We start from the raw sequence: 44,650 nt of genomic DNA, 5'->3' as shown, positions 1-44,650 counted from the left end.
GCCATTAGCAGCAAGGCGCCCCCGCCGCCCGACCACCGGGCACGCAACATCGCCATCGGATTCCTGGGGGTCGTGGCTGCCGGTGTATTGGTGTTCGCGATCGCGGCGCGACTGCGGAGGGCTCGATGAGGCCCGACCTGACCGGCTTCAGCCGCGGCAGCAACCGGCGGGTGTTCGGCGTGTGGGTGGTGTTCGTTCTCGCATTCGCCGGTTGGCTTGTGGCCGGGTACATCGGCTCGGCTGCCGCCGTGGCGGTGGGGATCGCGCTGGTCTTTGTGCGGTGGTGGGGTCAGCCGGCGTGGTCGTGGGCCGTCTTGTGGCGGCGTGGCCGGCGCCCGATCGAATGGACTGCACCGACCACCGTGGCCAACAACCGATCCGGTGGCGGGGTCCGCGTGCAAGACGGTGTCGCCGTGGCCGCGGTGCAGCTTCTCGGCAGGGGTCACCGAGCGACCATGGTGACCGGCTCGGTGACGGTCGAGACCGAAAACGTGCTCGACATCGTCGAATTGGTGCCGATGCTGCGCCAGGCGTTGGGCCTGGAGCTCGATTCGATCAGCGTCGTCACCATCGGTTCTCGGCACGGCACCACCGGAGACTTCCCCCGAGTGTACGACTCGGAGATAGGGACGCCCCCCTACGCGGGCCGCCGCGAGACATGGCTGATCATGCGGCTGGCGGTGATCGACAACGCCCAGGCCCTCTTCTGGCGCACGACCGTTGGCGCGGCGGCCATTTCAGCCGCACAACGCATCGCGGGGCGGTTGCGCTGCCAAGGATTGCGGGCGAAGGTGGCCACCGCCACCGACCTTGTCGAGCTCGATCGGCGGCTCGGACGAGACGCGGTGTCGGGAAACGTGCAGAGATGGAAAGCCATACGCGGAGAAGCGGGTTGGATGACCACCTACGCATACCCGGCCGAGGCGATCACGTCACGCAACCTCTCGCAGGCGTGGACGTTGCGCGCCGACGAGGTCATCCAGAACGTCACGGTGTTTTCCGACGGCCAATGCACCGCGACGATCACCGTGCGCACACCGACGCCCGCACCGACGCCGCCCAGCGTGATTCTGCGCCGGCTCAACGGCGAGCAGGCAGCTGCCGCGGCCACGAACATGTGCGGTCCCCTTCCCCACCTGCGGGGCATTCGGCGCAGCCCGTTGCCCGCACAACTGGTCACCGAGATCGGACCGTCGGGCGTCCTGATCGGCAAACTGAGCAACGGTGATCGGCTGCTTATGCCGGTTACCGACGCCGGTGAATTGTCGCGTGTGTTCGTTGCAGCGGACGACCCGGTCGCCAAGCGACTCGTGATCCGCACCGCCGGCGCCGGCGAACGGGTCTGCGTGCACACCCGTGACATGTCGCGCTGGGTTAGCGTGCGCATGCCGGAGATCAGCGTCGTCAGCAGCTCACGTCCCGCACCACGGACCACGGTGAGCGTGGTGGAATACGCGGCGAAACGGGGTAGCGGTTTCGGCGCGGCCGAAGGCGGAGGTGTCGAGGCTGCGATCTCACCCACTCCGCGACCGGCGACCGTGATCACCGTCGCACCCGCGGGCGTCACGCTCTCCGAGGCGCAACGGCACGGGTTTGAGGTGATCATCGAGCAGATCGGCCAGGCGGCGGTGAATGTCAGTGCAGCAGGACAGGATTGGCTTGTCGAGATGGACATGTTCCGCGCCGAGAACCGCTACGTCAGCCTCGAGCCGGTAAGCATGTCGGTCGGCACATAGCAGGTCGGTTGGGCGAGTTCGAGGCACAGTGTGATAGGCGCACGGACCGGTTGCGGTGCTAACCCGAAAGGGCTGTGGACGGCTGCCTGCAACCTCGGAGACCATATCCGGAATGGGGGATGCGGTGGGTGATTTACAAACGGCCCGAAGACATTTCGACCGTGCCATGGCGATCAAGAGTCAGCAGGGCCGCGCGGCGGCGCTACCCGAGTTCGTTGCCGCCACCGACGCCGACAAGTCGATGGCCGATGCGTGGCTGGGGCGCATCGCGTGCGGTGACAACGACCTGGCGTCGTTGCGCCAGCTCTACGTCACGAGCGAATGGTTACACCGCGAGACCACCCGCATCGGGCAGACACTGGCCGCGGAGATCCAGCTGGGCCCCTACATCGGCATCACCGTCACCGACGCATCACAGGTCGGGCTGGCGTTGGCGTCCGCGTTGACGATCGCCGGGGAATACGCCGAGGCCGACAAGCTGCTGGCCAACCCAGACCTGCTGGACTCGTGGACCAACTACCAGTGGCACCAATTGGCCCGAACGTTTTTGATGTACCGCGCGCAACGCTGGCCGGACGTGCTGCTGACCGCCGCCGAGGAGCTGCCCGCCCACGCCATCGTGATGTCGGCTGTGACGGCGTCGATTTGCGCGCTGGCAGCCCACGCTGCCGCCCACCTCGGGCAGGGCCGGGTCGCGCTGGACTGGCTCGACCGGGTGGACGTGATCGGCCACACCCAGTCGTCGTCACGCTTCGACTCCGATGTGTTGACGGCCTCGATCGGCCCGGCCGACATTCCGCTGCTCGTCGCCGATCTGGCCTACGTGCGGGGGATGGTGCACCGGCAGCTGCGCGAGGAGGACAAGGCCCAGATCTGGCTTTCCAAGGCCACCATCAACGGCGTGTTGACCGAGGCGGCCAAAGAAGCGCTGGCCGACCCGAACCTGCACCTGGTCGTGACCGACGAGCAAACCATCGACCGCCGCACCGACAGATGGGACGCGTCGTCGGCCAAGAGCCGCGACGAACTCGATGACGACGCCGCCAACGATCGACGCGCCGAGCTGTTGGCCGAGGGCCGCGAGCTGCTGGCCAACCAGGTGGGACTGGCGGCGGTGAAGGAAGCGGTCGCTGCGCTGGAAGATCAACTCGAAGTGCGAACAATGCGGCTCGAGCACGGCCTGCCGGTGGAGGGCCAGACCAATCACATGCTGCTGGTCGGCCCGCCCGGTACCGGCAAAACAACCACCGCGGAAGCCTTGGGCAAGATCTATGCCGGCATGGGAATCGTGCGGCACCCCGAGATCCGTGAGGTGCGCCGATCGGATTTCTGCGGCCACTTCATCGGCGAATCCGGGCCCAAGACCAATGAACTGATCGAAAAGTCGCTTGGTCGAATTATTTTCATGGATGAGTTCTATTCCCTGATCGAGCGCCATCAGGACGGCACACCCGACATGATCGGCATGGAGGCCGTGAACCAACTCCTGGTTGCGTTGGAGGTTCACCGATTCGACTTCTGTTTCATCGGTGCCGGCTACGAAGACCAAGTGGATGCGTTCCTTACCGTGAACCCGGGATTGGCCGGCAGGTTCAACCGCAAGCTCCGCTTCGAGTCCTACTCGCCGGCGGAGATCGTCGAGATCGCACATCGCTACGCCACGCCGCGCGCCAGCTTGCTCGACTCGGGTGCACGCGAATCGTTCTTGGACGCGGCCACGACCATCCGCAACTACACCACCCCGGGCGGGCGCCACGGCATCGATGCCATGCAGAACGGCAGGTTCGCCCGCAACGTCGTCGAACGCGCCGAGGGCTTTCGTGACACCCGAGTGGTCGCACAGAAGCGCGCGGGTCAACCGGTGACCGTGGAGGACCTGCAAATCATTACCGCGGCCGACCTGCAGGCCGCGGTGCGCAGCGTGTGTTCGGACAACCGCGACATGGCGGCCATCGTCTGGTGACGGCTACGCCGGCTCGAAGCGGAAAACGGCGAGCCGGCCCGCCAGCGCTTCGAATTCGTCGGCCGTTCCGTCGCGCACCATCCCCGACCGTTTCGCAAACGCCACACCCACCGGGACTTCGGTGGGGAAGGCCCGCAGCACCGGCCGGGCCTCGCCGGGGGACAGTTCGACGATCCGGACCGAACGTGAACGCCGGCCCCGGCTGAGCGTGCCAATGCCAGCGGCCCGGGCATTCGCCGCCCAGTCTGCGCCGGGATACCCGGCCACCACGTACAGGCCACCCTGGAAATGGAAAGGGGTCATCGGAGTGCTGCGCGGCTGACCCGACTTGCGGCCGGGCACGGTGAGAACCATTGCGGGCCCGGTCGGAATCCCGAGCCGTTGCACCGCCATCATGAACTTGTTCATCGGCTTGAGGTAGCGCGGAGGACGCGGATCGGTCATCTCAGATTCCGACTTTCTCGTTGTCGAACATTCCGCGGTGTTCGAAAACCCAGTGCGCGAACGGAACTGCCGGACGGCCGAGGATCTTCTCGACATCGGGTGTGACCAGCGCGGGCTCGTCGAGCGTCGCGCCGAGCATCGCGATGTAGGCGTCGGCGAATCCGGCTCCGAACCCCAACCCGATAAACCGTTGCCGCACCGCCTTAGCGGGGATTTCGCGATACTGCAGCGTCCGGCCTAGAACAGCGCCGATTACCTCGACCAGTTCCGCGTTGGTGAACGCACGGGGACCGGTCAACGGGATCCGCTGTCCGACAAGTTCATCGGTGAGCAACGCGTGCGCCGCTACGCCGGCGATGTCGGTCTCGACGATCGGCGCGGTCGATGCGGCGGCGTACGGCCCGGCGACCACGTCGCCGGCGCGGATCTGCGCCGACCACATGCCGGCGAAATTCGTCGCGAACACCGTGGGCCGCAGGCTCACCCAGGACAGGCCGGAATCGACCGCCAGACGTTCGACCTCCCTGTTGCGGTCACCGCGAAACCGGGACGGCTGCCGACTGACATCATCGTCGGCATTGATCGCCGACAACGCGACCAGCTTGGTGACTCCGGCCCGTCCGCAGTGCTCCACCACTTCTTCCAACTCCCCGCCCAGCGCACGCGAGTTCAGAAACACCGCGGAGGCACCCGAAAGCGCGGCGGTGGCCGAACCGAACACCGCCACGTTCGGGGGAAGGCCGGCCGGCGCCGGCTGTCGGGTGACCGCCCGAACTCGGGCTCCCGCGGCAAGCAGTTCGGCGACGAGTGGACGGCCGACGTTGCCGGTCGCACCGGTGACGACGATAGTCATGAGTGGGTTCCTTCCGTGAACTTCTCGCACTGCTGAAACGACGGGGCAAAAGGTGGGAAAGTTACATCGCGAACGGCGTAACTTTTTGCCTCAACAAATCGTCGAAGAGTCATGAACCAGTCGCCGTCCGCCAGCGATCAGGTCAGCGAGGCCTGGCGTCGCCACCGCCCGTATCTGGTCAACCTCGCCTACCAGATGCTGGGTGACATCGGCGAGGCCGAAGACATTGCGCAGGAGGCCTTTCTGCGGCTTTCGCGCGCCGACGTCAACGAGATCGAAGACGCGCGCGGCTGGCTGACCGTGGTGGCGAGCCGCCTGTGTCTCGACCAGGTGCGCTCGGCCCGGGCCCGGTACGAGCGCCCCGGCGACGTCGACGAGCAACCGGCACCGCGCCGCTTCGACCCGGCCGACCGGGTCACCCTCGATGACGAGATCCGCGCCGCGCTGCTCGAAGTATTGCGCAGGCTCAGTCCCGGTGAACGAGTCGCCTTCGTGCTGCACGACGTATTCGGCGTCCCCTTCGACTCGATCTCGCAAACGGTGGGCCGCCCGGTCGGTACCTGCCGTCAGCTGGCACGGCGCGCACGGTCGAAATTTCATGCCGCGCAACCGAACCTGACCGACGTCACGCCGGCAGAGCACCGGATGGTCACCGAAAAGTTCATCACCGCATGCGCCAACGGTGATCTCCAAGCGTTGGCCGCGGTCCTGGATCCGACGGTATGGGGCGTGGGCACGATCCTCGCGGACCCGGCACCCCCACCACAGATCAACCACGGGCCAGATGCCGTGGCCACCAACCTGTTGCGCTACCTGTGGCCGGACGTGACCCTGGTCAGCGGCCCCGCCGGGGGACCGGTGCTGCTGGCCTTCAGCGAACGGCGCCTGTTCGCCGTCATCGTGCTGACCATCCGCGAATCCCGGGTGTGCAAGATCGAGGCGATCGCCGACCCATCGGCGCGGGCTTAGTCCTGCTTCTGAGCTGGACGCTCTTTCGCGCCGTCGGGACGGGCCGCGAAGTAGCCGGCGATGGCCGCGGTGACCTCGAGGAACTTGCGGCGCGTGGCCGGCGCCATCTCGTGGCCGACGTCGATCACGCCGCCGGGCCGCAGATGCGGGTCGAACGGCACTTCGATGACCGGGCGGCCGTGATCGGCGAACTCGCGGGCGAGCAGGGCCCGGGTGCGTTTGTCGGCATGCCCGTCGGAATCGTTGAGTACCACGATGCTGTGCTGCAGCAGCGTGGTGAAGCCGTGATCGGCCAGCCACTCCATGGTCCGCGCCGCGGCGGATGCGCCGTCGGCCCAGGGCGAAGACACCACGATCAGAGCATCGAGGTCGCGCAGGACTTCCTGGGTGAGCGGCGAGTCCATCGTCGAACCACAGTCGATGACCGAGATTGTGAAATGGCGGTCCAGCCGCAGCGCGGCTTCCCGGTAGATCGCTGGATCGAGCACCCGGCGCGGGCCCGACGCCGGTTCGCCGCCGAGCACGTGCAGACCCGCGGGATTACGGCCCAGCCGCGCCGCCACATCATGGAAGGACCGGAGGTTCTTGTCGGCGGTGAGCTCCCAGAACGAGCCCGTAGACGCCGGATCGATCCGGCTGCTCAGCCGGCCGAAGGCGGTGTCGGCGTCGATGGCCACGACGTCATCGTGCCGGCGGAGTGTGGCGAACAGTGATGCCACGCTTGCGGCCACCGATGTCTTTCCCACGCCGCCCTTGCCCAGCACACCGACCTTGTAGTTGCCATGGAGGCGGGTCCGGATGGCGGCTTCGAACTCCGCCTCCTGCTGCTGGGCGGGCGACGGTCCGAGGGTGATCAGGCCGAAGGTGGCCAGCCGCAGGGCACGCCGCCAACCGCGGTCGGGCAACTCCCCGCCGCCCCGCTTGAAATTCGGCTGGAAAGCCGTGCGGAGCGGCTGCTGCGGTGGGGGATGGGTCGGCGGCCGGAACGATGGCGGAGCCGGCTGAGTAGGTGGCGACCAGCCGTGCGGCGGCGCCGGAGAAGAAGCCGATGGCGGACGCGGGGGAGCGGGCCGCTGGGCGACCGGAGGAGTGGCGGACCGGGACTCTTGGGGTGCGGGGTGGGGCTGCTGCGGGAAGGGCCCGGACGGGTGTGGTGCGGGGGTGCTCGGCCGTTCGGGCTGCAGACGGTCCCGCAGGAATTCGTCGCGCTCGTTCATGGGCTCCTCGCGTGCCAGGTGGTCGATTGTCGCGCCGATGGACCGGTGGCGACGAACGTATTACGTGATAAGCGCCACCGTCCAACCCGTGACGCCGGGGTGTGATCAATCCCGTCCAGTATCTCCTGCCGTGTTCGGTGCGCGAACGTGCAAACTCCGCCTCGCGTGGCTTCGGACTGCCGAGACACGCCGGGCGGGGCGCTGAGCACGCGCACACCGGCGCTTGGCGACATCGTCAATCATCCCGACGTGGCCGTCAGCAAACTCACCGGACTAGCCTGCCCCGACCAGGACGGCCTGGAATACGCGCAGCTGTGGGAAGAATTCGTCGCCCCGGCGGGCGGCGGGCATAATTGGAGTCCCACCCCAGCAGCGAAATTTACGGCGCTGCCGGCTGGCGGCTAGACTTTAGGAAGTTGGCATGTCAGGCGGGTATTGTCATATCGTTTTACGACTTGTCGAGACCGGTTCCAGGCCACCGTTCAAAGCTGCACGGACCTCCCTAGCAGGATCACCTCCACCTGGGGTACAGCCCATCGAGACAAGACCGAAGGGGTTCTAGCCCGCAACCTTGGGGTGCGACCTCGTCGGGGCCGCTGCTAACGGCCGCGCAGAACGTTCAGGTGAAGGGTCAGGTGCATATGACGCCCAAGCGCGTCGGGTTATACAACCCCGCGTTCGAGCACGACTCGTGCGGGGTTGCCATGGTCGTCGATATGCACGGCCGTCGTAGCCGCGACATCGTGGAGAAGGCAATCACCGCGCTGCTGAACCTCGAGCACCGGGGTGCCCAGGGCGCCGAACCTCGCAGTGGTGACGGCGCCGGCATCATGCTTCAGGTCCCGGACGCCTTTCTGCGCGGGGTCGTCGACTTCGAGTTGCCCGCGGAGGGCAGCTACGCCACCGGCATCGCGTTCCTGCCGCAGTCGTCCAAGGACGCCGCGACGGCGTGTGCCGCGGTGGAGAAGATCGCCGAAGCCGAGGGCCTGACGGTGCTGGGCTGGCGCAACGTGCCGATCGACGACTCGTCACTGGGCGCGTTGTCCCGCGACGCGATGCCCACCTTCCGGCAGGTATTCATGGCAGGCGCATCCGGCATGACGCTGGAGCGCCGCGCCTACATAGTGCGTAAGCGCGCCGAACACGAACTTGGCACCAAGGGGCCCGGACAAGACGGTCCCGGCCGCGAAACCGTCTATTTCCCAAGCCTTTCCGGTCAGACTCTCGTCTACAAGGGCATGCTGACCACGCCCCAGCTCAAGGCTTTTTATCTTGACCTGCAAGACGATCGGTTGACCAGCGCGCTGGGTATCGTGCACTCCCGGTTCTCCACCAACACCTTCCCGTCGTGGCCGCTGGCACATCCATTCCGCCGCGTCGCGCACAACGGTGAGATCAACACCGTCACCGGTAACGAGAACTGGATGCGGGCCCGCGAGGCGCTGATCAAGACCGACATTTTCGGAGCCGAAGCCGACGTCGAGAAGTTGTACCCGATCTGTACGCCGGGGGCGTCCGACACCGCGCGTTTCGATGAGGTGCTCGAACTTCTCCATTTAGGCGGACGCAGCCTGGCCCACGCGGTGTTGATGATGATCCCCGAGGCCTGGGAGCGCAACGAGTCGATGGACCCCGCGCGACGGGCGTTCTACCAGTACCACGCCTCGTTGATGGAGCCGTGGGACGGCCCCGCATCGATCACGTTCACCGACGGAACCGTCATCGGCGCCGTGCTGGACCGTAATGGTTTGCGCCCCTCGCGAATCTGGGTCACCGAAGACGGCTTGGTCGTCATGGCGTCCGAGGCCGGTGTGCTGGACCTGGATCCGGCCAAGGTGGTCCGCCGGATGCGGTTGCAGCCCGGGCGCATGTTCCTGGTGGACACCGCGCAGGGCCGCATCGTCTCCGACGAGGAGATCAAAGCGGAGCTGTCCGCCGAGCACCCGTACCAGGAGTGGCTGGACAGGAACCTGGTCCCGCTCGATGACCTGCCGCAGGGCAACTACAAGCGGATGCCCCATGACCGCCTCGTCAAGCGCCAGCAGATATTCGGCTACACCTACGAAGAACTCAACCTCTTGGTCGCGCCGATGGTCCGCAGCGGCGCCGAGCCGATCGGGTCGATGGGCACCGACACCCCGGTGGCAGTGCTCTCGCAGCGGCCCCGGATGCTCTACGACTACTTCCACCAGCTCTTCGCACAGGTGACCAACCCGCCGCTGGATGCGATCCGCGAGGAGGTGGTGACCAGTCTGCAAGGCACCACCGGCGGCGAGCGCGACCTGCTCACGCCGACCGAGCGCTCGTGTCATCAGATCGCGCTGTCACAGCCGATTCTGCGCAACCGGGAACTGGCGAAGCTGATCAACCTCAACCCCGATGACGAGGTCAATGGTCGCCCGCATGGCATGCGCTCCAAGGTGATTCGGTGTCTGTATCCCGTCGCAGAGGGCGGCGCCGGGCTGGCCACCGCGCTCGAGGAGGTGCGCGCGCAGGCGTCCGCGGCGATCGCTGACGGCGCGCGAGTGATCATCCTGTCCGACCGCGAATCCGACGAACGGATGGCGCCCATCCCGTCGCTGCTCGCGGTGGCGGGGGTGCACCACCACCTGGTGCGCGACCGGACCCGCACTCACGTCGGTCTGGTGGTGGAAACCGGTGACGCCCGAGAGGTCCACCACATGGCCGCGCTGGTCGGCTTCGGTGCCGCGGCGATCAACCCGTACATGGCGTTCGAGTCCATCGAGGACATGCTCGATCGCGGCGTGATCGAAGGAATCGACCGCAAGACGGCGCTGAGCAACTACATCAAGGCCGCCGGCAAGGGCGTGCTGAAAGTCATGTCCAAGATGGGCATTTCGACGGTGGCGTCCTACACCGGTGCTCAGTTGTTCCAGGCGGTCGGCATTTCCGAGGACGTGCTAAGCGAGTACTTCACCGGCTTGAGTTGTCCGATCGGCGGCGTCACCCTGGACGACATCGCCGCCGACGTCGCCGCCCGGCACGCGCTGGCCTACCTGGACCGCCCGGACGAGCGGGCCCACCGCGAGCTCGAGGTGGGTGGGGAATACCAGTGGCGCCGCGAAGGCGAATACCACCTGTTCAACCCGGAGACCGTCTTCAAGCTGCAGCACGCGACGCGCACCGGCCAGTACAAGGTGTTCAAGGACTACACCCGGCTGGTCGACGACCAGAGCGAGCGGATGGCATCGCTGCGCGGCCTGCTCAAGTTCCGGGCCGGGGTCAATCCCCCGATTCCCGTGGAGGAGGTCGAGCCCGCCAGTGAGATCGTCAAGCGCTTCTCGACCGGGGCGATGAGCTACGGCTCGATCTCCGCCGAGGCGCATGAGACGCTGGCCATCGCGATGAACCGGTTGGGCGGCCGGTCCAACAGCGGTGAAGGCGGCGAAGACGTCAAGCGGTTCGACCGCGATCCCAATGGCGATTGGCGGCGCAGCTCGATCAAGCAGGTCGCCTCCGGGCGCTTCGGCGTCACGTCGCACTACCTGACAAACTGCACCGACATCCAGATCAAGATGGCCCAAGGTGCGAAACCCGGTGAGGGCGGCCAGCTTCCGGGGCACAAGGTGTACCCGTGGGTTGCCGAAGTACGGCACTCCACCCCGGGCGTGGGGCTGATTTCGCCGCCACCGCACCACGACATCTATTCCATCGAGGACCTGGCGCAGCTGATCCACGACCTGAAGAACGCCAACCCGTCCGCGCGGGTGCACGTCAAGCTCGTCTCCGAAAACGGTGTCGGCACGGTCGCCGCGGGTGTGTCCAAAGCCCATGCCGACGTGGTGCTGATCTCCGGGCACGACGGCGGCACCGGCGCGACGCCGCTGACCTCTATGAAGCACGCGGGGGCTCCGTGGGAGCTGGGACTGGCCGAGACGCAGCAGACGTTGCTGCTGAACGGGTTACGCGACCGGATCGTGGTTCAGGTCGACGGCCAGCTCAAGACGGGCCGCGACGTGATGATCGCCGCGCTGCTCGGCGCCGAGGAATTCGGCTTCGCCACCGCGCCGCTGGTGGTCTCCGGCTGCATCATGATGCGGGTTTGCCACCTGGACACCTGCCCCGTCGGCGTGGCCACCCAAAACCCGGTGCTGCGCGAACGCTTCACCGGCAAGCCCGAATTCGTCGAGAACTTCTTCATGTTCATCGCCGAAGAGGTGCGCGAATACATGGCGCAATTGGGATTCCGCACGCTCAACGAGGCGGTCGGCCAGGTGAACTCCTTGGACATGACGCTGGCGCGGGCCCACTGGAAGGCACACCGGCTGGATCTGACTCCGGTCCTGCACGAGCCGGAATCGGCGTTCATGAACCAGGACCTCTACTGCAGCTCGCGCCAAGACCACGGTCTGGATAAGGCGCTCGACCAGCAGTTGATCGTGATGAGCCGCGAGGCGCTGGACTCCGGAACGCCGGTCCGGTTCTCCACGACGATCAGCAACGTCAACCGCACGGTGGGCACCATGCTTGGCCATGAGGTTACCAAAGCCTATGGCGGACAAGGGTTGCCGGACGGAACCATCGACATCACCTTCGATGGCTCGGCGGGCAACAGCTTCGGTGCGTTTGTGCCGCGGGGCATCACCCTGCGCGTCTACGGCGACGCCAACGACTATGTGGGCAAGGGCCTGTCCGGTGGGAGGATCGTCGTTCGGCCCTCGGATGACGCGCCTTCGGACTACGTCGCCGAGGACAACATCATCGGCGGCAACGTGATCCTGTTCGGCGCGACCAGCGGCGAGGTGTACCTGCGCGGCGTCGTCGGCGAGCGGTTCGCCGTCCGTAACTCCGGGGCGCACGCCGTCGTCGAGGGTGTCGGCGACCACGGTTGCGAATACATGACCGGCGGCAAGGTGGTCGTCCTCGGTCGCACCGGCCGCAACTTCGCGGCCGGGATGTCCGGCGGCGCGGCCTACATTTACGATCCGCAGGGCGAATTCCCAGGCAATCTCAACGCGGAGATGGTCGAGCTCGAGAGCTTGGACGAAGATGACTACGAGTGGTTGCACGGCATGATCCAGGCACACGTTGATGCCACCGATTCCGCTATCGGCCAGCGCATTCTGGGTGATTGGCCGCAACACCGGCGACACTTCACCAAGGTGATGCCGCGGGACTACAAGCGGGTACTGCAGGCCATCGCCGAAGCGGAACGCGACGGGGTGGATGTCGACAAGGCGATCATGGCGGCCGCGCATGGCTGATCCGAGCGGCTTCCTGAAATACCCGCATCGGGAACTGCCGAAGCGCCGGCCTGTCCCGCTGCGGTTGCGCGACTGGCACGAGGTCTACGAAGAATTCGACAACGAGACCCTGCGCGAACAGGCGACCCGCTGCATGGACTGCGGTATTCCGTTCTGCCACAACGGTTGCCCGCTAGGCAACCTGATTCCGGAATGGAACGACCTGGTGCGCAGGGACCGGTGGCGCGATGCCATCGAACGGTTACACGCCACCAACAACTTTCCGGATTTCACCGGGCGGCTGTGCCCGGCTCCCTGCGAACCTGCCTGCGTGCTCGGCATCAACCAGGATCCGGTGACGATCAAGCAGATCGAGCTGGAGATCATCGACAAGGCCTTCGACGAGGGCTGGGTGCGGCCGTTACCGCCGGACACGAAGACCGGGAAGAAGGTCGCCGTGGTCGGTTCCGGTCCGGCGGGTTTGGCCGCCGCCCAGCAGCTGACCCGCGCCGGCCATACGGTCACCGTGTTCGAGCGGGCCGATCGCATCGGTGGACTGCTGCGCTACGGCATCCCGGAATTCAAGATGGAAAAGCGCGTCCTGGACCGCCGGCTGGACCAAATGCGGGCCGAGGGAACCGAATTCCGCGTCGGGGTCAATGTCGGTGTCGACATCACCGCCGAGCAACTGCGTGCCGAGTTCGACGCCGTGGTGCTGGCCGGCGGTGCCACGGCAGCGCGCGATCTGCCGATCCCCGGCCGCGAACTGCAGGGCATCCACCAGGCGATGGAATATTTGCCGTGGGGTAACCGCGTGCAGGAAGGCGACGACGTGCTGGGCCCCGACGGGGAGCCGCCGATCACCGCCAAAGACAAGAAGGTCGTCATCATCGGTGGCGGGGACACCGGCGCCGACTGCCTGGGCACCGCGCACCGGCAGGGCGCGGCCGTCATCCACCAGTTCGAGATCATGCCGCGCCCGCCGGAGACACGCGCGCCGTCCACCCCGTGGCCGACCTACCCGCTGATGTACCGGGTGTCCTCGGCGCACGAAGAGGGCGGCGAACGGGTGTTCTCGGTCAACACCGAGGAATTCGCCGGCGAAGACGGTCACGTGACGGCGCTCAAGGCGCACGAGGTGACCATGCAAGACGGCAAATTCGTCAAGGTGGAGGGGTCCGAGTTCGAACTCGAGGCCGACCTGGTGTTGCTGGCGATGGGATTTGTCGGCCCCGAGACCGAGGGCTTGCTCACCGACCTCGAGGTGAAACTCACCGAGCGCGGCAACGTCGCCCGCGGGGCCGATTTCGACACGTCGGTTCCGGGCGTCTTCGTTGCCGGTGACATGGGTCGTGGCCAGTCGCTGATCGTCTGGGCGATAGCTGAGGGCAGGGCCGCGGCGGCCGCAGCGGACCGGTTCCTGATGGGGGCTACCGCGCTGCCGGCCCCGATCAAGCCCACCGCGGTGCCGCTTCAGTAGTAACATCAGTCACTCCAGAAACACCGTCGACTTCGTCCGGCGAGTCTCCCACTGTTTGCCAGACGTCAGGTGTCTAATGGCCCGTTGTGAGCCCGCTCACATGGGGGTCACACCGGTTTCCCGGTTGAACGGACTGATCGCAGGAGAGATTCTTGTGCATATCCACCCATTACCTCGAACACGGATGGGGCGAATCGCCTGGTCATGGTTGCGTCACCCGGTGAAAAGTCGCGAATTTCCAGCCAAGCATGAGCGGCTGGTGACCGCACAGGACTGGCTGCTTTTCGGCGCGTGATCGCCTGCCCGGGCGCCCCAACTGGCGCGCGGCGGGTTTGCTCTGGGGTGCTTGGCAAAATTTTCGCCGGGCGGTTCGAAAATGCGCCGGGAAAACGGCATCACCGCGTGGATAAACCCGAGTCCCGGATCGCCTCGGCGAGCGGTTCCAGCACGGCCGGGTCGTGTGGCGGGGGAAGGTAGACGATGCCCAGATCTAAGCCTTCGGCGGCCAGCCCGGCCGCGTCCTCGATGACTTTCCCGTAGTTCAGGTCCGGCTCCAGGCGCAGGTGTGCCGAGAGCGTGATCTCCTTGGGATCGCGGCCGATGTCCGCACAGTGCGAGGCCAGAACGTCACGCTTGTGGGCGAACACGTCGGGCGGACCGCCCACGAAATTCCAGTGCTGGGCGTAGCGAGCGGTGATCCGCAGCGTGCGCTTCTCCCCACTGCCGCCGATGCAGATCGGCGGGTGCGGCCGCTGCGGACCCTTGGGCTCGTTGCGAGCACCCTTGAGCTGGTAGAACTTGCCGTCGAAGTCGGTGGTCTGCTGGCTGAGCAGGCTGGTCAGCACCTCGCACGCCTCCTCGAAGCGGTCGAAGCGTTCCTTGATACTGCCCAGTTCGATGCCGTAGGCGCCGGACTCCTCTTCGTTCCAGCCGGCGCCGATCCCCAGCTCGAGCCGTCCGTTCGAGATGATGTCCAGCGCCGCCGCCATGTTGGCCAGCACCGCGGGATGGCGGTAGTGGATCCCGGTCACCAAAGTCCCCACCCGCAGCCGCTTGGTGGCCTGCGCGAGCGCGGTCAGCGTCGTCCAGCCCTCCAGGCAGGGCCCGGCGCTGTCGGAGAAGATCGGGTAGAAGTGGTCGAACGTCCAGCCGGACTCGTAGACCTCGATGTCATCGGCGGCTCGCCAGACGGAGAGCATCTGCGCCCAGGTGGTGTTCTGCGGAGAAGTCTTGAAAGCGAATCGCATGACAACGACGTTAGCCGGTGTTTATGAAGGGCAACTAAACTCAACCGCGCGATGACTGGCTCCCTCGGAATAGACACCAAGATCACCCTGCTGGCGGCGGGCCTGATCTTCTTGCTTGCACTGGTTTTGGGCGTATGGAAATACCGCGAGATGATGACGTCGCAGACCCACCTCGCGCACCCCTACGTCGACATCGCGCACCGCGCCGCGCTGCTGTATTCGTTCGCGACGCTGCTGCTCGCTGCCTTCGTTCAGCTGAGCGCCTGGCCGGTTTGGGTGAACCTCACCGCCACGGGCGTGGTCGTCTTCTTCTTCGTGGCGGCGATCCTGGCCTACATCTACCACGGAGCGCGGCGTGACACCGTCAACCAGTTCGAAAACGCCGACCGCAGCATCGCGGTGGCGATGGCGTTGCTGATCGTCGGCGAGATCGGCGGGTTCAGTGTGCTGCTCGCCGGATTCGTCGTCGGCCAGCTCATCTGATGCGCGGTGGTCTAGCGGCGACCTGCGGCGCCCGGCTCCGCCGCGCTCGCAGTCACCGCGTGGGCACACTGGGAGTCATGGATCCGGTAGCGGCGTTACGGCAGATCGCCTACTTCAAGGACCGCAGCCGCCACGATCCCAGACGCGTGATGGCCTATCGCAACGCGGCCGACATCATCGAGGCGCTCGACGACGCGACCCGGGAGCGTCACGGGCAGGCCAACAGCTGGCAGACCCTGCCGGGTATCGGCCCCAAGACCGCCAAAGTCATCGACCAGGCGTGGTCTGGCCGCGAGCCCGACCTGCTGGTCGAACTGCGTTCCACGGCCGAAGATCTCGGTGGCGGCGAGATCCGGTCCGCGCTGCGGGGTGATCTGCATCTGCACTCCAACTGGTCGGACGGCTCGGCGCCGATCGAGGAGATGATGGCGTCCGCCGCGGCGCTGGGCCACGAATATTGTGCGTTGACCGACCACTCACCGCGGCTGACCATCGCTAATGGCCTGTCGCCGGAGCGGTTACGCAAGCAACTCGACGTCATCGAGGGCCTGCAGGAGCAGTTCGCACCGATGCGCATCCTGACCGGGATCGAGGTGGACATCCTCGACGACGGCAGCCTCGACCAGGAACCCGAGCTGCTCGACCGCCTCGACGTAGTGGTGGCCAGCGTGCATTCCAAGCTGTCGATGGATGCCGCCGCGATGACCCGGCGCATGCTGCGCGCGGTGACCAACCCGCACGCCGATGTGCTCGGTCACTGCACCGGCCGGCTGGTATCCGGGAATCGTGGCATCCGGCCGGAGTCCAAGTTCGACGCCGAGGCGGTGTTCACCGCATGCCGCGATCACGGCACGGCGGTCGAGATCAACTCGCGGCCCGAGCGGCGTGATCCGCCGAGCCGGCTGCTGAACCTGGCGCTGGAGATCGGATGCGTGTTCACCATCGACACCGACGCCCACGCGCCGGGCCAGCTCGACTTTCTGGGATATGGCGCACAGCGCGCGCTGGACGCGGGCGTCCCCGTCGACCGGATCGTGAACACCTGGCCGGCGGACAAGCTGCTGGAGTGGACCGGGACGAATTAGTCGGGCAAGTGCGGCATCTCGAAGCCCGGATCGCGGCCAAGCAGCACCGCGGGAGTGAGCGCTGACTTGCCGTAGCGCCGGCGCACCCGGTCGATGGCCGCATCGATGTCGTCGCCGGGCACGCGGTGCTTGGGCTCGCCGAACGGCAGCGTCAACTGCTGGGACCCGCTGCGGTCGATGCCCGACACCGCGAACCCGACCAACGTCAGTCCGCGCTGCGCGATGAGCGGCGCAGCGTCCGCGACCAGTCGGCGTGCGGCGGCCAAAATTGGCGCCGTGGAGGAGGTGGCCCACGGCAACGTATGCGAGCGGGTCGCCCGGGTGAAGTCGTCGAAGCGCAGCCGCAGCACCACCGTGCGACCGGTACGCGCCGCCGCCCGCATGCGGCCGGTGATGCGGTCGACAAGATCCACCACTACGGCGTCGATTTCCCTGTGCGACATGGTATTTCCGGCGCGTCCTAGCGCCCGCTGAGCGCCGACGGACCGGCGACGCACGCCGGTGGTCACCCGGCGGCGGTCGATATTGCGGGACAACGCGTACAGCTGGCGACCCATCGCACCACCCACCATCGAGCCCAGCGCGGACTCGCTGAGCTCGGCGACGTCGCTGACGGTCACGATGCCGTGCGCGCGCAGCTTCTCGGCGGTCACCGCGCCCACACCCCAGAGCCGGCGCACCGGCAGCGGCCGCAGGAACGTCAGCTCCTGATCGGGCGGCACCAGCAGCAGTCCGTCGGGCTTGGCTTCCTGGCTGGCGACCTTGGCGAGGAATTTCGTGCGGGCGACGCCGACGGTGATGGGCAGACCGACGTGGTCGCGCACGTCCGCCCGCAACCGCTCGGCGATCGCGACCGGCTTGCCGCTTACCCGGCGCAGTCCGCCGACATCGAGGAAGGCTTCGTCCACCGATAGCGCCTCGACGATCGGAGAGCAATTGCGAAACACCTCGAAGACGGCGTCGCTGGCGCGCGAATAGGCGCTCATCCGCGGGGGCACCACGACGGCGTGTGGACACAGCCTTCGCGCCTGCGAGCCGCCCATGGCCGTACGCACGCCATATGCCTTGGCCTCGTAGCTCGCGGCCAGCACCACACCGCCGCCGACGATCACCGGGCGGCCGCGCAAAGTGGGGTCGTCGCGTTGTTCGACGGACGCGTAGAACGAGTCGAGGTCCGCGTGCAGGATGGAAGCATCGCACCGCACGAACATATGTTCGCATACGGCCCCGACACCCGTGGTCAGCAGGCTTTGCCGTAGACGCTGCTGACCCAGATGTGCACCAGCGTGTCGAGCAGTTGCTCGTCGGGCACCGACGGTCGCCCGTCGGCGAACGAGCTGAGCATGACCTTCTCGTTGAGCAGGTTCAGCGCCGCGGAGAGATTCTGGGCCGGCAGCGTCACCGGCGCCGCACCGCGAGCGCGTTCGGCTTCGATCACGGTGGTGGTGTGATCAACCCACTTCTGCATGAAGCGAGACCACAGCTCGCCGACGTCCTTGTTGGTGCGCGCGGCGTCGGCGGCCAGCGACACCGCCCGATGTGCACCGAACGTCTCGACGAAGACATTGATCCCTATGCGCCACAACGCTTTCAGATCGGCGGGCGGATTGGCGACCATGGTCTCCAGCGCGGAGTCGGCTTCCATGATCACGCGCTCAAACAAGGTGAACAACACCGCGTCTTTCGACGGGAAGTAAAAGTAGAACGTCGGGCGCGACAGTCCGGCCCCCTTGGCCAGGTCGTCGACCGAGATGTCGGCGAGGGGGCGCTCTTTCAGCAGTCGCTCGGCGGTGGACAGAATGGCCAGTTCACGGTCGTCGCCGGACGGGCGCGCCGAACGCCTGCCTCGGTGGGTGCGCGCGGAACCGACAGTAGTCACGGGCGCTACTTTACACCGTGTCGAGAATTTCAACAGGGTGTTGACTAGTTCAACACGGTGTTGATAGCGTTGGATTCATGACTGAGCACCTTGACGTCCTCATCGTGGGCGCCGGCATCTCCGGCGTGAGCGCGGCCTGGCACCTGCAGGAACGCTGCCCGACAAAGAGCTACGCCATTCTCGAACGCCGCGCCGACCTCGGCGGAACGTGGGACCTGTTCAAATACCCGGGGATCCGGTCGGACTCCGACATGTTCACCCTGGGCTTCCGGTTCAAGCCCTGGCGATCGGCGAAGTCCATCGCCGACGGAGCGTCGATCAAGTCCTATATCAAAGAAGCCGCGGTCGAGAACCGGATCGAGCCGCACATCCGCTACCGCCACCGGGTGGTGGCCGCCGACTGGTCCGATGCCGACAACCTCTGGACCCTGACCGTCGAGAGCGATGGCGGCCAGAGCGAGATCACGTGCTCGTTCTTGTTCGCCTGCACCGGCTACTACAACTATGACGAGGGATATTCGCCCACCTTCCCCGGCGCGGACGACTTCGGGGGCACCATTGTCCATCCGCAACACTGGCCGGAGGACCTCGACTATGCGGGCAAGCGCATCGTCGTCATCGGTTCCGGAGCCACCGCGATCACCCTGATTCCCGCCCTGGTCAACTCGGGCGCCGGGCACGTCACGATGCTGCAGCGCTCGCCGACCTACATCGGCTCGCTGCCCGGTGTTGATCCCTTCGCAGTCAAGGCGAACCGACTGCTGCCCGACCGCCTCGCGCATATGGCCAACCGGTGGAAAGCTATCGCGTTCAGTACCTTTCAGTATCAGCTGTCCCGCAAGGCGCCGGGCTATATGCGCAAGACGTTGATGACCATGGCGCAGCGGCGCCTACCGGAGGGCTACGACGTCGAAAAGCACTTCGGCCCGCGCTACAACGTCTGGGATGAGCGGCTGTGCCTGGCGCCCGACGGCGACTTCTTCCGGACCATCCGCCACGGTAAGGCCGACGTCGTCACCGACACCATCGAGCGGTTCACCAAGACCGGTATCAGGCTCACCTCGGGTGAAGAGCTGGCGGCCGACATCATCATCACCGCAACGGGGTTGAACATGCAGTTGCTGGGCGGGGTGAAGCCGACCCGCAACGGTGCGGACATCGATCTGACCTCACTGATGACCTACAAGGGCCTGATGTTTTCCGGTGTGCCGAACTTCGCCATCACCTTCGGATACACGAACGCGTCCTGGACGCTGAAGGCTGACCTGGTCTCCGAATTCGTCTGCCGATTGCTGAACTACATGGACGCCAAAGGCTTTGACTTCGTGGAGCCTCAGCACCCGGGCAATGACGTTGACGAGCTGCCGTTCATGGACTTCACTCCCGGCTACTTCCGGCGTTCGATGGACCTGTTGCCCAAGTCGGGGTCGCGGGCACCGTGGCGGCTCAAGCAGAACTACTTCATCGACATGCGCACCATCCGGCGTGGCAAGGTCGACGACGAAGGCTTGAAGTTCGCGAAAAAGCGTGTGCCGGTGGCGGTTTAGCGGATTACTGTTCTAGGGCGACGACGATTATGCCGTCGTCGTCGCTGTAGGCGATCTCGCCCGGCACGAACGTCACCCCGCCCAGGGTGATCTCGACATCGCGCTCGCCGGCGCCGGTTTTGGTGCTCTTGCGGGGATTGGTGCCCAACGCCTTGATACCGATATCCATGCCGCGCAACGTGGCAGAGTCGCGCACCGCGCCGTTGACGATGAGCCCGGCCCAGCCATTTGAGCGGGCCAGCTCGGCGATCACATCGCCGACCAGCGCGGTATGCAGGGAGCCGTCGCCGTCGATGACCAAGACGCCGCCGCCGCCCGGCTCCGAGAGGACCGACTTCAGCAGCGCGTTGTCCTGAAAACATCGCACGGTGCTGATCGGTCCGGCGAATTCGGTCCGGCCGCCCAACTGGCGGAATTGCACGTCGCAGCTGCGTACGTCGGGACCGATGCTGTCTACCAGGTCGGCCGTCGGCCGGAAAGACACCGTCACTTTGACACGGTAAATCAGCGGCGACGCAGCTGGCGGATGAGCAAGATGGCCAGCAGGCTCACGGCCAGGGCAACGATCAGCGGCACCGGAGATTGGCCCGCCGTCGGACCCGCGGCCGCGGGAGAGACGGGGTTGTTCGCGGCCTCCACCGTGGACTTCGCCTGTGCGGCAGCATCTTTGGCGGCCGCGGTTACGTCACCATTGCTTTCGGCGCGCCGCTGGACATCGACCGGCTGCTCGGGAGGTTTCGGCGGCGCGGGCTCGGCGTTCTTCGCCGGTGCCTTCTTGGCGGGCGCCTTCTTCGCCGGTGCCTTCTTGGCGGGCGCCTTTTTCGCCGGTGCTTTTTTGGCGGGCGCCTTGGCGGTCTTTTTCGCCGCCTTAGCGGGTGGTTTCTTCTCCGGCGGAGTGCCGGCGCCGTCGGGTGCGCTGTTGGTCGGGTCCTGCGGGTCTGCCATGCGGCCGCTCCTCGAGCTTCCTTCGTCGTCGTTCCCCCACCGGGTTCAAGGTCCCATCATGCCAGGACGCCTCGCGGCGCCTCGGCCGCCGGTCACCGGCCACCGGCGTCACCGCCGGCCACGCGTCGCCCACCACGCACCGCCGGCGACGAGTGCGACCGCGATGGCCACGAACGGCCAGACCGGGAGCGCGCCGCCGTCCGGGCCCGCCGCGGGGGGACCAGGCGTGCCCGTGCCGGGCACGGTGAGCCTGAACGACCAAGACCCGGACACCACGTGGCCATCGGCGGACGTCACGCGGTAGTTCACCGTGTACGTCCCGGCCGGTCCGAGTGCACGCAGCGCGATGCCGACGACCGCACCCCGCACGGCGGGCTCTCCGGCCGACCACACGTTGCCGTCGGGTCCCACCACCGTCATCGCGGCGAAGGTGGTTTGCAGCTGCTCGTTGAACGTGGCGCTCACCCGCTGCGGACCGGCCGCCAGCACCGCATCGGCCGCGGGATCGGTGGATATGCGGGTGGCGTGTGCCGACGCGGCCGGCGCCATCAGTGTGGCGATCACAAACGCGACGCCGGCGCACGCGCCAACCGCCAGGCGCCTCATGCCCGGCGGCGGATCAGTGCGATCGCGACGCCCGCAGCCGCGAGCACCAGAGCCGCGCCCGCAAGCAGTCGGGCGGTGTTATCGGCCGCGGTCGACCGCGCTGCGGCAGGCGCGGGGCTGGGCGACCCGTGGTGTTGGTGCGGTCCCGGCTGGGCGGTGGCGAGGGTGAGCATGGGCGCCGGGTGCTCCGGCTCGCTCCCGTCGGGCAGCGGCTGCTGATCCCAGTTCACGACGGTCCCGTCGGCGTAGGTCTGCGCGGCCGGGAAGCTGACGGTATCGGTGTCGGGCAGTTTCACCGACAACCGGAACAGCCCGAATTGATCCGGTCCGATCCCCCCGTTGGGCGCGGCGGTCCACGTCACCGAGCGCACGGTGCCGGACGCGACGTCCCGGTCGAGCTTGGCCGTCCAGCCGGGCAGGCTTTCGGTGCGTGCCGATGCGACGTCGGAGAGCGTGATGGTCAACGCCGTGGTGAGCGCCCCGGTGTTCGATTCGTTTGGCACCTGGAAGGTGACGACCGCCATGGCGCCCCGCACCGCGTTGTCACTACTGGCGTGCACATGCGCCCAGGCGGCGGGAGTTTGGGCCGCAGCCCCGAAATACAGGGCGACGGCCGCGGAGACAGCGATCAGGCTACGCGCGATCCACCTGCTGCGAACTGACATGGCGAAGTGCTGGGTTTCGGGCGGGTTCAGTTCAGTCCGAGGCGGGCCATCAGGTCCGCCTCGATCCCGTCGAGCTGCGACGAGATGGCGGCGTGGGCCGCGCGACGCCGTGCGGCAGGCATGTTTTCGGCGGCGGTGATCGCCGCGGACAGATCGGTCAGCCGCTCGGCTATCGCGGACACGAACTGCTTGGTCTCGGCATCCTTGGGCTTCTTGTCCTGCACCATTCGCAGCGATTTCTCCGCGCCGGCGATGCGGGCGGACAGTTGGGCGCCGTGACCGGAGAATTGGCCGATCTGAGCCAACGGAATGCCGAGCTGATCTGCGCGGCGCTGGTCGATCAGCGCGCGGACCGCGACGGCCCCACGGTAGATGAGGGGGGTGAGGATCGGTGCGAGCAGCCGAGACACGGTCAGCACCCGGCGGATTCGTGTCGGTGAGAAGATCTTGCCCTCCCGCGCGGCTTTGAGTTGGGCCTCAGCGACTTTCAATGCGTTGCGGTCGCTGTCTCGCTGCGCCTTGATCTGCGCGCGCAGCGCCTTGCCCTCCGCCCGTTGAGCGGCCTTGGCGCGCCGAACCTCGTGTTTTGCGGCCAGCTTGGCCTCGAGCTTCGCGCGGGCCTTGATCGCCCGGGCTTCAGCGCGACGCGTCGCGCGACTTTTTCGCTTGCGGAACAAGGCCATTCCCGGCCGCCTCCCGGTCATCTCGTGGATTAGCTCTCGCGGTTGCGCGATCCGCTTTGCCAACCCTAATCGGAATGGGCGGGCGGCAGCCCTCCAGGGCGGGCCCTACAGCCGGTGGCGGGCGTGGGCGTCAGGCGTCTAAGTGCTCGGCGCGTCGCAACTCGTTGACTCGCTCCATGACCTCATGCTGCGCCTCGGGGGAAAGCTCGGCCGTGCGCACCGCGATGCGGCGCACATTGTCGTCGCGCGTCGTGGCCAGCCACGACAATTCCCTGTCGAGCTTCTCGTAGTACTCGTCGTCGGTGAAGTAGGCCGACTTGATCCGGAAGAAGTTGGCCAAAGCGGCCATGGTCGCCGTCGACGGGTTGGTGCGATTGCCGGAACGCAACTGAGAGAGGTAGGGAGCCGACATCGTGATGCCCTCGGCCTTGAGCGCCGCGATCACTTCCGCGGAGGTGTGCGGCCCGCGTCCGGGCGGATACACCGTGTCGAACAGGCGGTTCAGGCGAGCAGCGAATGTCGTGCTCATTGATATGACCTCCACTGGGCTGTAGAAGTGAACTATTACCTAGGTGTATTTGCTGATCATGGTAGCGAGGCTTGGTGACCGTAACCAGGTGCAAACCCCGAGGGTACGCCGACCGGCATAGCTGACGCCTACCAACTTCTCACTTGACGAGCGTCTAACTGATTCGCTGGGGTGTCCACTAAAACACTGAAACTCACAGGTTATCCGCAGAATTCGGCATTCGCCGCTTAGTGGCGGACGGATGGCCTGCTGACGGGGGAAATAGCGTGCGACGCCGTGCTGAGCGACCGCACCGCAACGGATCAGCAAGCTGGGACGATTCAGCGCGCCCTTTGCTGCCGAGAACGAAATCCGCCTCGTTGACTGACGCGCCGCCCGGCCACCTCAGCCCGAGGCCGGTGGCCGAGGCGTCGTTAACTTAACCGGTTCGAGTCGTCCCCGCCGATCTCCGCGACGGTTCGCGGCGCCGCAGCGCCTGCGCGACCGCGAATACGGCCGCGCAGACCGCCACCGCGACGGTCGCGGCGACGGCCCCCCAACGCCAGCCCAAGGCACTGTCGAACAGCATCCACAACCCGAAAGCGAGGAACAGCAGGCTGGCCGCGACGTGCAGCAGTTTTTCCGGAAGGCGCCGATGCAGCAGCCGTCCCGCGGCGATCGCCAAGCCATCGGCGAGCACCATTCCCGCCGTCGAGCCGATCCACACCCCGATCCAGTCGTGATCGCTGGCCAATGTCACCGTCGCCAGGGTGGTCTTGTCACTCATCTCCGCGAGCGCGAACGACGACACCACCGTCAGGAAGGCGAATCGCGGTTCGCGCGGCTGCGACGCCGCCTCGTCGGTCGCGGCGCCCTCACGCCAGGCCCATACCGCGAACGCGAGGAACGCGAGGGCCGATACGAAGGCCAGCGGGCGCGCCGGCAGGGCAGCGCCCAAGAAATTGCCGAGCGCCACCGAAACCCCGTGCACTGAGAACGCTGCGACGGCCACCCCGGTCAGCACCACCCACCAGCGGTAGCGCAGGGCGTAGGTGATGGTGATGAGCTGGGACCTGTCGCCGAGTTCGGCGATGAAGACCACTCCCAGGGTCAACAGCGTGGCGGCGAGCATCTCGGACGACCTTTCGACACGTCGTCGACGACCGTGGAAGTCGTCGAACTCCGGTCGAAGGTCTCGCCCACCGGAAGAACCCGGTTCGCCGGCCGGGCTATGCGCCAGTATGTCGACCCGACGATTGGGGGCTACTCCCCTTCGCTAACGGTCCCAGGCTAGTGGGCCCGTTCGGCGTCCGCCACCGGCGCAGCGGAGTTCGGTCGGCCGTATTTCTGGCGTTCGACCACCGAACTGTCGTCGGGCATTTGGTTACGCGGCGAGCAGCATCGCCAATATCGCCGTATCGGGATGGTTGATCGGGTCGACACCGACCCGACTCACCATCGAGGTGATGGTGCCGTCGGCCTCCGCTTCCACCCACGCCGCCCGATGCTCGAGTCCCAGATATGGCAAGCCAGGCAGCAATACGCATCCCGAGGCCGCCCCGGTGCATTCGGGCAGTGACGGCGTGGTCTCTGAGGGCGGGTGCAACATCAGGAGGGCCGGAGGTTGATGGTCTGCGAAATAGCCTGGCTGGATCGCGGATTCACCGAAGACCGTGCCTTCGGCGAGCACCAGGCCGACCGTGCCTGGCTCGGGCTCGTCCGGCAATTCTTCGCGAGCGCCGAAGACCGTTGTGGTGGAGAGCAATCCGGGCAACGACGCGATCCTGACCGCGACCATGAGCAGCTGGGCCCATTCTTTGGTCGAATCGGGCCACCGCCCGGAGATCACGAACCCCTTCAGGGCACCACGAGAATGGAACGGGGAAACCCCGATAGGCCCGTCCGACCCAGTCTCCATTTCGACCTCCGCGCGACGCTTCCGCTTGGAATAACCACACTGGTAAGTCCGAATAATTAAGCATGCCTGCGGTTTAGGCGCGGTGCAACACGACACGGTCAGCGGCGTGGGCGCACGCCTTCGCGCGGTCGGATGAGGGTCGAACAAACGACTGGGGCGCCGCGCAAACCGCGCGACGCCCCCGCCGATCGAAATGAAAGTCAGCCGAAAATCAGACCCTGGGTTTTCGAGGTCGCGGCCGCGTACCGCTTCTGCACGTCCGCCCAGTTGACGACGTTCCAGAACGCCTTCACGTAATCCGCCTTGACGTTCTTGTACTGCAGGTAGAAGGCGTGCTCCCACATGTCGACCTGCAGCAGCGGGATGATGCCGAGCGGAACGTTGGCCTGCTGGTCGTACAGCTGGAAGGTCAGCAGCCGGCCGCCGAGGGTGTCGTAGCCCAGGACCGCCCAACCCGACCCCTGCAGTCCGTTTGCGGCGGCGCTGAACTGCGCGCGGAATCGGTCGAAGGATCCGAACGCGTCGTCGATTGCGGCGGCCAGGTCACCGGTCGGCTTGTCGCCGCCGTCCGGCGACAGGTTCTTCCACCAGATCGAGTGGTTGACGTGACCACCCAAGTGGAAGGCGAGGTTCTTTTCGTTCAGGAAGATCGCAGCGTGGTCCTCGTTGGCGCGTGCCTCTTCGAGCTTGGACAGAGCGTCGTTGACGCCTTTGACGTACGTGGCGTGGTGCTTGGTGTGGTGGATCTCGTTGATCTGCCCCGAGATGTGCGGTTCCAACGCTGCATAGTCCCAGTCCAAGTCGGGCAGGGTGTATTCAGCCACGGCATTCCTTTCTTCGGTTGTCGTCTTGACGCTCAGTCGCGCGGTGCCGCCTCACGGAGGCCAGCCGAGATCAACCCTGCTCCATGACCGCGCGCTCCGCAAGAACGACCCTTGTGAGCCGGAACGCGGATACCCGCTCAGCGACGATTCAAGACAAGACGAATCAAGACAAGACGATGATCGCGAGCACCGCGAGCAACAGCAGAGCGATCAATCCCGCGCGCAGTGCGGCGACGCTATAGCTGTGATTCCACGCCGGCGAGCCGCAATACGACTTCGACGGGCCCGCTGAACCCGGACCGAACGAATGCGTGGCCATCACTCGCCTTTCCACCACGGTCACCTCGCGTCAGTGAGGTGAGTCACAAACACCTTTCGCGAACGCGATCATAGCGCCTCCGGGCGAGCATGCGAAATAATGCGCTGAACTGTGGGTTGGCGATAACCGCAGGGCATTCGGGGGAAGTAGATCGAGGGCTGGGACGACCGTACCAATGCTTAGCAAGGCAAGCGGTTTCGCTCGACGCCCGGTTTGGGCCCGCCTTGGCGTGCTTATAACCCGCGGAGCGTTATCCACAGAGACACCACGGTCTGCCCCCGGAGGCTGTAGCGATGCTTTTCGCGCCCGCTGAACGGGTGTGGACAAAGCTGTGGAAACTGTGGATAGCCGTCCGCGGCGCGGTCGGTTGCCGAGCCCGCCGAACGGTAGTCGATCACCGTTCCCACGCGTCCGGTCGCCGGTGTCCCTCGGCCCGCGTCGGGCCGGCGTTAGTCTGGTCCGGTGATCCAGGTGTGCTCCCAATGCGGCACGCGCTGGAACGTGCGCGACCGGCAACGCGAATGGTGTCCCCGCTGCCGCGGGGCCCTGATGGCGCCCACGCCCGATGGACCCCCTGCAGACCCGCGATGGAGCGCACCCGGCGCACCGACGCAGACTCGCCCGTCGGCGACCCCGAGGTGGCCGCGCACGCCGCCGCGGTTGCCGCCCGGCTACCGCTGGATAGCGGTGCGGCCCGGCGCAGCGCCGCCGACCCGACGCGGCCGCCGTCCGCTTGGGCCCACGCCGCGCTACACCGTCATACCGCGCTGGGGGTTGGCCGACCGCGCCGAGCAGACGCCCGCAGCTGTCGCAGCACCTGCGCAGGCGGGGCCGCCGGCGCAGCTCGTCCGCACCACGACCTTCGTCAGTGTGCTGGTGCTCAGCATCGCCGCCCTGGTCTACGTGGTGCGGTATGTGCTGCTGGTGATCAACCGCAACACCCTGCTGAATTCATGGGTGGCCATCGGAGCCGACTGGCTCGGTGTGCTTGCCAGCGTGGGCGCGGGCGCGGCGGTGATCGCCTCCGGTGTGCTGCTGATCCGCTGGATGATCGCGCGCCGCGCCGCGGTGTTGGCCCATCACGGCCTGCCTGAGCAGCGCTCGACCCGGGCGCTGTGGGCGGGCTGCATTGTGCCGTTGGCCAACCTGCTGTGGGCCCCGGTGTACGTGATCGAGCTGGCCATACTTGAAGAGCACTACACCCGCCTGCGACGCACCATCCTTCAATGGTGGGGCGCATGGGTGTGCAGCTACGCGGTGTCCATCGCGGCGATCGCGACCAGCTTCGCCACCGACGCCCAGGGCATCGCCAACAACACCGTGCTGATGGTCTTCGCCTACCTGTTCGCGGCCGCCACGCTGGCCGCAGCCACGCGCGTCTTCGAGGGATTCCAGCGCAAACCGGTCGCACGGCCCGCGCGTCGCTGGATCGCGGTTGGCGATGACCAGCCCGCCGCACCGGCGTCGGCCGACCCAGTTGAGTTGAAGGGGCAGGAACCGGCAGCATAGGGGTATGACGTGGGCCGACGAGGTGCTCGCCGGGCACCCCTTTGTCGTCGCCCACCGGGGCGCCTCGGCCGCTCGGCCCGAACACACACTGGCCGCCTATGACCTCGCGCTCAAAGAAGGCGCCGACGGCGTCGAATGCGACGTGCGATTGACCCGCGACGGCCATCTGGTGTGTGTACACGACCGCCGGCTGGACAGGACCTCGACCGGGGCGGGCCTGGTCAGCACCATGACGCTTGCCGAGCTGCGTGAGCTCGAGTATGGGGCGTGGCACGACAGCTGGCGAGAAGACGGCACGCACGGTGACACCAGTTTGCTGACGCTGGACGCGCTGGTTTCACTGGTGCTGGATTGGCGTCGGCCGGTGAAGCTGTTCATCGAAACCAAACACCCGGTCCGGTACGGCTCGTTGGTGGAAACCAAGCTGCTCGCGGCGCTGCATCGCTTCGGCATCGCAGCGCCCGCCTCGGCGGACCGGTCCCGCGCGGTGGTGATGTCATTCTCGGCCGCCGCGGTCTGGCGGATCCGGCGAGCTGCGCCGCTGCTGCCCACGGTGTTACTCGGTAAGACCGCGCGCTACCTGACCAGCGGTGCGCCCACCGCCATCGGCGCCACCGCCGTCGGGCCTTCGCTGACGACACTCAAGGAATATCCGCAGCTCGCCGACCGCGCCATCGCCCAGGGCAGGGCGGTCTACTGCTGGAATGTCGACGACTACGAAGACATCGACTTCTGCCGCGACGTAGGGGTGGCCTGGCTCGCCACGCACCACCCGGGTCGCACCAAGGCGTGGTTGCAGGGCAACCGTGCGGGCGAGGGCAGCCGTTAGCCGACCGCTATTGCTGCTCGCCCGACGCGGGCGGCACCGGCGCGTCGGACGCCAACGACTGAAACAACTTGGCGGCCTCCTCGTGATTCCACACCACTGCCGAGCCGGCGTCGCCGCTGGTGAATTCGCCGATCGGGACGGTCATGGTGGTGGTCGTCCCGTGCAGTGCCCAGCCGAGCCGGGCCAGGTCCCAGACGTGGTCATCCCGGTCGACGGTCAGCGCGTCGGCGGCCGCGCGCGGCACCGAGTACCAGCGCCATGGATTGAGCCATACCGCGGGACTGGCGGCCCGACGCAGCAGCGCCGTCACGAACTGCCGTTGATTGACCATCCGGTCCAGGTCGGCTCGCGGCGTGTCGCGTGACCTGACATACCCGAGCGCGCTGCGGCCGGTCAGGGTCTGGCAGCCGGCCGGCAGATCGATGCCGGCCAACGGGTCTTTGAACGGCGCCTTCGGGCAGACGGTCACACCGCCCAGGGCGTCCACCAGCGCGGCGAATCCGCCGAATCCGATCTCGGCGTAATGAGCGAGGCGCAGGCCGGCGGCCCGCTCCACCGTCTGCACCAGCAGTTGCGCACCACCCATCGCGAACGCGGCGTTGATCTTGTCCTTGCCGTGACCCGGGATGGGCACGTAGGAGTCGCGCGGTATCGACACCATCGTCGGCGTCGCGTCGGATCCGACACCAGGCACGTGTACCAGCAGGATCGTGTCGGTACGGCCGTTACCGATATCGCCACCGGTGGTCAAGTCCTGTTGCTGCGCGGCGGTAAGTCCCTGGCGGCTGTCCGATCCGACGATGAGCCAGTTGGTACCCCGGCCGGCTGTGGGGCGGCCGGGGTAATCGGTGAGCACCTCCTCGCGGTGCAGCTTGTAGTCGAACCAAACCGCACCGCCGATGATGCCCGCGCCGACCAGCAGAACGGTCACCAGCAGGACCGATACCACCGTGCGGACCCAGCGGAGTCTGCCTCGCTTGCGGGTGCTCGGCGCTTGCGGTCGCGGCGGCGGTACCTGGGACGGCGACGAAGCGACGGCGGGCGGGGGAGGTGTCGTTTGTCGCCGCAGCGGCTGGGTCTCCGCGGTCGGTGACGGGGAAGGCGCGCTCTGGCGGCGGATTACCTGCGGCGGTTCGTTGCCCGGTTGCCCGGCGCGCGGGCGCAGGGGCGGGCTCGAGCCCTCAGGACGCCGGCGCTGCGGTGATCGTTCGCCGTTCACCTGGTTAACGTACGTGCCCCGGGCTCGCCGGTGCTGGCACGCCGCGACTTCGGCTAGCCGCGCGCGCGAAGGCCGTTGATGAACGGGCAGCCCATCAGCACCCGGATGGCCTGGCTCAGACCGGTCATGTCCTCGACCGGCTTGTGGAACGGCAGCCGGACGTCGTGGTCGCGGTCGTCGCCCTCGACCCGGAAGCGGACGCCGTAACGGTCCAGGCCCAGGGGTCGCACGTGGCCGCGCCGCAGCGGCGCCGGGAGCCTGGACACCAGTCGGGCCAGGACGTCGCGGTGGGCCGTGTCCAGGTGCCACAGCAGGTTCGACTCGAGGGCACAGAACGGGTCCGGCCGGGCATCCAGCAGGGCGGCCACGCTGACCGGTTCCGCGCCGGTGGCATCGGTGACGACCACCGAGGCGATCTCGAGGCGCAACAATGTGTACCGCAGCTCTTCGCTGTCGGCGGGGGCGCATCGCGGCGTGTCGACGCCCAGCAAGGCCGGATTCGGGCACTCCGCGGCGATCAGGTCGAGCGTGTCGAGGATCTCGGTCGGGTGTACCTCCTGCAGGTGGCCTCGCACCCAGACCAGCGAGCGGACCGGTTCGCGCAACGGGAGCGGCGCGTAGTCGGTCAGCTCCAGCAGCGCTTGGGAGCCCGAGGCGGGGCGTGTGAGCCCGCGTTCCTGTTCTGCGGGTACTACCAGCGCGACGGATCCGTCGTCCATCAGGTGATGCACCGGGGTGGCGACCGGGTCGTCATGGTCGATGGCCAGCAGCGCGCTGCCGGCGCGGACACAGGCGCTGCGGATCCGTTCGGCGGTGGTCGGGGCGGGGCAGCTCAGCGGTAACACAATTCTCGTCCTCCGATTAGGTAAGCCTAAGTTAACTTACCTGGGAGTGGCGTCGCAAGGGTTTTCTGTCCTGTACGCCGCTAGGGTTGGGACGTGGCCCGCATCGCATACCTCGGTCCCGAGGGGACGTTCACCGAGGCGGCGCTGCGGCAGATCACCGCCGCCGGCCTGGTCCCCGAACAGGACTCGGCCGCAGTTCAACCCGCGCCCGTCGAAAGCAACTCCGCGGCACTGGATGCCGTGCGCGACGGCGCGGCTGACTATGCCTGCGTTCCGATCGAGAACTCGATCGACGGTTCCGTGACGCCAACGTTGGACAGCCTGGCCATCGGCTCACCCCTGCAGGTTTTCGCCGAAACCACGCTGACCGTCGCGTTCAGCATCGTTGTCAAGCCCGGCCGTAGCGCCGCGGACGTGCGGACGCTGGCGGCCTTCAGTGTGGCGGCGGCCCAGGTGCGACAGTGGTTGGCCGCCAATCTGGCCGATGCCAAGCTGCGGCCCGCGTACTCCAACGCTGACGCCGCCCAACAAGTGGCCGAGGGACACGTCGACGCCGCGGTGACCTCGCCGCTGGCCGCCGACCGTTGGGGGCTGGCCACCCTGGCCGAGGGAGTCGTCGACGAACCCAACGCCCGCACCCGCTTCCTTCTGGTCGGGCGTCCGGCCCCACCACCGGCGCGCACCGGAGCCGACCGCACCTCGGTGGTGCTCCAAATCGACAACGCACCCGGTGCGTTGCTGGGCGCGCTCGCTGAATTCGGCGTCCGTGGCATCGACCTGACCCGCATCGAATCCCGGCCCACCAGAACCGGACTCGGCACCTACCGATTTTTTGTTGATTGTGTGGGCCATATCGACGACGATGCGGTCGCCGAGGCACTCAAAGCACTGCACCGACGTTGTGCCGATGTGCGATACCTGGGGTCCTGGCCCACCGGCTCACCAGCCGGAGGGCTGCCGCCGTCGGCCGACGAGGCCACGCGCTGGCTGACGCAGCTTCGAGACGGAAGACCGGACGGGCGGGGGGCGCGGCGGTGAGCGGCCGGTTGATCCTGTTGCGACACGGCCAGTCCTTCGGAAACGTCGACCGCCGCCTCGACACCCGCCCGCCCGGTGCGGAGCTGACCCCGCTGGGCCGCGACCAGGCCCGCGCGTTTGCCCGCCGTTCGCCGCGGCCGGCGATGCTCGCACACTCCGCGGCCACCCGGGCGTTGCAGACGGCCGCCGTGATCGGCGGCCAGCTCGACATGCCCGCCACCGAAATGGCCGGCGTCCACGAGGTCCAAGTCGGGCGGCTGGAAAACCGCAACGACGACGACGCGGTCGCCGAGTTCAACGCGGTCTACGAGCGTTGGCACCACGGCGAGCTCGGCCTCGCGCTGCCCGGTGGCGAAACCGGCAACGACGTGCTGGACCGTTACGTGCCGGTGCTCACCGATCTGCGCCTGCGCTATCTCGACAACCGCGACTTCCACGGCGACATCATCCTCGTCAGCCACGGCGCCGCGATCCGGCTGGCCGCCGCGGTGTTAGCCGGCGTAGCTGCCGACTTCGCGCTGGACAACCACCTGGACAACGCCGAATCGGTGGCATTGACCCCGATCACCGACGGGCGGTGGAGTTGCGTGCGCTGGGGAAGCTTGACGCCACCGTTCTACCCGAAGGAAGAAGCGACCCCCGTCACGGACGCGGTGCGCTCAAGCACCGACCCGATGGGCTGACTTCTCGGTCAGACGGCCAGCGCAACTACTTCGGTGCATGCGCAGCCGACGGCGTCGCAGTCGATGACGAAGGCGTGCGGCAACAGCTCGGGACTGAAGCAGTCCGGCTCCGTGCATTCCGACCGGTGCAGCGCGTGGCGAATGATGGTGCCGTGACAGTGATCTAAGCCTGCCCGGCAGTCGCGGCAGTCAATGCTCATAGGTGAGTTCATAGCATCCGGCGGGGACGAATCCGGGATGCCGCGCCCGGAAATCCGGCGGGCGTTCGAGGTACTCAGGCCCAGCCCAGCTCGTGCAACCGGTCGTCGTCGATGCCGAAGTGGTGCGCGATCTCGTGGATCACCGTGATTGCCACCTCCTGAACGACCTCGTCTTCGGATTCACACACGTCCAGCAGCGCCTCGCGGTAGATGGTGATGGCGTCCGGCAACGAGCCGAAGTAGTCGGAGTCTCGTTCGGTCAGCGCCACCCCCTCGTACAGCCCGAGCAGTTCGGTGTCTTCGGGATGGCGGTCTTCGACGAGTACGACGACGTTGTCCATGGCGGCCGCCAGCTCGGGCGGGATCAGGTCGAGGGCGTCGGAGACCAATTCGTCGAAGCGCTGCGGATTCATCCGCACGGACACTCGGCTAGCCCCCCGGCGGTGGCTCGGCGGGTGGCGCCTCCGGTGCGGGATTCGGCGGTGGCGCGGGCGGCGGGGCCGGCGCGGGCGCCTCGGGTGCCGGATTGGCCGGCGGGCCACCGTTATCCGCGGGCGGCGGCGCCTGCTGGGCCGGGGCCTGCTGGGGTTGCTGAACGGGCTGTTGTCCGGGCAGGTGCTGATTATTCGGCGGGATCTCCGGGGCCGGGCCGGGACCGAGGCCCGACTGCGTGGACGGCGGCTGCGCCGGGCCCTGAAGGGGAATCGGCGGCATGGTGAGGCGCTCTTCGGGGATGTCGGGTGGCGGCAGCGGTGGTTGGCCGTTGATCAGCAGCTGACCCTTGGCGCTGTTCAGCAGGGTGGCCCAGCCGCCGTTGCCCAGCGTGGCGCCGATGCTGCAGGCCACTTCGCGGCTGCCCGCCGTCCAGCTGGCCAGCGGCACCGTCGGGTAGATCAGTGTCAGGGTGGTGGTGCGCAGCTTGACCGGCGCCAGATACGCGTCCGTCATCTTGGTGCACGAATCTTTGATGAAAGCGTCCTGGTCGGGCTCGGTGGGCAGGCCACCGGGGAACTTCTCGCCCAGGTTGACCGTGCCGGTGACTTCCATCGCGTGCGGCGCCGCGCAGTCAACCGGCGCGTCGGTCGGCTGGTTGGTCGCCGAATCGATGCCCAGGCACGTGCCGGCCCGCCACACCTTGGACTGGTCGACGTCGGCGACCTTGCCCTTGAAGACTTGCTGCTGATTGCTCATCCCGGGCAGTTGCAGGCCACACAACATGCGGCGATCGCCGGACTGGCGCCAGGCTCGGTCGCCCGGCCAGAGCAGGCTGACGGTGAACTTGCTGTTCGGATCGAACTTGGGGCCGAGGTAATTGCGGACGGCCGCCTCACACTGCTCCTGGGTGATCTGCTGAATGCGTGCCGGCGTCGGCGGGGCGGCGCTGGGCCCGTACTCGGCGCCAGGGAACGTCCTCAGGTCGATGGATTCGGCGACCTCGAATTTGTGGTCGTCGCCGCAGTTGACGATCTTCGCCGATTCCGGTGTGATGTCCGGCCACATCAGGCATTCCCCGGCGGCCGCACGGTTGAAGGCGGCGTCGCTCTTGGTGCCGGTGCTGCGCACGGGGCTGCTGTCGAGAAACCGTCCCGAGCCGGGGCCCCCCATCGGAATCGCGGTGACCAGCCCTGCGATCAACAGGCCGCCGAGCGCGGTCAGCAGTAGCGCGCGTCGAGTCGCCCGGGCCTGCAGGCTGCGCGGCCACCGGGAGGTGGACGGCTGCTGATCGGACGACTCATCGATCGGGGCGGCGGACAACTCGGCCCCCCGGCCTTCGGAAAGTTCTTTTTCGGGCGCTTGCGACATCCGGTCCATTCTGACAGCAGCATCTGAGACCCGTGACAAAAGTTACTGATGTGAGTCCTGCGACCGTTACGTGCGATGCTCTGGCAGGCGGCCGACGGCGGTGAAAGTAGTCTCAGGGCCGTGATCGACCTGAAGCTGCTCCGGGAAGACCCCGACGCCGTGCGCCGCTCCCAACTCAGCCGCGGGGAGGATCCGTCGCTGGTAGACGCCCTGTTGTCGGCCGACGCCGCCCGCCGGGCCGCGATCTCATCCGCCGACGACCTGCGGGCCGAGCAGAAGTCGGCGAGCAAGAGCGTGGGCGCCGCGTCTCCCGAGGAGCGCCCCGCCAAGCTCGCGCGCGCGAAGGAGCTGGCCGAGCAGGTAAAGGCAGCCGAAACCGCCCAGGCCGACGCGGAGTCGGCGTTCACCGCGGCGCACATGGCGATCTCCAACGTCATCATCGACGGGGTGCCCGCCGGCGGGGAGGACGACTACGCCGTCCTCGACGTGGTCGGCGAGCCCACCGCGATCGACGACCCGAAGGACCACCTGGAGCTCGGTGAATCGCTCGGGCTCATCGACATGCAGCGCGGAGCCAAGGTGTCTGGGTCGCGGTTCTACTTCCTGACCGGCAAAGGCGCGCTGCTTCAGCTGGGCCTGCTGCAGCTCGCGTTGCGGCTGGCCGTCGAGAACGGTTTCATTCCGATGATTCCCCCGGTACTGGTGCGCCCGGAGGTGATGGCCGGCACCGGGTTTCTCGGCGCGCATGCCGACGAGGTCTACCGGGTCGAGGCCGACGACCTCTACCTGGTGGGCACCTCGGAGGTGCCGCTGGCCGGCTACCACTCCGGCGAAATCCTTGATCTGTCCGGCGGCCCGCTGCGGTATGCGGGATGGTCGTCGTGCTTTCGCCGTGAGGCCGGCAGTTACGGCAAGGACACCCGCGGCATCATCCGGGTGCATCAGTTCGACAAGGTCGAGGGCTTCGTCTACTGCACACCCGCCGACGCCGAGGCCGAACACCAGCGCCTGCTGAGCTGGCAGCGTGAAATGCTGGCCCGAATCGAGGTGCCGTATCGGGTGATCGACGTCGCCGCGGGCGATCTCGGCTCGTCGGCCGCCCGCAAATTCGATTGTGAGGCTTGGGTTCCCAGCCAGGGCGCCTACCGCGAGCTGACGTCGACGTCCAACTGCACCACCTTCCAGGCCCGCCGGCTGGCCACCCGGTATCGGGACGCCGCGGGCAAACCGCAGACCGCGGCCACGCTCAATGGCACGCTGGGCACCACGCGCTGGCTGGTGGCGATCCTGGAGAACCACCAGCGGCCCGACGGCAGCGTGCGGGTGCCCGAGGCGCTGGTGCCGTTCGTCGGCGCCGAGGTGCTGGAGCCCGTCGCTCGATGACCACCATCGGAACGCCACTGTCGCGGGACGCGACCAGGGTCATGCTGCTCGGCTCCGGCGAACTCGGCCGCGAGGTGGTGATCGCGCTGCAGCGCCTCGGTGTGGAGACGATCGCGGTCGATTCCTACGACAACGCGCCCGGCCAGCAGGTCGCCCACCATGCGCGGACCATCACGATGTCGGATCCCGACCAGCTCAAGGCCCTGATCGAGGCGGAGAGGCCTGACGTGGTCGTTCCGGAGATCGAGGCCATCGCCACCGGGGTACTCGAGGAACTGGAAGCGACCGGCGTCGTACGGGTGATCCCCACCGCGCTCGCGGCGCGCCTGACCATGGACCGTGCGGGAATCCGGCGCTTGGCGGCCGAGACCCTCGGCCTGCCGACCAGCCCGTACCGGTTCTGCGATTCGCCGGCCGAACTGCGGGCGGCCGCCGAGAACATCGGTTACCCGTGCGTCGTCAAACCGGTGATGAGCAGCTCCGGCAAGGGCCAGAGCAAGCTCGACGGACCCGATGACGTCGCGGCGGCCTGGGACCATGCGATGGCCGGCGGCCGAGTCAGCCACGGCCGCGTCATCGTCGAGGGATTCGTCGACTTCGATTACGAGATAACACTATTGACGGTCCGGGCGCTCGGCGACGACGGTCAGGTGGGCACTCAATTCTGCGCGCCGATCGGCCACAAGCAGGTCAGCGGCGACTACGTGGAGAGCTGGCAACCGCATCCGATGCCGGCCGCCGCGCTGAAGAACGCGCAGTCGATCGCCCGCGCAATCACCGAAAGGCTCGGCGGGCAAGGGATTTTCGGGGTCGAGTTGTTCGTCAAGGGCGACCGCGTGTGGTTCAACGAGGTCAGCCCGCGGCCCCACGATACCGGTATGGTCACGATGATCACCCAGTGGCAGAACGAATTCGAGTTACATGCCCGCGCAATTCTGGGCCTTGCGGTCGACACGACGTGCAAGACGCCGGGCGCCAGCGCGGTGATCTACGGCGGTGTCGATGCCAAGGGCGTGGTCTTCGACGGCGTGGACGAGGCGCTTCGGGTGCCGCGCACCGACCTGCGCCTGTTCGGAAAGCCGGAAAGCTTCGTCAAACGGCGCATGGGTGTCGCACTGGCTCACGCCGATGACGTGGACAGCGCGCGGCGCAACGCGGTCGAAGCGGCGGGCCGGGTCAGGCCGCGACCGGCGTGACCGCGGCGCGCTCGTGCCGGCGCTGGCGTTCCATGGTCGCGAAGTAGAAGGCGAACGGAAACGCGAAGCTGGTGAAGAAACTGGACAGGAAGAAGAGCCACGGGCGCCGGATGCCGCGCCGGAGACCGTCGACGATGGTGAAAACCGGCATCAGAATGACATTCGCGATCATGTAGTCCTGATTGCCCGAGCCACAGGCCGGGCTGGCGAACTGCCCCTTGATGAATTCTGGATAGCTGGCCGGCCCGGAGATCAGGTTGCCCTGCCCGTGCGCCGCCATCACGAAGTGGATGTTGAACCAATATCCCAACGCGATCGAGGCTATCCCGGCGACGTAATACACGCATTCCAATGGCGAAAGCCACTGCCCGCCTTGAGGTCTGGCGTAGATCTTCGGGTTCGACGCGATGATCCCGGCGATGCAGGCGAGCCCTAGCAAAAAGTGAATGATGATCGAGGCCATGGGCGAAGTGTCGCTCCCAGTTGAAAGTTTTGTCAATAATGTCAAAAGATTTCTTGGTACCTTGTTCCCATGGTCAGGCCGGCTCAGACTGCGCGCAGCGAGCGCACTCGCGAGGCGTTGCGGCAGGCCGCCCTGGTGCGATTCCTGGCCCAGGGCGTGGAAGACACGTCGGCCGAGCAGATCGCCGCCGATGCCGGGGTGTCACTGCGGACGTTCTACCGCCACTTCGGCTCCAAGCACGATCTGTTGTTCGCCGATTACACCGGCCTGCATTGGTTTCGCTCCGCTTTGGATGACCGGCCGGCCGAGGAACCCATCATCGATTCGGTGCAGGCGGCCATCTTCTCGTTCCCGTACGACGTCGACGCCGTCACCAAAATCGCGGCATTGCGGCAAGACGAGCTCGACCCCGGCCGCATAGTCCGGCACATCCGTGACGTCCAGGCCGACTTCGCCGACGCCATCGGAGCGCAGTTGCAACGGCGCAGTCGCAGGGCCAATGGCAGCGCGGATCCGACGGTGGATCAACGCGTGCGTGCCGCGGTGACCGCCAGATGCATTGCGGCCGCGGTGTTCGGCGCCATGGAGGTCTGGATGGTCAGCGACGAGCGGTCGCTGGGCGAACTCGCGAGGCTGTGCCATGCGGCGCTGGAATCGCTGCGCGCCGGGATCGCCGACTCGTGGGTCACGGCCGCCGCTGGACAAGTTTCGTCATAATTGACAAAACTTTGCCGTCGTGCGAGCCTCCATTCCGGAGGGCAGTACATGACTGACTACGACGCGATAGTTATCGGTGCCGGCCATAACGGACTGACCGCGGCCGTGCTGCTGCAAAAGGCCGGACTGCGGACGGTGTGTCTGGATTCCAAGCTGTACGCGGGCGGCATGGCATCGACCGTGGAACTTTTCGACGGGTACCGGTTCGAGATCGCCGGCTCGGTGCAATTTCCGACGTCTCAGGTGGTGGTCGACGAGCTGGGCCTGGACACCATACCCACGATCGACCTGGAAGTGATGTCGGTGGCGGTGCGTGGTGTCGGCGACGATCCGCTGGTGCAGTACAGCGATCCACTCAAGCTGTTCACCCATCTCAACGAGGTACACGGGGCGGACGCGGTCAACGGTATGGCGGGGCTGATGGCCTGGAGCCAAGGGCCCACCCGGGCGCTGGGCAGATTCGAAGCCGGAACGCCACCTAAGAGCATCGACGAGATGTATGCCTGTGCCACAAACGAATTCGAGCGCTCCGCCATCGACGACATGCTGTTCGGATCGGTGACCGACGTGTTGGACCGATATCTGCCGGATCACGAGAAGCATGGGGCACTGCGTGGCTCGATGACCGTGCTGGCCGTGAACACGCTCTACCGGGGTCCCTCCACGCCGGGTAGCGCGGCCGCCCTCGCCTTCGGCCTCGGTGTTCCCGACGGCAACACCATGCAGATGAAGAAGCTTCGGGGCGGTATCGGCGCGCTCACCTCACACCTGTGCGACGTGCTGGCCGGCCACGGTGGCGAACTTCGGTTGCGTACCAAGGTGACCGAGATTCTGGTCGCCGACGGACGGGTGACCGGGGTGCGCACCGAGGCGGGAGACGTGTTGAACGCCCCGATCGTGATCTCCGGCATCGCACCGGATGTCACGCTGAACGAGATGGTCGATCCCGCCGCGCTGCCCGCCGACATCCGGGAACGCTATGCGCGCATTGACCACCGCGGCAGTTACCTGCAGATGCACTTCGCCCTCGAGGAGGCTCCTACCTTCGCCGCGCCCTACGAGGCTCTCAACGAGCCGGCCATGCAGGCCTCGATCGGCCTGTTCCGCACACCCGAGGAAGTCCAGCAGCAATGGGAGGACGCGCGGCGCGGGATCGTCCCGGCCGACCCGACCGTCGTATTGCAGATCCCATCGCAGAACGACCCCGGCCTCGCGCCGGAGGGTAAGCATGCCGCGTCGGCGTTCGCGCTGTTCTTCCCGATCGAGGGCGACGTGGACTACGGGCAGGCCAAAGTCGAAATGGGCCAGCGGGTCATCGAAAAGATCACCCGCCTCGCCCCGAATTTCGAACGAAGCATCATCCGGCACACCACCTTCACGCCCAGGCACATGGGCGTGATGTTCGGCGCCCCCGGTGGCGACTACTGCCACGGCCTGTTGAATGCCAACCAAATCGGTCCCAACCGGCCCGGCCCGCGGGGGTTCCTCGGCCAGCCGATCCCGATCGAAGGGCTCTATCTGGGCAGCGCGGGCTGCCACGGCGGCCCGGGCATCACCTTCATCCCGGGCTACAACGCGGCGCAACAAGCGCTCGCCGACCGGAGCTGACAGACGTCCTACCGGCGCCGTCCCAGCAGATCATCCAACAGGGCGGTGAACTCGTCGGGACGCGCCGGAGTGAACGCGGGCGAGGGCCGTGTGCCCGGCACGTCCAGCGTGATCAGCTTCGATTTCAACGGCCTGCCGATGTCCAGCGGCAGCCAGCGACGAAAATCCGAGCTGCCCCATATCCGGAACCGCTGGGTGAAGAGCCCCAGGTTTTCGGCTTTGTATCCGCGAATCTCCTCGAGCGCGATCACCTTCGATGTGCCCGAAGGAAAATGATAGCGGCGCAACGTGATCGCCGCGCGGTCCAGCTGGACCAGGCCATCGTCGTAGGTGCCGCAAGAGTCGTTCACGCCCGCGAACTCCGCAGTTGGTGGCCTTTTGCGGTCAGGCAGCGCCCGTCGTCCAGCCGCCACTGCCACCCATGCAGGTTGCAGGTCAACGTGTTTCCGTCGACCACGCCGAACTTCGACAGGTCGGCCTTGAGGTGTGGGCAGCGGCGCTGAATCTCCCAGCCGTCCAGCGTTACCGAGGCCGAGTCGTCGTGAGTCTCGGCGAACCAGCCGTCGGCGTACGCGATCCGTTCGTCGGTCAGGCACTTGAAGAACGTGTAGAGGTACTCGTTGTAGCCGCCGACTCGCCAGGCCCGGAAACGGGTCGACAAAAAGATGGTGTTGACCCAGTCCGGCTCGCCGTCGCGCAGCACAGTGCGGACCAGCTCCGGTGCTATCGCGAACCCATAACGCACCTTCTCGTCCGGAATCCGCTCCCGCACAGCTCTTTTCGGGAAGTCCAAGATTACGGTCTCCGGTCCGAGTACCAACTCGACGGGGTAGCCGATGCCGTCGCAGATCTCGTCGCTTTGCGACATGATCGGCTCGAAGAGGGCGCGCAGCGGTTCCAGCAGCGGCTCCCCGCTCGCGGGCGCCCAGCTCGCCCGCTCGGCGGCGATGACCGGCGCCATCCGCTCGGCGTACTCGGCGATGTAGTCGGCCTTGCCGGTGGTGAAGATGGCCTCGACCTGGTCGGTGGGCAGCGGATGGGTCAGCGAGTGCAGGGTGGAGCCGGTGAAATCGGCGGTCGATCCCGGGATCATCAGCAGCCCGCCGTCGTGGCCGTGCCTGCGCATCTGCTCCAAAAACACCATCTGATCGGGGAAGATGTTGGCCGGATCGCCGTGGTCGTCGTTGAGGCCGCGCAGCTCTGGATCCAGAAAGCACGGCGGTCCCGCGGACGGGACCACCCACGTCGCCCCGACCTGGGCCAGGTACTGGCGGGCGCGGTCCATCTGCCGTTGCCGCTTCTGGACGCCGAACGACTCCTTGGCACGGGCCGGCATGTCGTAGACCATCGGGTACCAGATGGCCCCGGAGTACTGCAGCAGGTGCACATCGATGTGCCCGAACTGGGACTTCAGCACATCCAGGTCCACCGGCCGCGCGTCATTCATGTTGAAAACCGTTGTCGCGCCGTCGGAAACCAGCAGCGCCGAGTCACCGATCGGGCCGTCGGCGGGTGCCCGCAGGGCGATGATCATGACGTCGAGCTCGCCCTTAGGACCGCTGAGCCGGTGCTTGACCGAGTCGCTGGTCTCGAAGAACCGGTGAAAACCGAGCTTCTCCAACTCATTTCGCAGATCAGGCACCGGGAAGTCCGGCAGCAACACCACCGCGTCCTTGTTGACGTGTTCGGCCAGATTCTTCGCGTCGAAGTGGTCCCTGTGCAGGTGTGACACATATAGGTAGTCGCAGTCACCCAGGTCGTCCCAGTCCAGGGTGCTGTTGTCCGGAAACGGGAACCAGGACGCGAAGTACGCGGGATTGACCCAGGGGTCGCAAAGGATGCTGCCCGCTTGGGTCTGGATCAGAAATCCGGCGTGGCCGACGCTGGTGACGTGCACTGATACCTTCCTGGGGCCGGTAGAAGGCCGGTGACGGCCTCGGCCGGGGATGACGGCTTTTTCAGCCCCCGAGCTTAGCGCGAGCCGGCACCCTCGGCCGGTCGCCGCCGTCCGGTGACGGGGCACGGCAGGGAGCATTAGGCTCAAGTGCTGTGGAACCGGTTTACGGGACTGTCATTCAGCTTGCCCGCCTGGTGTGGCGCCTCCAGGGTCTGAAAATCACGATCGCGGGTGCCGAGAACCTGCCGAAAAGCGGGGGCGCGGTGATCGCGATCAACCACACCGGCTACCTGGACTTCACCTTCGCGGGATTGCCGGCCTACAAGCAGGGCCTGGGCCGCAAGGTGCGGTTCATGGCCAAGCAGGAGGTGTTCGACCACAAGATCACCGGGCCCATCATGCGCAGCCTGCGGCACATCTCGGTGAATCGGCAAGATGGCGCGGCCTCCTTCGAGGCCGCGGTCCGGAACCTCAAGGACGGCGAGCTGGTGGGCGTCTACCCCGAAGCCACGATCAGCCGCAGTTTCGAGATCAAGGAATTCAAGTCGGGGGCCGCCCGGATGGCCGTCGAGGCCGGGGTGCCCATCGTTCCGCACATCGTCTGGGGTGCCCAGCGGATCTGGACCAAGGATCACCCGAAGAAGCTGTGGCGCCCGAAGGTTCCGATCGTGGTGTTGGTCGGCGAGCCGATCGAGCCGACGTTGGGCATCGAGGAACTCAAAGGGTTGCTGCATTCCCGCATGCAGCATCTGCTGGAGCGCGCGCAGGAACTGTACGGGCCGCACCCGGCCGGCGAGTTCTGGGTGCCACACCGGTTGGGCGGAGGCGCGCCGTCCCTGGCGGAAGCGGCCCAGCTGGAGGCCGAGGAAGCGGCCGCCCGGGCGGCTCGGCGGGCCCGGTCCGCAGGGGCCGCGGAGTAGCAATCGATGGTGGAGCCGACCTTCCGCGCTTTGGAGCTCCTGGCTCAATTCGTGGTGAAGGCCACCGGCACCAAGATCACCTACAGCGGCGTGGAGCAGATCCCGGAGCGGGGCGGCGCCGTGGTGGCGATCAACCACACCAGCTACGTCGACTTCCTGCCCGCCGCGCTCGCCGTGCACCGCAGGGGGCGCCGCCTGAGGTTCATGATCAAAGCCGAGATGCAGCAGGTCAAACCGGTCAATTTCCTGATCAGGCACACCCGCACCATCCCGGTGGACCGTGGCGCCGGAGCGGGTGCGTACGCGGTGGCGGTGCAGCGATTACGCGAAGGTGAGCTGGTGGGGGTCTATCCGGAGGCCACGATCAGCCGCAGCTTCGAACTCAAGGAGTTCAAGTCCGGCGCCGCGCGGATGGCGGTCGAAGCGGACGTCCCGATCGTGCCCGTGGTCGTCTGGGGCGCGCAGCGAATCTGGACCAAGGATCACCCACGGAATGTGGGCCGCGCGAAGATACCCATTACTGTGCAGGTGGGCGCGCCGTTACGCGCGCACGAAAACATCGCGCAGACCGACGCTGCCCTGCGCGACGCGATGACCACCTTGTTGCACCGGGCGCAAGAGCACTATCCGGGCGAACCCGGAGCGTATTGGATGCCGCGCCGACTGGGCGGCGCAGCGCCGACCCCGGCCGAGGCCGCTCGGATAGAGGCCACCGAGGCGGCGGCTCGGTCGGCCAAACGGGCCGGGCATCCGCCGCAGTAGGCGAAGGAGAAGACATGCCCGAGGGGTTCTACCGGCTGGCGGAATGGATCGTCCCGCCGATGGTCGCGATGCAGGGCACCAAGTTCACGTATCACGGCCTGCAGAACATCCCCGCGCGCGGCGGCGCCTTGCTCGCCCAGAACCACACCAGCTACCTGGACTGGCTGCCGACGCTGATGGCCGTCCGGGAACGTCACCGGCGCGCCTACTTCATGATCAAGGCGGAAATGGCCGACGTGAAGGCCGTCAACTACGTCATCAACCACGCCCGGCTGATCCCGGTGGATCGGAGGTCGGGACACGACGCCCTTGATGTGGCGGTGCAACGCATGCGCGCCGGGGAGTTGATCGGGATGCATCCCGAGGCCACCATCAGTCGCAGTTTCGAACTGCGGGAGTTCAAGACCGGGGCGGCGCGCATGGCGCTGGACGCTCAGGTGCCGGTCGTTCCGATCGTGGTGTGGGGTGCTCATCGGATTTGGCCGAAGGACCATCCCAAGAAGGTGTTTCGCAACAAGGTTCCGATCACCGTGGCGGCCGGTCAGCCATTGGCACCACGGGGCACGCCTGAGCAACTCAACGCGCTGTTGCGCTCGGCGATGAATGACCTGCTGTATCGGGTGCAGGAGGAATATCCGCACCCGAAAGACGAATTCTGGGTGCCGCGTCGGCTGGGCGGCAGCGCGCCCACCCAAGAGGATTCCCGGGCCATCCGGTTGTCGGAGTTGCGGGAGCGGATGCAGAAATACGGAACCGACGGTGTGACGCGACCGGGGCAGACGCAGAGCGGGAAACATTGAGGGGTCCGGTCAGCTGCCAACGCGGGCGGTTTCGATGACGCTGCCGGCGCTCATCGCCTGCGACGTCGACGGCACCCTGTTCGACGACGACGAGAAGATCTCGCCGCGCACCCGCGACGCCGTCCGCGCCGCGGTAGCCGGCGGTGCGCAGTTCGTGGTGGCGACCGGCCGCCCGCCGCGCTGGATACGTCCCGTCGTCGACG

The 44,650-nt window shown here is 66.9% G+C and carries 45 protein-coding genes and 1 pseudogene (1 of these 46 running past the window's edge); 22 read left to right on the top strand and 24 right to left on the bottom strand.

Going from position 1 to position 44,650, the window contains the following annotated elements:
• The 3 genes from A5686_RS28160 to eccA all read left to right on the top strand — a co-directional run.
• Window positions 1–129 (top strand): hypothetical protein (locus A5686_RS28160; RefSeq protein WP_231986488.1); only part of this gene is annotated, 129 nt, incomplete at its 5' end.
• On the top strand, window positions 126–1,736 hold the full coding sequence (eccE, locus tag A5686_RS26035; protein WP_067940485.1) for a type VII secretion protein EccE: 1,611 nt from the start codon (window positions 126–128) through the stop codon (window positions 1,734–1,736). The genes A5686_RS28160 and eccE, both read left to right, overlap by 4 nt.
• Window positions 1,737–1,839: 103 nt before the next feature.
• Entirely contained in the window at window positions 1,840–3,699 is a 1,860-nt protein-coding gene (gene eccA / locus A5686_RS26030) for a type VII secretion AAA-ATPase EccA (protein WP_156750246.1), read from the top strand.
• Window positions 3,700–3,702: 3 nt separating this feature from the next.
• Here the strand turns inward: eccA and A5686_RS26025 are convergent, their stop codons facing one another.
• Window positions 3,703–4,143, bottom strand: a complete 441-nt coding sequence (locus tag A5686_RS26025) for a nitroreductase family deazaflavin-dependent oxidoreductase (protein ID WP_067940479.1) — start codon at window positions 4,141–4,143, stop codon at window positions 3,703–3,705.
• A 1-nt stretch (window position 4,144) separates the two neighbouring features.
• Window positions 4,145–4,996 carry an NAD(P)H-binding protein gene (locus A5686_RS26020; protein ID WP_067940478.1) on the bottom strand — a complete coding sequence of 284 codons (852 nt, stop codon included), beginning with the start codon at window positions 4,994–4,996 and terminating at the stop codon, window positions 4,145–4,147.
• Window positions 4,997–5,107: 111 nt separating this feature from the next.
• Here A5686_RS26020 and sigI point away from each other — a divergent pair, with 111 nt between their 5' ends.
• A complete protein-coding gene (gene sigI / locus A5686_RS26015; RefSeq protein WP_067940475.1) occupies window positions 5,108–5,965 on the top strand; it encodes an RNA polymerase sigma factor SigI in 858 nt (285 codons plus the stop codon).
• Here the strand turns inward: sigI and A5686_RS26010 are convergent.
• The gene (locus A5686_RS26010) at window positions 5,962–7,182 is read right to left on the bottom strand and encodes a MinD/ParA family protein (protein ID WP_067940473.1); all 1,221 of its coding nucleotides are present in this window, start codon (window positions 7,180–7,182) and stop codon (window positions 5,962–5,964) included. The genes sigI and A5686_RS26010 overlap by 4 nt on opposite strands.
• Before the next feature lie 165 nt (window positions 7,183–7,347).
• On the opposite strand from A5686_RS26010, the gene A5686_RS26005 reads away from it, so the two are divergent.
• From A5686_RS26005 to A5686_RS25995, 3 genes are all read left to right on the top strand, one after another.
• Window positions 7,348–7,587 carry a hypothetical protein gene (locus A5686_RS26005; RefSeq protein WP_067940470.1) on the top strand — a complete coding sequence of 80 codons (240 nt, stop codon included), beginning with the start codon at window positions 7,348–7,350 and terminating at the stop codon, window positions 7,585–7,587.
• A gap of 236 nt (window positions 7,588–7,823) precedes the next feature.
• Window positions 7,824–12,407, top strand: coding sequence for a glutamate synthase large subunit (gltB, locus tag A5686_RS26000; RefSeq protein WP_067940468.1), 4,584 nt, complete (start codon window positions 7,824–7,826; stop codon window positions 12,405–12,407).
• Window positions 12,400–13,866, top strand: a complete 1,467-nt coding sequence (locus A5686_RS25995; protein ID WP_067940465.1) for a glutamate synthase subunit beta — start codon at window positions 12,400–12,402, stop codon at window positions 13,864–13,866. The genes gltB and A5686_RS25995 overlap by 8 nt, the downstream gene beginning before the upstream one ends.
• Window positions 13,867–14,261: 395 nt before the next feature.
• Here the strand turns inward: A5686_RS25995 and A5686_RS25990 are convergent, their stop codons facing one another.
• On the bottom strand, window positions 14,262–15,113 hold the full coding sequence (locus A5686_RS25990) for an LLM class F420-dependent oxidoreductase (RefSeq protein WP_067940462.1): 852 nt from the start codon (window positions 15,111–15,113) through the stop codon (window positions 14,262–14,264).
• A 51-nt stretch (window positions 15,114–15,164) separates the two neighbouring features.
• Here A5686_RS25990 and A5686_RS25985 point away from each other — a divergent pair, with 51 nt between their 5' ends.
• Both A5686_RS25985 and A5686_RS25980 read left to right on the top strand, forming a co-directional pair.
• Window positions 15,165–15,596: a hypothetical protein gene (locus A5686_RS25985; protein ID WP_067940458.1), complete on the top strand. Its 432-nt coding sequence runs from the start codon at window positions 15,165–15,167 to the stop codon at window positions 15,594–15,596.
• Between the two features lie 77 nt (window positions 15,597–15,673).
• The gene (locus A5686_RS25980) at window positions 15,674–16,681 is read left to right on the top strand and encodes a PHP domain-containing protein (RefSeq protein ID WP_067940455.1); all 1,008 of its coding nucleotides are present in this window, start codon (window positions 15,674–15,676) and stop codon (window positions 16,679–16,681) included.
• Here the strand turns inward: A5686_RS25980 and dinB are convergent.
• Window positions 16,678–17,892 (bottom strand): DNA polymerase IV, encoded by a 1,215-nt coding sequence (dinB, locus tag A5686_RS25975; protein WP_067940453.1) that lies wholly within the window; start codon window positions 17,890–17,892, stop codon window positions 16,678–16,680. The genes A5686_RS25980 and dinB overlap by 4 nt on opposite strands.
• Window positions 17,893–17,921: 29 nt before the next feature.
• Window positions 17,922–18,560, bottom strand: coding sequence for a TetR/AcrR family transcriptional regulator (locus A5686_RS25970; protein ID WP_067940450.1), 639 nt, complete (start codon window positions 18,558–18,560; stop codon window positions 17,922–17,924).
• A 77-nt stretch (window positions 18,561–18,637) separates the two neighbouring features.
• Here A5686_RS25970 and A5686_RS25965 point away from each other — a divergent pair, with 77 nt between their 5' ends.
• Entirely contained in the window at window positions 18,638–20,107 is a 1,470-nt protein-coding gene (locus tag A5686_RS25965; protein ID WP_067940447.1) for an NAD(P)/FAD-dependent oxidoreductase, read from the top strand.
• A gap of 4 nt (window positions 20,108–20,111) precedes the next feature.
• Here the strand turns inward: A5686_RS25965 and rraA are convergent, their stop codons facing one another.
• From rraA to A5686_RS27715, 10 genes are all read right to left on the bottom strand, one after another.
• Window positions 20,112–20,597, bottom strand: a complete 486-nt coding sequence (rraA, locus tag A5686_RS25960) for a ribonuclease E activity regulator RraA (RefSeq protein ID WP_067940444.1) — start codon at window positions 20,595–20,597, stop codon at window positions 20,112–20,114.
• Between the two features lie 14 nt (window positions 20,598–20,611).
• On the bottom strand, window positions 20,612–21,052 hold the full coding sequence (locus A5686_RS25955; protein ID WP_067940442.1) for a nucleoid-structuring protein H-NS: 441 nt from the start codon (window positions 21,050–21,052) through the stop codon (window positions 20,612–20,614).
• A gap of 108 nt (window positions 21,053–21,160) precedes the next feature.
• Entirely contained in the window at window positions 21,161–21,658 is a 498-nt protein-coding gene (locus tag A5686_RS25950) for a copper resistance CopC family protein (protein WP_067940439.1), read from the bottom strand.
• Window positions 21,655–22,323 carry a YcnI family protein gene (locus A5686_RS25945; protein WP_067940436.1) on the bottom strand — a complete coding sequence of 223 codons (669 nt, stop codon included), beginning with the start codon at window positions 22,321–22,323 and terminating at the stop codon, window positions 21,655–21,657. The genes A5686_RS25950 and A5686_RS25945 overlap by 4 nt, the downstream gene beginning before the upstream one ends.
• Window positions 22,324–22,349: 26 nt before the next feature.
• On the bottom strand, window positions 22,350–23,006 hold the full coding sequence (locus tag A5686_RS25940) for a DUF6474 family protein (protein ID WP_067940433.1): 657 nt from the start codon (window positions 23,004–23,006) through the stop codon (window positions 22,350–22,352).
• A gap of 130 nt (window positions 23,007–23,136) precedes the next feature.
• Window positions 23,137–23,535, bottom strand: coding sequence for a secretion protein EspR (locus A5686_RS25935; protein WP_067940431.1), 399 nt, complete (start codon window positions 23,533–23,535; stop codon window positions 23,137–23,139).
• A gap of 418 nt (window positions 23,536–23,953) precedes the next feature.
• Window positions 23,954–24,646, bottom strand: coding sequence for a TMEM165/GDT1 family protein (locus tag A5686_RS25930; RefSeq protein WP_067940428.1), 693 nt, complete (start codon window positions 24,644–24,646; stop codon window positions 23,954–23,956).
• A gap of 252 nt (window positions 24,647–24,898) precedes the next feature.
• Window positions 24,899–25,432 carry a peptidase gene (locus A5686_RS25925; protein WP_067940426.1) on the bottom strand — a complete coding sequence of 178 codons (534 nt, stop codon included), beginning with the start codon at window positions 25,430–25,432 and terminating at the stop codon, window positions 24,899–24,901.
• 200 nt (window positions 25,433–25,632) lie between these two features.
• The gene (locus A5686_RS25920; protein WP_067940423.1) at window positions 25,633–26,256 is read right to left on the bottom strand and encodes a superoxide dismutase; all 624 of its coding nucleotides are present in this window, start codon (window positions 26,254–26,256) and stop codon (window positions 25,633–25,635) included.
• Window positions 26,257–26,419: 163 nt separating this feature from the next.
• Window positions 26,420–26,575, bottom strand: coding sequence for a hypothetical protein (locus A5686_RS27715; protein ID WP_197520704.1), 156 nt, complete (start codon window positions 26,573–26,575; stop codon window positions 26,420–26,422).
• A gap of 462 nt (window positions 26,576–27,037) precedes the next feature.
• Here A5686_RS27715 and A5686_RS25915 point away from each other — a divergent pair, with 462 nt between their 5' ends.
• Entirely contained in the window at window positions 27,038–28,084 is a 1,047-nt protein-coding gene (locus A5686_RS25915; RefSeq protein ID WP_156750243.1) for a DUF4328 domain-containing protein, read from the top strand.
• 4 nt (window positions 28,085–28,088) lie between these two features.
• Window positions 28,089–28,913: a glycerophosphodiester phosphodiesterase gene (locus A5686_RS25910; protein WP_067940417.1), complete on the top strand. Its 825-nt coding sequence runs from the start codon at window positions 28,089–28,091 to the stop codon at window positions 28,911–28,913.
• Between the two features lie 7 nt (window positions 28,914–28,920).
• Here the strand turns inward: A5686_RS25910 and A5686_RS25905 are convergent, their stop codons facing one another.
• Together A5686_RS25905 and A5686_RS25900 are read right to left on the bottom strand one after the other, a co-directional pair.
• Window positions 28,921–30,132, bottom strand: a complete 1,212-nt coding sequence (locus A5686_RS25905) for an LCP family protein (protein WP_067940414.1) — start codon at window positions 30,130–30,132, stop codon at window positions 28,921–28,923.
• 53 nt (window positions 30,133–30,185) lie between these two features.
• Window positions 30,186–30,977: a DUF2470 domain-containing protein gene (locus tag A5686_RS25900; protein WP_067940410.1), complete on the bottom strand. Its 792-nt coding sequence runs from the start codon at window positions 30,975–30,977 to the stop codon at window positions 30,186–30,188.
• Between the two features lie 93 nt (window positions 30,978–31,070).
• On the opposite strand from A5686_RS25900, the gene pheA reads away from it, so the two are divergent.
• Window positions 31,071–32,015 carry a prephenate dehydratase gene (pheA, locus tag A5686_RS25895; protein ID WP_067940407.1) on the top strand — a complete coding sequence of 315 codons (945 nt, stop codon included), beginning with the start codon at window positions 31,071–31,073 and terminating at the stop codon, window positions 32,013–32,015.
• On the top strand, window positions 32,012–32,698 hold the full coding sequence (locus A5686_RS25890) for a histidine phosphatase family protein (RefSeq protein ID WP_067940405.1): 687 nt from the start codon (window positions 32,012–32,014) through the stop codon (window positions 32,696–32,698). The genes pheA and A5686_RS25890 overlap by 4 nt, the downstream gene beginning before the upstream one ends.
• Window positions 32,699–32,706: 8 nt before the next feature.
• Here the strand turns inward: A5686_RS25890 and A5686_RS25885 are convergent, their stop codons facing one another.
• The 3 genes and pseudogenes from A5686_RS25885 to A5686_RS25875 all read right to left on the bottom strand — a co-directional run bounded on the left by A5686_RS25885 (window position 32,707) and on the right by A5686_RS25875 (window position 34,710).
• Window positions 32,707–32,898, bottom strand: coding sequence for a hypothetical protein (locus tag A5686_RS25885; RefSeq protein ID WP_067104906.1), 192 nt, complete (start codon window positions 32,896–32,898; stop codon window positions 32,707–32,709).
• Window positions 32,899–33,323 (bottom strand): annotated as a pseudogene (locus A5686_RS25880) (metallopeptidase family protein); the annotation flags it as partial.
• A 4-nt stretch (window positions 33,324–33,327) separates the two neighbouring features.
• Complete coding sequence (locus A5686_RS25875; protein WP_067940400.1) at window positions 33,328–34,710, bottom strand: septum formation family protein; 1,383 nt, start codon at window positions 34,708–34,710, stop codon at window positions 33,328–33,330.
• 111 nt (window positions 34,711–34,821) lie between these two features.
• On the opposite strand from A5686_RS25875, the gene serS reads away from it, so the two are divergent.
• Together serS and purT are read left to right on the top strand one after the other, a co-directional pair.
• Entirely contained in the window at window positions 34,822–36,084 is a 1,263-nt protein-coding gene (serS, locus tag A5686_RS25870) for a serine--tRNA ligase (protein WP_067940512.1), read from the top strand.
• A complete protein-coding gene (gene purT / locus A5686_RS25865; protein ID WP_067940398.1) occupies window positions 36,081–37,280 on the top strand; it encodes a formate-dependent phosphoribosylglycinamide formyltransferase in 1,200 nt (399 codons plus the stop codon). The genes serS and purT overlap by 4 nt, the downstream gene beginning before the upstream one ends.
• On the opposite strand, the gene A5686_RS25860 is transcribed toward purT, so the two are convergent.
• On the bottom strand, window positions 37,261–37,743 hold the full coding sequence (locus tag A5686_RS25860; protein WP_067940395.1) for a DUF2834 domain-containing protein: 483 nt from the start codon (window positions 37,741–37,743) through the stop codon (window positions 37,261–37,263). The genes purT and A5686_RS25860 overlap by 20 nt on opposite strands.
• 69 nt (window positions 37,744–37,812) lie before the next feature.
• Between A5686_RS25860 and A5686_RS28155 the strand changes: the two genes are divergently transcribed.
• On the top strand, window positions 37,813–38,460 hold the full coding sequence (locus tag A5686_RS28155) for a TetR/AcrR family transcriptional regulator (protein ID WP_067940393.1): 648 nt from the start codon (window positions 37,813–37,815) through the stop codon (window positions 38,458–38,460).
• Between the two features lie 48 nt (window positions 38,461–38,508).
• Window positions 38,509–40,068, top strand: coding sequence for an NAD(P)/FAD-dependent oxidoreductase (locus A5686_RS25850; protein ID WP_067940390.1), 1,560 nt, complete (start codon window positions 38,509–38,511; stop codon window positions 40,066–40,068).
• An 8-nt stretch (window positions 40,069–40,076) separates the two neighbouring features.
• Here the strand turns inward: A5686_RS25850 and A5686_RS25845 are convergent, their stop codons facing one another.
• Together A5686_RS25845 and A5686_RS25840 are read right to left on the bottom strand one after the other, a co-directional pair.
• Window positions 40,077–40,418 (bottom strand): hypothetical protein, encoded by a 342-nt coding sequence (locus tag A5686_RS25845; protein ID WP_067940386.1) that lies wholly within the window; start codon window positions 40,416–40,418, stop codon window positions 40,077–40,079.
• Complete coding sequence (locus A5686_RS25840; protein ID WP_067940383.1) at window positions 40,415–41,965, bottom strand: MBL fold metallo-hydrolase; 1,551 nt, start codon at window positions 41,963–41,965, stop codon at window positions 40,415–40,417. Before A5686_RS25840 ends, A5686_RS25845 begins: the two co-directional genes overlap by 4 nt.
• A gap of 152 nt (window positions 41,966–42,117) precedes the next feature.
• Between A5686_RS25840 and A5686_RS25835 the strand changes: the two genes are divergently transcribed.
• The 4 genes in view from A5686_RS25835 to A5686_RS25820 are tightly spaced (at most 34 nt apart) and all read left to right on the top strand, a layout consistent with a single transcriptional unit that may run on beyond the window.
• Entirely contained in the window at window positions 42,118–42,885 is a 768-nt protein-coding gene (locus tag A5686_RS25835; RefSeq protein WP_067940380.1) for a 1-acyl-sn-glycerol-3-phosphate acyltransferase, read from the top strand.
• Between the two features lie 6 nt (window positions 42,886–42,891).
• The gene (locus A5686_RS25830) at window positions 42,892–43,647 is read left to right on the top strand and encodes a 1-acyl-sn-glycerol-3-phosphate acyltransferase (RefSeq protein WP_067940378.1); all 756 of its coding nucleotides are present in this window, start codon (window positions 42,892–42,894) and stop codon (window positions 43,645–43,647) included.
• A 14-nt stretch (window positions 43,648–43,661) separates the two neighbouring features.
• Window positions 43,662–44,447, top strand: coding sequence for a 1-acyl-sn-glycerol-3-phosphate acyltransferase (locus A5686_RS25825; protein WP_067940376.1), 786 nt, complete (start codon window positions 43,662–43,664; stop codon window positions 44,445–44,447).
• A gap of 34 nt (window positions 44,448–44,481) precedes the next feature.
• On the top strand, window positions 44,482–44,650 hold the beginning of the coding sequence (locus A5686_RS25820) for a Cof-type HAD-IIB family hydrolase (protein ID WP_067940374.1). Its footprint extends 647 nt past the window's final position; the window shows 169 of its 816 coding nt (coding positions 1–169); it begins with the start codon at window positions 44,482–44,484; its stop codon lies off the right edge, out of view.

Origin of the sequence: Mycobacterium sp. E2479 (assembly GCF_001667925.1) — a bacterium.
Classification (GTDB): Bacteria; Actinomycetota; Actinomycetes; order Mycobacteriales; family Mycobacteriaceae; genus Mycobacterium.
The sequence above is the reverse complement of the archived record's forward strand: the minus strand, read 5'-3'. Positions and strand labels throughout refer to the sequence as shown.

Coding starts and splice junctions, on each gene's coding strand:
- eccE (WP_067940485.1), top strand. CDS start 126: ATGAGGCCCGACCTGACCGGCTTCAGCCGCGGCAGCAACCGGCGGGTG.
- A5686_RS26025 (WP_067940479.1), bottom strand. CDS start 4,143: ATGACCGATCCGCGTCCTCCGCGCTACCTCAAGCCGATGAACAAGTTC.
- A5686_RS26020 (WP_067940478.1), bottom strand. CDS start 4,996: ATGACTATCGTCGTCACCGGTGCGACCGGCAACGTCGGCCGTCCACTC.
- sigI (WP_067940475.1), top strand. CDS start 5,108: ATGAACCAGTCGCCGTCCGCCAGCGATCAGGTCAGCGAGGCCTGGCGT.
- A5686_RS26010 (WP_067940473.1), bottom strand. CDS start 7,182: ATGAACGAGCGCGACGAATTCCTGCGGGACCGTCTGCAGCCCGAACGG.
- gltB (WP_067940468.1), top strand. CDS start 7,824: ATGACGCCCAAGCGCGTCGGGTTATACAACCCCGCGTTCGAGCACGAC.
- A5686_RS25995 (WP_067940465.1), top strand. CDS start 12,400: ATGGCTGATCCGAGCGGCTTCCTGAAATACCCGCATCGGGAACTGCCG.
- A5686_RS25990 (WP_067940462.1), bottom strand. CDS start 15,113: ATGCGATTCGCTTTCAAGACTTCTCCGCAGAACACCACCTGGGCGCAG.
- A5686_RS25985 (WP_067940458.1), top strand. CDS start 15,165: ATGACTGGCTCCCTCGGAATAGACACCAAGATCACCCTGCTGGCGGCG.
- A5686_RS25980 (WP_067940455.1), top strand. CDS start 15,674: ATGGATCCGGTAGCGGCGTTACGGCAGATCGCCTACTTCAAGGACCGC.
- dinB (WP_067940453.1), bottom strand. CDS start 17,892: ATGTTCGTGCGGTGCGATGCTTCCATCCTGCACGCGGACCTCGACTCG.
- A5686_RS25965 (WP_067940447.1), top strand. CDS start 18,638: ATGACTGAGCACCTTGACGTCCTCATCGTGGGCGCCGGCATCTCCGGC.
- A5686_RS25955 (WP_067940442.1), bottom strand. CDS start 21,052: ATGGCAGACCCGCAGGACCCGACCAACAGCGCACCCGACGGCGCCGGC.
- A5686_RS25950 (WP_067940439.1), bottom strand. CDS start 21,658: ATGAGGCGCCTGGCGGTTGGCGCGTGCGCCGGCGTCGCGTTTGTGATC.
- A5686_RS25945 (WP_067940436.1), bottom strand. CDS start 22,323: ATGTCAGTTCGCAGCAGGTGGATCGCGCGTAGCCTGATCGCTGTCTCC.
- A5686_RS25940 (WP_067940433.1), bottom strand. CDS start 23,006: ATGGCCTTGTTCCGCAAGCGAAAAAGTCGCGCGACGCGTCGCGCTGAA.
- A5686_RS25935 (WP_067940431.1), bottom strand. CDS start 23,535: ATGAGCACGACATTCGCTGCTCGCCTGAACCGCCTGTTCGACACGGTG.
- A5686_RS25930 (WP_067940428.1), bottom strand. CDS start 24,646: ATGCTCGCCGCCACGCTGTTGACCCTGGGAGTGGTCTTCATCGCCGAA.
- A5686_RS25925 (WP_067940426.1), bottom strand. CDS start 25,432: ATGGAGACTGGGTCGGACGGGCCTATCGGGGTTTCCCCGTTCCATTCT.
- A5686_RS27715 (WP_197520704.1), bottom strand. CDS start 26,575: ATGGCCACGCATTCGTTCGGTCCGGGTTCAGCGGGCCCGTCGAAGTCG.
- A5686_RS25910 (WP_067940417.1), top strand. CDS start 28,089: ATGACGTGGGCCGACGAGGTGCTCGCCGGGCACCCCTTTGTCGTCGCC.
- A5686_RS25885 (WP_067104906.1), bottom strand. CDS start 32,898: ATGAGCATTGACTGCCGCGACTGCCGGGCAGGCTTAGATCACTGTCAC.
- A5686_RS25875 (WP_067940400.1), bottom strand. CDS start 34,710: ATGGACCGGATGTCGCAAGCGCCCGAAAAAGAACTTTCCGAAGGCCGG.
- purT (WP_067940398.1), top strand. CDS start 36,081: ATGACCACCATCGGAACGCCACTGTCGCGGGACGCGACCAGGGTCATG.
- A5686_RS25860 (WP_067940395.1), bottom strand. CDS start 37,743: ATGGCCTCGATCATCATTCACTTTTTGCTAGGGCTCGCCTGCATCGCC.
- A5686_RS28155 (WP_067940393.1), top strand. CDS start 37,813: ATGGTCAGGCCGGCTCAGACTGCGCGCAGCGAGCGCACTCGCGAGGCG.
- A5686_RS25850 (WP_067940390.1), top strand. CDS start 38,509: ATGACTGACTACGACGCGATAGTTATCGGTGCCGGCCATAACGGACTG.
- A5686_RS25830 (WP_067940378.1), top strand. CDS start 42,892: ATGGTGGAGCCGACCTTCCGCGCTTTGGAGCTCCTGGCTCAATTCGTG.
- A5686_RS25825 (WP_067940376.1), top strand. CDS start 43,662: ATGCCCGAGGGGTTCTACCGGCTGGCGGAATGGATCGTCCCGCCGATG.